General features: G+C 54.2%; 53 protein-coding genes, 1 tRNA gene and 1 pseudogene (1 of these 55 running past the window's edge). 30 read left to right on the plus strand and 25 right to left on the minus strand.

The genetic code is table 11. The features are described from left to right. Positions 1 to 54 precede the first annotated feature (54 nt). The 5 genes from ENH71_RS08675 (at position 55) to ENH71_RS08695 (ending at position 4,573) form a co-directional block, all read left to right on the plus strand. Positions 55 to 1,791, plus strand: coding sequence for a proline--tRNA ligase (locus ENH71_RS08675; protein ID WP_294134554.1), 1,737 nt, complete (start codon positions 55 to 57; stop codon positions 1,789 to 1,791). Between the two features lie 66 nt (positions 1,792 to 1,857). Continuing rightward, the gene (locus ENH71_RS08680) at positions 1,858 to 3,198 is read left to right on the plus strand and encodes a YihY/virulence factor BrkB family protein (protein ID WP_294134553.1); all 1,341 of its coding nucleotides are present in this window, start codon (positions 1,858 to 1,860) and stop codon (positions 3,196 to 3,198) included. Then, complete coding sequence (gene arsC, locus ENH71_RS08685) at positions 3,191 to 3,544, plus strand: arsenate reductase (glutaredoxin) (protein ID WP_294134551.1); 354 nt, start codon at positions 3,191 to 3,193, stop codon at positions 3,542 to 3,544. The genes ENH71_RS08680 and arsC overlap by 8 nt, the downstream gene beginning before the upstream one ends. After that, entirely contained in the window at positions 3,541 to 4,146 is a 606-nt protein-coding gene (wrbA, locus tag ENH71_RS08690) for an NAD(P)H:quinone oxidoreductase (protein ID WP_294134548.1), read from the plus strand. The genes arsC and wrbA overlap by 4 nt, the downstream gene beginning before the upstream one ends. Positions 4,147 to 4,159: 13 nt before the next feature. Continuing rightward, a complete protein-coding gene (locus ENH71_RS08695; protein WP_294134545.1) occupies positions 4,160 to 4,573 on the plus strand; it encodes a DUF2069 domain-containing protein in 414 nt (137 codons plus the stop codon). 11 nt (positions 4,574 to 4,584) lie between these two features. Here ENH71_RS08695 and hda read toward each other — a convergent pair whose 3' ends face one another. After that, on the minus strand, positions 4,585 to 5,340 hold the full coding sequence (gene hda, locus ENH71_RS08700) for a DnaA regulatory inactivator Hda (RefSeq protein ID WP_294134542.1): 756 nt from the start codon (positions 5,338 to 5,340) through the stop codon (positions 4,585 to 4,587). Then, positions 5,337 to 6,419, minus strand: coding sequence for a DUF2066 domain-containing protein (locus ENH71_RS08705; RefSeq protein ID WP_294134539.1), 1,083 nt, complete (start codon positions 6,417 to 6,419; stop codon positions 5,337 to 5,339). Before ENH71_RS08705 ends, hda begins: the two co-directional genes overlap by 4 nt. A 111-nt stretch (positions 6,420 to 6,530) precedes the next feature. On the opposite strand from ENH71_RS08705, the gene purM reads away from it, so the two are divergent. The 3 genes from purM to ENH71_RS08720 all read left to right on the plus strand — a co-directional run bounded on the left by purM (position 6,531) and on the right by ENH71_RS08720 (position 9,204). Then, entirely contained in the window at positions 6,531 to 7,613 is a 1,083-nt protein-coding gene (purM, locus tag ENH71_RS08710; RefSeq protein WP_294134536.1) for a phosphoribosylformylglycinamidine cyclo-ligase, read from the plus strand. Positions 7,614 to 7,633: 20 nt separating this feature from the next. Beyond that, complete coding sequence (gene purN, locus ENH71_RS08715; protein ID WP_294134531.1) at positions 7,634 to 8,317, plus strand: phosphoribosylglycinamide formyltransferase; 684 nt, start codon at positions 7,634 to 7,636, stop codon at positions 8,315 to 8,317. Positions 8,318 to 8,412: 95 nt separating this feature from the next. Beyond that, positions 8,413 to 9,204: a DUF3108 domain-containing protein gene (locus tag ENH71_RS08720; RefSeq protein ID WP_294134529.1), complete on the plus strand. Its 792-nt coding sequence runs from the start codon at positions 8,413 to 8,415 to the stop codon at positions 9,202 to 9,204. 149 nt (positions 9,205 to 9,353) lie between these two features. Here the strand turns inward: ENH71_RS08720 and ENH71_RS08725 are convergent, their stop codons facing one another. The 3 genes from ENH71_RS08725 to fliD form a co-directional block, all read right to left on the minus strand. Further along, positions 9,354 to 10,835: a sigma-54 dependent transcriptional regulator gene (locus ENH71_RS08725; protein ID WP_294134526.1), complete on the minus strand. Its 1,482-nt coding sequence runs from the start codon at positions 10,833 to 10,835 to the stop codon at positions 9,354 to 9,356. Positions 10,836 to 11,005: 170 nt separating this feature from the next. Next, complete coding sequence (gene fliS, locus ENH71_RS08730; RefSeq protein ID WP_294134523.1) at positions 11,006 to 11,407, minus strand: flagellar export chaperone FliS; 402 nt, start codon at positions 11,405 to 11,407, stop codon at positions 11,006 to 11,008. Between the two features lie 91 nt (positions 11,408 to 11,498). Continuing rightward, the gene (fliD, locus tag ENH71_RS08735; protein ID WP_294134521.1) at positions 11,499 to 14,315 is read right to left on the minus strand and encodes a flagellar filament capping protein FliD; all 2,817 of its coding nucleotides are present in this window, start codon (positions 14,313 to 14,315) and stop codon (positions 11,499 to 11,501) included. A gap of 371 nt (positions 14,316 to 14,686) precedes the next feature. Between fliD and ENH71_RS08740 the strand changes: the two genes are divergently transcribed. Beyond that, complete coding sequence (locus ENH71_RS08740; RefSeq protein ID WP_294134510.1) at positions 14,687 to 15,727, plus strand: hypothetical protein; 1,041 nt, start codon at positions 14,687 to 14,689, stop codon at positions 15,725 to 15,727. 104 nt (positions 15,728 to 15,831) lie between these two features. On the opposite strand, the gene ENH71_RS08745 is transcribed toward ENH71_RS08740, so the two are convergent. Together ENH71_RS08745 and ENH71_RS08750 are read right to left on the minus strand one after the other, a co-directional pair. Then, a complete protein-coding gene (locus tag ENH71_RS08745; RefSeq protein ID WP_294134503.1) occupies positions 15,832 to 16,308 on the minus strand; it encodes a flagellar protein FlaG in 477 nt (158 codons plus the stop codon). Between the two features lie 211 nt (positions 16,309 to 16,519). Continuing rightward, positions 16,520 to 20,107, minus strand: a complete 3,588-nt coding sequence (locus tag ENH71_RS08750) for a flagellin N-terminal helical domain-containing protein (protein ID WP_294134499.1) — start codon at positions 20,105 to 20,107, stop codon at positions 16,520 to 16,522. A gap of 286 nt (positions 20,108 to 20,393) precedes the next feature. Between ENH71_RS08750 and fliT the strand changes: the two genes are divergently transcribed. Further along, entirely contained in the window at positions 20,394 to 20,735 is a 342-nt protein-coding gene (fliT, locus tag ENH71_RS08755; RefSeq protein WP_294134495.1) for a flagellar protein FliT, read from the plus strand. A gap of 27 nt (positions 20,736 to 20,762) precedes the next feature. Here fliT and flgL read toward each other — a convergent pair whose 3' ends face one another. The 13 genes from flgL to ENH71_RS08820 form a co-directional block, all read right to left on the minus strand. Then, positions 20,763 to 22,007, minus strand: coding sequence for a flagellar hook-associated protein FlgL (gene flgL / locus ENH71_RS08760; protein WP_294134491.1), 1,245 nt, complete (start codon positions 22,005 to 22,007; stop codon positions 20,763 to 20,765). A gap of 19 nt (positions 22,008 to 22,026) precedes the next feature. Then, complete coding sequence (gene flgK, locus ENH71_RS08765; RefSeq protein WP_294134489.1) at positions 22,027 to 24,708, minus strand: flagellar hook-associated protein FlgK; 2,682 nt, start codon at positions 24,706 to 24,708, stop codon at positions 22,027 to 22,029. Position 24,709: 1 nt separating this feature from the next. Then, positions 24,710 to 25,612, minus strand: a complete 903-nt coding sequence (flgJ, locus tag ENH71_RS08770; RefSeq protein WP_294134487.1) for a flagellar assembly peptidoglycan hydrolase FlgJ — start codon at positions 25,610 to 25,612, stop codon at positions 24,710 to 24,712. Positions 25,613 to 25,622: 10 nt separating this feature from the next. Beyond that, on the minus strand, positions 25,623 to 26,759 hold the full coding sequence (locus ENH71_RS08775; protein ID WP_414704704.1) for a flagellar basal body P-ring protein FlgI: 1,137 nt from the start codon (positions 26,757 to 26,759) through the stop codon (positions 25,623 to 25,625). Positions 26,760 to 26,813: 54 nt separating this feature from the next. Next, positions 26,814 to 27,488 (minus strand): flagellar basal body L-ring protein FlgH, encoded by a 675-nt coding sequence (gene flgH / locus ENH71_RS08780; RefSeq protein WP_294134483.1) that lies wholly within the window; start codon positions 27,486 to 27,488, stop codon positions 26,814 to 26,816. A 25-nt stretch (positions 27,489 to 27,513) separates the two neighbouring features. Further along, positions 27,514 to 28,299, minus strand: a complete 786-nt coding sequence (gene flgG / locus ENH71_RS08785; protein ID WP_294134481.1) for a flagellar basal-body rod protein FlgG — start codon at positions 28,297 to 28,299, stop codon at positions 27,514 to 27,516. A gap of 36 nt (positions 28,300 to 28,335) precedes the next feature. Then, positions 28,336 to 29,076: a flagellar basal-body rod protein FlgF gene (gene flgF, locus ENH71_RS08790; protein ID WP_294134478.1), complete on the minus strand. Its 741-nt coding sequence runs from the start codon at positions 29,074 to 29,076 to the stop codon at positions 28,336 to 28,338. Between the two features lie 38 nt (positions 29,077 to 29,114). Further along, complete coding sequence (locus ENH71_RS08795) at positions 29,115 to 31,154, minus strand: flagellar hook-basal body complex protein (protein WP_294134475.1); 2,040 nt, start codon at positions 31,152 to 31,154, stop codon at positions 29,115 to 29,117. A gap of 47 nt (positions 31,155 to 31,201) precedes the next feature. Next, positions 31,202 to 31,879 (minus strand): flagellar hook assembly protein FlgD, encoded by a 678-nt coding sequence (locus ENH71_RS08800; RefSeq protein WP_294134473.1) that lies wholly within the window; start codon positions 31,877 to 31,879, stop codon positions 31,202 to 31,204. A 21-nt stretch (positions 31,880 to 31,900) separates the two neighbouring features. Continuing rightward, positions 31,901 to 32,341, minus strand: coding sequence for a flagellar basal body rod protein FlgC (flgC, locus tag ENH71_RS08805; RefSeq protein ID WP_294134468.1), 441 nt, complete (start codon positions 32,339 to 32,341; stop codon positions 31,901 to 31,903). Between the two features lie 2 nt (positions 32,342 to 32,343). Further along, on the minus strand, positions 32,344 to 32,742 hold the full coding sequence (flgB, locus tag ENH71_RS08810; protein ID WP_294134466.1) for a flagellar basal body rod protein FlgB: 399 nt from the start codon (positions 32,740 to 32,742) through the stop codon (positions 32,344 to 32,346). A 140-nt stretch (positions 32,743 to 32,882) separates the two neighbouring features. Beyond that, a complete protein-coding gene (locus ENH71_RS08815; protein ID WP_294134460.1) occupies positions 32,883 to 33,749 on the minus strand; it encodes a CheR family methyltransferase in 867 nt (288 codons plus the stop codon). A 20-nt stretch (positions 33,750 to 33,769) separates the two neighbouring features. Further along, complete coding sequence (locus tag ENH71_RS08820) at positions 33,770 to 34,702, minus strand: chemotaxis protein CheV (protein WP_294134457.1); 933 nt, start codon at positions 34,700 to 34,702, stop codon at positions 33,770 to 33,772. 202 nt (positions 34,703 to 34,904) lie between these two features. Here ENH71_RS08820 and flgA point away from each other — a divergent pair, with 202 nt between their 5' ends. The 4 genes from flgA to ENH71_RS08840 all read left to right on the plus strand — a co-directional run bounded on the left by flgA (position 34,905) and on the right by ENH71_RS08840 (position 37,503). After that, positions 34,905 to 35,648 (plus strand): flagellar basal body P-ring formation chaperone FlgA, encoded by a 744-nt coding sequence (gene flgA, locus ENH71_RS08825; RefSeq protein WP_294134454.1) that lies wholly within the window; start codon positions 34,905 to 34,907, stop codon positions 35,646 to 35,648. A 255-nt stretch (positions 35,649 to 35,903) separates the two neighbouring features. Beyond that, positions 35,904 to 36,233 (plus strand): flagellar biosynthesis anti-sigma factor FlgM, encoded by a 330-nt coding sequence (gene flgM, locus ENH71_RS08830; protein WP_294134451.1) that lies wholly within the window; start codon positions 35,904 to 35,906, stop codon positions 36,231 to 36,233. A gap of 45 nt (positions 36,234 to 36,278) precedes the next feature. Beyond that, positions 36,279 to 36,755 (plus strand): flagellar protein FlgN, encoded by a 477-nt coding sequence (locus ENH71_RS08835; RefSeq protein WP_294134448.1) that lies wholly within the window; start codon positions 36,279 to 36,281, stop codon positions 36,753 to 36,755. A 34-nt stretch (positions 36,756 to 36,789) separates the two neighbouring features. Next, the gene (locus ENH71_RS08840) at positions 36,790 to 37,503 is read left to right on the plus strand and encodes a flagellar brake protein (protein ID WP_294134445.1); all 714 of its coding nucleotides are present in this window, start codon (positions 36,790 to 36,792) and stop codon (positions 37,501 to 37,503) included. Between the two features lie 3 nt (positions 37,504 to 37,506). Here ENH71_RS08840 and ENH71_RS16075 read toward each other — a convergent pair whose 3' ends face one another. Beyond that, on the minus strand, positions 37,507 to 38,826 hold the full coding sequence (locus ENH71_RS16075; protein ID WP_317622392.1) for a TIGR04283 family arsenosugar biosynthesis glycosyltransferase: 1,320 nt from the start codon (positions 38,824 to 38,826) through the stop codon (positions 37,507 to 37,509). A gap of 192 nt (positions 38,827 to 39,018) precedes the next feature. On the opposite strand from ENH71_RS16075, the gene ENH71_RS08855 reads away from it, so the two are divergent. The 6 genes from ENH71_RS08855 (at position 39,019) to thcA (ending at position 42,924) form a co-directional block, all read left to right on the plus strand. Continuing rightward, the gene (locus tag ENH71_RS08855; protein ID WP_294134442.1) at positions 39,019 to 39,258 is read left to right on the plus strand and encodes a hypothetical protein; all 240 of its coding nucleotides are present in this window, start codon (positions 39,019 to 39,021) and stop codon (positions 39,256 to 39,258) included. Between the two features lie 90 nt (positions 39,259 to 39,348). Beyond that, positions 39,349 to 39,425, plus strand: a tRNA-Arg gene (locus ENH71_RS08860). A 567-nt stretch (positions 39,426 to 39,992) separates the two neighbouring features. Next, on the plus strand, positions 39,993 to 40,469 hold the full coding sequence (locus tag ENH71_RS08865) for a TIR domain-containing protein (RefSeq protein ID WP_294134439.1): 477 nt from the start codon (positions 39,993 to 39,995) through the stop codon (positions 40,467 to 40,469). A gap of 102 nt (positions 40,470 to 40,571) precedes the next feature. Then, on the plus strand, positions 40,572 to 41,174 hold the full coding sequence (locus tag ENH71_RS08870) for a TIR domain-containing protein (RefSeq protein ID WP_294137676.1): 603 nt from the start codon (positions 40,572 to 40,574) through the stop codon (positions 41,172 to 41,174). After that, entirely contained in the window at positions 41,171 to 42,358 is a 1,188-nt protein-coding gene (gene thcB4 / locus ENH71_RS08875) for a Thoeris type III anti-phage system protein ThcB4 (RefSeq protein WP_294134433.1), read from the plus strand. Before ENH71_RS08870 ends, thcB4 begins: the two co-directional genes overlap by 4 nt. Beyond that, the gene (thcA, locus tag ENH71_RS08880) at positions 42,355 to 42,924 is read left to right on the plus strand and encodes a Thoeris type III anti-phage system protein ThcA (RefSeq protein WP_294134431.1); all 570 of its coding nucleotides are present in this window, start codon (positions 42,355 to 42,357) and stop codon (positions 42,922 to 42,924) included. The genes thcB4 and thcA overlap by 4 nt, the downstream gene beginning before the upstream one ends. A 213-nt stretch (positions 42,925 to 43,137) precedes the next feature. On the opposite strand, the gene ENH71_RS08885 is transcribed toward thcA, so the two are convergent. From ENH71_RS08885 to ENH71_RS08890, 3 genes are all read right to left on the minus strand, one after another. Beyond that, the gene (locus ENH71_RS08885; RefSeq protein WP_294134429.1) at positions 43,138 to 43,401 is read right to left on the minus strand and encodes a hypothetical protein; all 264 of its coding nucleotides are present in this window, start codon (positions 43,399 to 43,401) and stop codon (positions 43,138 to 43,140) included. Positions 43,402 to 43,580: 179 nt separating this feature from the next. Continuing rightward, on the minus strand, positions 43,581 to 43,901 hold the full coding sequence (locus tag ENH71_RS16185) for a DUF7673 family protein (protein ID WP_422662540.1): 321 nt from the start codon (positions 43,899 to 43,901) through the stop codon (positions 43,581 to 43,583). A gap of 138 nt (positions 43,902 to 44,039) precedes the next feature. Next, positions 44,040 to 44,546 (minus strand): JAB domain-containing protein, encoded by a 507-nt coding sequence (locus ENH71_RS08890; RefSeq protein ID WP_294134427.1) that lies wholly within the window; start codon positions 44,544 to 44,546, stop codon positions 44,040 to 44,042. Positions 44,547 to 45,002: 456 nt separating this feature from the next. On the opposite strand from ENH71_RS08890, the gene ENH71_RS08895 reads away from it, so the two are divergent. From ENH71_RS08895 to ENH71_RS08930, 8 genes are all read left to right on the plus strand, one after another. Further along, on the plus strand, positions 45,003 to 45,878 hold the full coding sequence (locus ENH71_RS08895) for a WYL domain-containing protein (protein ID WP_294137680.1): 876 nt from the start codon (positions 45,003 to 45,005) through the stop codon (positions 45,876 to 45,878). Further along, positions 45,878 to 46,480, plus strand: coding sequence for a DUF1819 family protein (locus ENH71_RS08900; RefSeq protein ID WP_294137682.1), 603 nt, complete (start codon positions 45,878 to 45,880; stop codon positions 46,478 to 46,480). The genes ENH71_RS08895 and ENH71_RS08900 overlap by 1 nt, the downstream gene beginning before the upstream one ends. Then, entirely contained in the window at positions 46,477 to 47,052 is a 576-nt protein-coding gene (locus tag ENH71_RS08905) for a DUF1788 domain-containing protein (protein ID WP_294137684.1), read from the plus strand. Before ENH71_RS08900 ends, ENH71_RS08905 begins: the two co-directional genes overlap by 4 nt. A gap of 15 nt (positions 47,053 to 47,067) precedes the next feature. Beyond that, on the plus strand, positions 47,068 to 50,694 hold the full coding sequence (brxC, locus tag ENH71_RS08910; protein ID WP_294137686.1) for a BREX system P-loop protein BrxC: 3,627 nt from the start codon (positions 47,068 to 47,070) through the stop codon (positions 50,692 to 50,694). Positions 50,695 to 50,843: 149 nt separating this feature from the next. Further along, on the plus strand, positions 50,844 to 52,766 hold the full coding sequence (gene pglX / locus ENH71_RS08915; RefSeq protein ID WP_317622744.1) for a BREX-1 system adenine-specific DNA-methyltransferase PglX: 1,923 nt from the start codon (positions 50,844 to 50,846) through the stop codon (positions 52,764 to 52,766). A gap of 202 nt (positions 52,767 to 52,968) precedes the next feature. Next, positions 52,969 to 54,786, plus strand: a complete 1,818-nt coding sequence (pglX, locus tag ENH71_RS08920) for a BREX-1 system adenine-specific DNA-methyltransferase PglX (protein ID WP_294137689.1) — start codon at positions 52,969 to 52,971, stop codon at positions 54,784 to 54,786. Continuing rightward, on the plus strand, positions 54,783 to 56,387 hold the full coding sequence (locus ENH71_RS08925) for an SIR2 family protein (RefSeq protein WP_294137693.1): 1,605 nt from the start codon (positions 54,783 to 54,785) through the stop codon (positions 56,385 to 56,387). Before pglX (ENH71_RS08920) ends, ENH71_RS08925 begins: the two co-directional genes overlap by 4 nt. Then, positions 56,384 to 56,812 (plus strand): nucleoside 2-deoxyribosyltransferase, encoded by a 429-nt coding sequence (locus tag ENH71_RS08930; protein ID WP_294137695.1) that lies wholly within the window; start codon positions 56,384 to 56,386, stop codon positions 56,810 to 56,812. The genes ENH71_RS08925 and ENH71_RS08930 overlap by 4 nt, the downstream gene beginning before the upstream one ends. Positions 56,813 to 56,920: 108 nt before the next feature. Here the strand turns inward: ENH71_RS08930 and ENH71_RS08935 are convergent. Then, a pseudogene (locus ENH71_RS08935) lies at positions 56,921 to 57,016 on the minus strand (IS3 family transposase); the annotation flags it as partial. A 79-nt stretch (positions 57,017 to 57,095) separates the two neighbouring features. On the opposite strand from ENH71_RS08935, the gene tnpA reads away from it, so the two are divergent. Continuing rightward, positions 57,096 to 57,470 carry an IS66-like element accessory protein TnpA gene (gene tnpA / locus ENH71_RS08940; protein WP_294137696.1) on the plus strand — a complete coding sequence of 125 codons (375 nt, stop codon included), beginning with the start codon at positions 57,096 to 57,098 and terminating at the stop codon, positions 57,468 to 57,470. Further along, on the plus strand, positions 57,470 to 57,671 hold the 5' portion of the coding sequence (tnpB, locus tag ENH71_RS08945) for an IS66 family insertion sequence element accessory protein TnpB (RefSeq protein ID WP_294137697.1). It continues 134 nt past the right edge of the window; 202 of the gene's 336 nt are visible here — the first part of the coding sequence; its start codon is at positions 57,470 to 57,472; its stop codon lies off the right edge, out of view. The genes tnpA and tnpB overlap by 1 nt, the downstream gene beginning before the upstream one ends.

Raw genomic sequence — 57,671 nt, forward strand, 5'->3', positions numbered from 1 at the left:
CCCGCCAGCCTGCCGGGCCTTCTATCCCTACCCAGAACCCACAGCAGGACCTGCATGCGCACCAGTCAATACCTTATCGCTACACTCCGAGAAACCCCGGCTGATGCCGAAGTCATCAGTCATCAATTGATGTTGCGCGCCGGCCTGATTCGCAAGCTGGCCAGCGGCATGTACACCTGGTTACCGGCAGGTCTGCGGGTGCTGCAGAACGTCACTGCCATCGTGCGCGAGGAGATGAACAGATCCGGGGCCATGGAAGTTTCCATGCCGGTGGTGCAGTCGGCAGAGTTATGGCAGGAATCCGGGCGCTGGGATCAGATGGGCCCTGAACTGCTCAGATTTGTTGATCGTCACAACCGCGAGTTTTGTCTGGGGCCGACCCACGAGGAAGTCATCACCGATCTGATCCGCAACGAGTTCAACAGCTACAAACAGCTGCCCGCCAATTTTTATCAGATTCAGATGAAATTTCGCGACGAGCGCCGCCCCCGCTTCGGCATCATGCGCGCCCGTGAATTCCTGATGAAGGACGCCTACTCGTTTCATATCGACGAGGCTTCCCTGCAACAAACCTATGACATCATGTTCCGGACCTACTGCCGTATTTTTGAGCGGCTGGGCCTGGACTACCGGCCGGTGCTGGCCGACACCGGCAATATTGGTGGCAGCACGTCGCATGAATTCCACGTGCTGGCAGATTCGGGCGAAGACGATATCGTCTTCAGCTCTACCGGTGACTACGCGGCCAACATCGAACTGGCCGACGGCATCATCCCTGATCTGGCCACAGCCACAACAGCCGCCGGCAATGCCGCGGCCGTTAAAGTCGACACCGGTGAGGCACACACGATTGAGGCGGTAGCAGAAAAACTGCAGGTCGCGGCCTCAACACTGATCAAGACCCTGATCGTCAAGTCCGACGATGACAGCAATACACATGGCCTGGTCGCTCTGCTGATTCGTGGCGACCAGGAAGTCAACGCAGTCAAACTGGAAAAACTGGACGGTGTGGCCGCACCGGTGGAGTTTGCCAGCGACGAGCAGATCCAGGCCGCTGTCGGTTGCAAGCCCGGTTGCCTCGGTCCGTTGCACCTGCCCTTTCCGGCCATCGCTGATCGCAGTGTTGAGCACATGGCCGATTTTGTCTGCGGCGCCAACAACGATGGATTCCATTTGACCGGTGCCAACTGGGGCAAGGACTGTCATTTCGACGCCGTCGCCGATTTCCGCAAGGTCAGGGAAGGCGATCTGAGCCCGGACGGCAAAGGCACTCTGGCTATCAAGCGTGGCATTGAAGTCGGTCATATCTTCCAGCTGGGCACCAAGTACAGCAAAGCGATGAACGCGGCCGTGCTGGACGAGAACGGCAAATCTGTTCTCATGACCATGGGCTGTTATGGCATCGGCGTCAGCCGCATTGTGGCGGCAGCCATTGAACAGAATCATGACCACAATGGCATTATCTGGCCCGACGCTATCGCCCCCTTCCAGATTGCCATCGTTCCTCTGAACGCACACAAGTCGCAGATGGTGGTCGAAGTCAGTAACCAGCTATTGCAGACTCTGGAAGCGGCCGGTTACGACGTTCTGCTGGATGACAGGGACAAGAAAACCAGTCCGGGCGTCAAGTTTGCCGACATGGAACTGATGGGCATCCCTCACCGTCTGGTAGTATCCGAACGCGGACTGGAAAACAATCAGCTGGAATACAAGTCGCGCCGCGCAGACGAACCAGAAATGGTGGCACTTGACGCCATACTGGAGTTTCTGGACGAGCGACTGGCGGGCTGAATCAGCCGGCATGAAATCGGGGCCGAAACGCGTCGCCACTGTGCGGGGTAGCTCGACAGGAGTGATATGCAGCTAGGGTCATTGCAGGAACTGAGAGAAAAAACCAACAGCTTCCTCTGGAGCGGCCGGTCAGCGCAGAATCGCTGGCAACAGGCTGGCATCCGCGCGCTGCAAATTGGCTATGCAGTAATTCGGGATCTGGCGCAGGGCAATCTCAGCCTGCGCGCCATGAGCCTGGTGTACTACACTGTCATTGCGTTTGTACCGCTGCTCGCGCTGGCATTTGCTGTGCTCAAGGGCCTGGGGGTTCACAACGAACTCGAACCTGCCCTACTCGGATTGCTGCAACCTTTTATGGGCGAGTACAGTGTCGAGATAGCGCAGAATGTCGTCGGTTTTGTCGACAATGTACGAGTTGATGTGCTCAGCGTGGTCAGTCTCGGGGTCCTGCTGTACACGGTATTGACCATGATGCAGCGTATCGAGCTGTCCTTTAATTACATCTGGTCAGTCTCGCAGGCACGCAGTCTGGGCAGCCGTGTCAGCGAATACCTGTTTGCCATTATCGTCGCGCCACTGCTGATACTGGTGTCGGTCGGCATCGCATCCTACGTCAACACGGTACTCTTTGTCGGGTTGCTGGAAAGTCTGCCTACCGGCGGTATCATTCTGCAGTTCGTCGGACTGATAACACCCTTCCTGTTCATGTCACTGGCGTTTGCCCTGGCATTCATTTTTATTCCCAATACCCGTGTACGTTTTCGCTCAGCGTTTATCGGCGGTATTGTCACCACCATCGCCTGGAAACTGATGGGCTGGGTATTCCAGAATTTCATCACGCAGTATTCGGCAAATGCGGTTATCTATGCCGCGTTTTTCGCTGTTATCCTGCTGATGATAGTAATCTATCTGGGCTGGCTGATGCTGCTGATCGGTTCTTCAGTCGCGTTCTACCATCAACACCCGTCAAAGACCTACTCCGGCCGCGAGCCCCCGAAACTGAGCCTGCGGCTGAAAGAGGAGGTCGACCTCACCATCGCCTACCTTATTGTCAAACGCTTCCAGCAAGGCACCGGGCCCTGGTCAGCCGATGAGCTGCAGGCCTACACGCGACTGAGCCCGGCCATGATAGAATCCGCGCTGCAGATTTTGATGGCAATAGGCTTCATACGCGCCACCGATGAAGAGCCTCCCTGTTACCTGCCGGCTGCCACCGTCGACAACTACAGGTTGCATGAGCTCAGACACAAGGTGCGTGCTTACGCCAAGGATCAGCCCGTCAACCCGTCGTATTGCGCCGAACAAATGCAGATCCGCAAAATACTGGATGATGCCGACGAAAAATGGGTCGAAACCTGCGGAAACACCACACTAAAAGATATGGTAGCGAGTGACAAAAATGACTAATGTGGTTATCTATCACAACCCGCGCTGTTCCAAATCGCGGCAGACGCTGGCGCTGCTGCAGGAGCGCGGCATCGAACCGGAACAGGTACTTTATCTGGAGACACCGCCCGCTCCCGCCGAACTGCGGCGCCTGCTCAAGCGACTCAACATGCCGGCCCGGGACCTGCTGCGTAAAGGTGAGACCGAATACAAGGCACTGAATCTGATGGACAACGCCCTCAGTGAAACTCAGCTGATTGACGTCATGAGTGAACATCCGCGCCTTATTGAGCGGCCCATCGTCGTATGTGGCGACAAAGCCGTCATCGGCCGACCGCCGGAAAAAGTACTGGAGTTGATCCCGTGAGCACGCCACTGCCTTATGTTCTGGTCCTGTACTACAGCCGCCATGGCGCTACTGCCGAGATGGCGGCGTTGATTGCCCGCGGTGCGGAACAGGCCGGCGCCATCGAAGCCCGGTTGCGAACGGTGGCGCCGGTATCACCCGATCATACCGCCAGCATACCCGCAGTGCCCGATTCGGGCGCGGTCTATTGCAGCGAAGACGATCTGCGTCACTGTGCCGCGCTTGCCATGGGCAGCCCGACCCGCTTCGGCAATATGGCCGCACCCATGAAATATTTTCTCGACAATACCGGTGCACTTTGGGCCAGCGGCGCACTCGTTAACAAACCTGCCGCGCTGTTTACCTCAAGCTCCAGCCTGCATGGCGGGCAGGAATCAACCCTGTTGAGCATGAGCCTGCCCCTGCTTCACCATGGCATGCTGATCTGTGGACTGCCGTATAGTGAAGCGGCGCTGATGCGCACACAAACCGGCGGCACCCCCTATGGCGCCAGCCACATGGCTGGCAAAGACAGTGACCTGCCGCTTAGCGACGACGAGAAAGCACTCTGTCTGGCGCTGGGCAAACGCCTGGGGTTCCTGGCGCTTAAACTCGATTCATGAAAGAGCCTGCACTATGACCAAGATTTGGCAACCCGACAACGACACCTCAACCACAGCAGTACCTGCCATCGTCAGCCATTCGCGCAAGGCGGTGCTGGCTTTTTATTTCGGTATACTGGGGCTGTTTACTGCCGATGCGATATTAACGCTGTTCCGGGGTGCGCCCATCGGCGTCGCGGTGTTCCTGTGGCTGTTCCGCTTGCTGCCCCTGCTGATTTTTCTGCCCGGCCTGCGTCGTAACACACTGCGCACCTATGCCTGGCTCAGCTTTGTGGTGTTGATGTATTTCACCCATGCTGTGGTAACCGCATTTGTGCCCGGCGAACTGTTTTACGGGCTGATCTACAGCATTTTATGTGTGGGCCTGTTTTGTGCGTTGCTGCTGTACATCCGGATGGCCAAGAAACATCTGGGCATGAACCTCTAGCACTGCCGACATCACCAGTTCATCAATGCCTTGAGCAACGGGATCGTCACTTTGCGCTGAGTTTCCAGCGAGTGCCGGTCCAGCTCATGTAACACTGCTATCAGAGCGCTCATGCTGCGTTCGCAACGCCGAACCAGGTACCCGGCAACCTCCTCACTCAACTCGAATCCGAGATGTGCCGCGCGCATCTGCAGAGCTGCCATCTTGTGCTCGTCATCAAGCGGGTGTAACTGGAACACGGCCGCCGATTGCAGTCGCGAGTGCAGATCTTTTAACGCGAACCGGGTATATTGCGGGCTGCTGTGGGCAGCGACGAGTAATGGTGTCTGCCTGGCGGCCATGCGGTTATAGAGATGAAACAAAGCTTCTTCCCATTCCGGGATACCTGCTACCTCATCGATATCATCGAGGCATAACACAGCCACTTGCTCCAACCCCAGCAACACCTCCGGCGTCAGTTCGCGCCAGGCGGAAAGACTTAAATAGAAAACTGTCTTACCGCCCGCGTCCAGCTCATGACAGGCCGCCTGCAGCAAATGCGAGCAGCCAACACCGGTGCTACCCCAAAGCCAGACAAACTCCTTCAGCAAGGTGCCACTGGCCGTGTCACTGTCGCGTTGCGCCCACTGCTCTACGCACTGTTGCAAATGCGCAACAAGCGCCAGATTGGCGGTGCCATCGACAGCACAATAAAAATTGCCAAAGGTCGCCTCATCATCCAGGCTGAGACGCAATGCCAGTTGTTTCGGAGATTCTGCCAGGTTCACTGCCGCGTCCAGCGATAGTGCAACAGATCTGAATTCACTGCGCCCACGGCAAAATTCACTGGCTGCAGGTCACGCCCCAGACTGATGAACTCGGTCAAGTGATGTCGGGTTCCGCCCAGCTCCACCGTCAGTTCGATGGTATCGGCGCGCAACGCAGACACGTTTACGTCCCGCACCACTGACAGCGACTCCAGATATCGCATCAATGCGGTATGACTGGCAAGATCAGAGATACCGTCGATGCGCAGCCGGACTTCGTCCTCCTGCTCGAACTCACTGAGCACCAGACCAAAATGCTCGGCCAGGCGCGTGGTGACTTCATCCAGCGGATAATCCATGTAGGTCTCCACGCTATTGTCTACATGGTCAAAAACATGCACCTGATCACGAAAGATAAACTGCCATAACCCCACGACTTCATTATTCGGTGTAATCAACAGCCGACCGGCCAGCACACTGTCAGCGCCGTAGCGCTCCCCGGCCTCACGCAGCGCCTCGGTGTCCAGCTGCCAGCCCTGGCTGACGGACACCAGCCGCCGGTCGGTCAGGTCCAGCAATGGAATCAATACCGGCACCCCGCGCTCGGTGGCAAAGGCACGGGCTTGCGTCAATAATGCATCTTCAGAACTGGAGCCCAGCATGGTGCGGCGACCATCGTCACTCTGGACGGTCACCCAGAGCAGGACACTGGCCCGATTGCGGTCCCACACCGGAATTTCGGCGCGGTCCAGCAGCTCATCAATCAGGCTTTGATCAAAACGCACATCAATGCGCCGCTCCAGCATCACTGTCCGGTAACTGACCTCGGCAACATAGGATGATGCCCGCTGTGCTGCGGCACTGACGCTGGGGTGTTCAAGCCAGCGGCGCTCGCCGGTCACCTTGACAATCACCCGCTCGAACGCTTCACGATAGGCCTGCTCGCGGGCAGTCTCGCTCTGGTTTTGCACAACGATCTCCTGACTGTACAGACCGTCTATGGGTAATGCGCGCACGCCGGCACTTGCCGCCAGAGTGAGCAACAGCAGTAGCCACGAATGCCGGGCCAGTCTGGGTAACGCTGAAAGTAGTGTTGTCATGCGCATCATCATAACCGATCACCTGTCTGTTTTACATATTCGCCTGACGAAGCAGCCGGCAACTGCTAAAATACGCCCAATCATTTTTTTACCCAGGGATGCCTCATTTCCATGACAACTAAAGCGACTTCTTCTGAGAGTGATCAGACTGCAAAAACCAGCCTCAGCTACAAGGATGCCGGTGTGGACATTGATGCCGGTGATGCCCTGGTGGAAAAGATCAAATCAGTGACCCAGTCCACCCGGCGTCCGGAAGTTTTGTCCGGCCTGGGCGGATTCGGTGCGTTGTGCGAGATCCCCGAGGGTTATCGCAAGCCGGTGCTGGTATCAGCCACCGACGGTGTCGGCACCAAACTGAAACTGGCGATTGATATGGGCAAGCACGATACTATCGGTATCGACCTGGTGGCCATGTGTGTCAATGATCTCATCGTGTGTGGCGCCGAACCGCTGTTTTTTCTGGACTATTACGCTACCGGCGGGCTCAACGTGGATATCGCGACTGAAGTGGTCAGCGGCATCGGCGAGGGTTGCCGGCAGGCCGGCTGTTCCCTGATCGGTGGCGAGACCGCGGAAATGCCCGGCATGTATCAGAAAGGCGATTACGATCTGGCCGGATTTGCAGTGGGCGTGGTCGAGAAAGCGGACATCATCGACAATAGCCAGGTGCAGGTCGGCGATTGCCTGATTGGTCTGGCCTCATCAGGTCCACACTCCAACGGCTACTCGCTGATTCGCAAAGTGCTGGAGGTTTCCAACGCCAAGCTGGATGACCCCTTCGGTGACAGCACCATGGGCGATGTGCTGCTGGCTCCGACAGAAATTTACGTCAAGGCGCTGCAGATCCTGCAGGCCGACGTTCCGGTTCACGCCATGGCACACATCACCGGTGGCGGCATTCTGGAAAACCTGCCGCGGGTCATGCCGGACTATACCGAGGCTAATATAGACACTGACGCCTGGCTGCGCCCGGCCATTTTCGACTGGCTGCAGATGAGCGGCAACATTGCCAATCGCGAAATGCTGCGCACCTTCAACTGCGGCATTGGCATGGTCGTGTGTGTTGCTGCCGACAAAGCTGAACAGGCTATCGAAATTCTGCAACAGCAGACCCGTGGCGCGGTGTTGCTGGGCCATATCGGCAAAAGTGAACAGCAGAAACCAGCGGTGAAACTGACCGGTAGTTATGTGTGAGCCCAGCGTCCTCAGAACCAATGCATTCAACACCAGCACACACGGATCTAGCGCTCAAGAATAAAACCCGTCCCTGTCAGGTGGCAGTGCTGATCTCGGGCAATGGCAGCAATCTGCAGGCCATCATTGATTACAGCAGCATCGGCGGTTACCAGCTTTGCGCTGTCATCAGCAATCGCGCCGACGCCTTTGGTCTGCAACGGGCAACGCGGGCCGGTATTGCCACTCGCCTGCTGGACCACAAGGCTTTCACCTCGCGCGAAGCTTTTGATGCCCAATTGATGCAGGAAATAGACGCGTTCCGGCCGGACCTGGTGGTGCTGGCGGGTTTCATGCGCATCCTTAGCAGCGGCTTTGTCCAGCACTACGCCGGCCGCCTGCTCAACATCCACCCCTCGCTGTTACCAGACTACAAAGGCATCAATACCCATCAGCGAGTGCTCGATGCCGGTGAACCACAGCATGGTGTCAGTGTGCACTTTGTCACCCCCGAACTGGATGGCGGACCGGTAATCCGCCAGGCCGTGATAAACGTCACCGCCGATGATACCCGGGACTCACTGGCGCAGCGTGTTGCTATCGAAGAACACAAAATATACCCTGAAGTGATCGAGTGGTTCGCCAGCGGACGCCTGACCATGGATAAAAACGGCGTCCTGCTGGACCAGCAACACTTGCCTTCCTGCGGCATCCGGACACGATGACCTGAACGCTCACTGTTTGGCTGTCGTTCAGCTTGCCGGGCGTACAGTGGCAAGTCAGACGACAACACCACACACGTAACACAGAGGGCAAACTCATGACGCAGCTTCGCAACACGATTCGCTCGCTGGCCATGGTGGCGCTTACTGTCACCGCCCTGACGCCTGCCGCGCCGCTCTATGGCAACGCTGACGAAGAAGCGGCCGCGCTGATTGCACCGACGCCCTACGAGGCGCGTTATGAAGCCCGCGCCCGCGGCCTTAGCACCGACGCCTACCGTAATCTGGTGCAGACCGACACCAATGTTTATCAGCTTGGTCACGGCCTGTCACTGCGGGTGCTGGGCGCCAACCTGATCACGGTGACGGAAACCAGCCATTTTTACTGGATTGACAGCGGCGCTGTACCTGTCTCTTACAGCTATGAACAGAGTGGTCTGCGCAGGCGCCAGGAACAAATCAGTTTCGATTGGGAACAACAGCGTGCCAGCGTTGTACGCAATGACCGGGAAACCGACACCGCCATCTACCCGGGCCTGCTCGATAACCTCAGCTTTACCGCACAGATGAGCTCGCAACTGAATGCCAACGCCGATTTGCTCGACGTTGGCACTACGCTTGAATATCAGATCCTTGATGGTACCGAGCCGGAAACCCAAGTGTACCGGGTGGCTGCCCGCGAAACAGTAGAGACCCTCGCCGGAGCACTGGATACGGTGCTGGTTGAACGCGTCCGTGAACCTGACAGTGATCGCAGCACCCGTATCTGGCTGGCCATAGACCATGAATTTGTGCTGGCCAAACTGGAGCAGGTCGAAGATGGCGACACCACCGAATTGTTGCTCTCAGCCATGACCATGGGTGATGTCAGCCTCAGCCAGAGTGAGTAAAGCCTTTAGCGGGTGAAGAGTCTTTAGCGGGTGAAAAGCCCTTAGCAGGTGAAGAGCCTTTAGCGGGTCAAGAGCCTTTAGCGGGTCAAGAGCCTTTAGCGGGTGAAAAGCCTTTAGCGGGTTAAAAACCCTTAGCGGCTAAAACGCCTTCAGCGCTGCATATCGTATTTACGCATTTTTTCCACCAGCGTCGTGCGCCGGATATTAAGCCGGTCTGCGGCCCGCGCGACCACCCCGCCGCTGTCATCCAGCGCCTGTTCGATCAGACTGCGCTCAAGATTGCCCAGATACTCCTTCAGATCCAGACCATTGAGCGGCAACAGGTTACCGTTGCCCTGCTGGTTCGGTATTGCGGCCGGATCACCGGCCAGCGCGTCTTCGGCGCTGTTGAGCGCTACCGACGCCGGCCCGGCATCGATCGTCTCTGCCGCCTCTTCAATAACCTGCGGCAAATCGATACCTTCTGGCTGATACTGACGTGGCAGATCATGCACGCCGACGACACCGTGAGGATGCATGATGGCCATGCGCTCCACCAGATTGGCCAGCTCCCGGACATTGCCCGGCCAGCTGTATTGGCCCAGCGCCCGGATCGCCGCCGAATTGAAGCGGACCGAGCCGCGTTTGCTGTTTTCCAGCCGGGAAATCAGCTCATTAAGCAGGAATGGAATGTCCGATGCGCGCTCACGCAGCGACGGCATTTCAATCGGAAATACATTGATGCGGTAATACAGATCCTGGCGGAAGGTGCCCGCATCAATCATGCCTTCCAGATTGCGATGTGTGGCCGCCAGAATGCGCACATCGGTCTGCAGCGTTTTGGTGCCGCCTACGCGTTCGTAGGATTGTTCCTGAATCACACGCAACAGTTTGACCTGCATTGGCAGCGGCATGTCGCCTATTTCGTCGAGAAACAGGGTGCCGCCCTGCGCCAGTTCAAAACGACCGACACGGGTAGAAATTGCTCCGGTAAATGCGCCTTTTTCGTGACCAAAGAGCTCACTCTCCAGAAGATCAGGGGGAATCGCACCACAATTAATAGGGACAAATGGCTTGCTGGCGCGAGTGGAATTGGCATGCAGGTTACGCGCGACCACCTCTTTGCCGGTGCCGGATTCGCCGGTGATGAGCACAGTGACCTCGGTGTCCGCCACCTGCGACATAAAATGACGGATGCGCTGCACGGAGGTACTGTTACCCACCAGGCTGCGGAACATATTGTAATCGCGCACACTGCCCACATCGCGCAGGCGCGCGTAGTGTTCGCCGTATACCTGGGCTTTGTGCATGGCATCAAGCATGGGCTGATAACTCAGCGGCAACGGGATGGTGGCAACAATGCGGGCAGAAATCCTGTCGGGAAAGTCGGGCAGCTCCTGATCACCCAGAATTACCAGTGGTACGCCGTCATGCCAGTCCGTCAGTTCTTCCAGCAGCGACATCATCAGTGACGGTTTGTAGTGTCCGACCAGGATCAGCTTGAGTTTGTCGGGATTGACACCCTGAGCAGTAGCCTCATCGCGCCAATGCCCACGCGCAACGGTCAGTGAGCTTTCGCCCAGAAACGTGAGCACGATGCTTAAGTCGTGCCCCTGCTTCTTGCTGTCTTCTATCACTAGTATCTGTGTCATGCCCTGTACCGGCACGGCGTTGCAGCACGTGTGTGCCCTGCATCATCCGCCTGCCCTTGATGCGGCTCGCTGATCGATTATTTCGATTCCATTATCGTCATTCGCAAAATCAATTAGACACTGCCCGAGCCAACAGAGTCAAACGTTCACCGCCAATTATTTGACTGATATCACGAGGCTGCCTGGGACGCCGGATCAATCTCGTCCCAGCCGGTCTTTACCGTGCGCATCAATTCCGTCACCTCCTGCACCAGCGCCGGGTCATTGCTGACATTGGCCTCAAACAGGCGGCGCTGCATGTAATCATACAAACGCTCCAGGTTGTCGACCAGGTCCGGCGCCCTGTCACGCTCCAGACTGCCTTGCAGACCGGCGATAATCCCGGTTGCCTTGCCCAGCAATACCCCCTTGGTTTCGACTTCGCCGCGCTCCATGGCGGATTTGGCCTGTACCAACCGGTCCAGCGCGCCACTCATTAACATCTGGATCAATCGATGCGGACTGGCCTGATCGATGCCACTTTCATTGTTGATGCGTTTGTACTGCGCGGCGGCCTGGGTCATTGAATACATGGTGTTCTCCTGGATTGAATTGAACGCGACACTGTCGGCGTGACAGGCAGCAAGGTTGTGTTGGCACTCTTTCAGTCTTTGTCAGTCAGTCTTAATCTGTTTTCGGCCTGACCAATGCCTCCAGCATATCGAGCTGGGAGGTCAGAAAGTCTGCCGTGGTGTTGAACCGGGAAATAATCAGGTCATTGGCGGTAAATGACGACTGCAGTCGTCGCTCCGAGCGCTCCATGCGCGCCTCCAGCTCGACCCGGCGCTCGGCGATCTTCTCCAGCTCGCCGTTCAGCGAGTCCTGCCGGCCACTGAGCACGCCACCAGGCGCCAGAAAGGAATCAAGCAGTCTGTTCATCCGGTCAGCGGCACCCCGGGTGTAGTCCACCGTGCCCCGGTCACCCACCTCACCGCCATCAATACGCAGGCGCAAACCGGATGACGGGTCGGGTTCACCGCTGGCGTCACGCCCCGACTCGCCACGGGCGCCACGGCCAATGTTAAAGCCCAGCAGGTCGCCGGCATTGCCCTGGAGTTGGGCGATCCTGACGCTGGATGAGGCGCCGGTGGAATTGGAAATAATGCCGAATGCGCCCGAAGGCACGTCGTAATCCACGGTAACGCCGACACCGGCCGCTATCATGGCCGGGTTGTTATTGATCGCGGTCTGCATGGCGGCGGCGACGGTTGCAGGGCTGCTGTCACCCAGGGTACCCAGGGAGATGGCACCTGACAGGACACCGTCAACTTCCACCCGGAAACTGTCGCCCGAGGTACTGGCGGACAGATCACCGTGCGCGGCATTCAGATAGAATCCGGGGCGTGCCGCTATGGCGCCGCTGGACGCTGTCAGGAACTGCCCATTGCCTTGTGCCTCAATGCCGTTGATTGTGCCCGCCACATCAACGCCACGAATTGACGTGTCCTGTGCTCCGCTGCCCAGAAAAAGCCCCAACTTGCTGGCGGCGGCAAAATTCACTTCGGTAAACCGGATGTCATCTCCGGCATTGGACGTGGAGAAGATCAGCCGAGCCTGCGCGTTGTCCGCGTTGTACTCATAATTCACGTTGACCGTGATACCTTCGCCAGCCAGCGCGTCATTGATCTGCGTCGCCAGCGCCGCTGTCAGTTCGTCAGGTGTGGTATAGGTCACCGGCGCACCGGCGTCACCGGGCAAGGCCAGCGCACCGGTGCTGATGCCGTTGATGGACAGCTGGAATGTTGTGTCCTCGTCTATCACCAGAGGGTCAGTGAACGCATCAGTGCTCAGCCCACCGGTGCTGGCAAGCGCGTTCAGCTGATTGCCCTGGAACGGTCCGCGATTGTCCAGCACCAGCCCGAGCGTGGCCGAGGCTTCGGCGGAGATAGCACTGAAGCGGATCACCGACTCGTCGCCGTATCGGTTGGAACTCATATCGAATCGCGATTCGCTGGCGTTGTACACAACCGTCATGCTGTCTTCGGCATCTATGACATCGGCATTGCTGTTGATCTGTGCCTGCAGTTCGGTGGCTAGGTCTTCGGCGGTGGCATAGGTGGCTTCGGTCAGGCTGATATCCACCTCATTGCCGTTAAATATGATGGTGAAATTCTTATTATCGGCATCGATGACGATATTGCCCGAGTCCAGTGCGGCAACGCTGATGCCTTCATACCGTCCCACTTCGGCCATGCGGGTGACTTCCAGTGCATAGCTGCCCGGCTGGGTATTACGCCCGGCACTCAGAAAGCTGACCTGCGTGTCGGAGGCGACACCGGTGGCAGCAAATAACCCGGTTACCGCCTGCGGATCGGTGGCAAACGCTGCTTCAAACTCGCTGCGATCAAAGGTCAGCTGGTAGTTGTTAAACTGATCCGAAGTAATACCGACTTCCGCCAGCGAACTGAATGTGGCGCCCGACGTCACCTGACGCAGTGTGCTGTTGATTTCCGTCATGATTCTGCGCAGGGCGGTATCACCGGTCAACAGACTGCCCTGTCCAGAGCTTCCGGAGTCCGGATCGAACGCCGACAATTGATCACTGATGCCTTTCAGCCCGTTGTAGGTATCAACAAAATCCTGCACCTTGTCCATCAGCTCGCTGGGGTCTTTTGTAATACCCAGACTGACCGGACCCGTGGTCGTCGACTTGAGGTTCAGGGTAACGCCCGGAATTACACCGGCCACGAGGTTGTCGCTACGACTGATGGAGAGACCGTTAACTGTGAACAACGCATCCTGCGCTGCCTGGGTCTGGCTGGCAGTCTGTGAACCGGCATTGAAGTTGAATGCAGCCATCCCGGCCGTTCCGCTGGCAGTCAGCTCGATACTTTGATCTGCGCCCGCCTCGGCGCTGGTAAACAGCAGGCGGAAACCACTGCCATCGTCAACGATGGTGGCCTCGATGCCAATATCCGCGCTATTAACGGCATCACGAATGCCGGCAAGAGTGTTGTTGCTTGCATTGATGACCAGGGTGCGTTCCGCGACATCATCATTGACGGTGAAGCCCTGATACACGCCACCACCGTCAACATCAGTGCTGCCAAAGCGGAAGCTCAGTGAGCCCGTGCCTATCGCCTCATTGACTGATTCATAGGATTGCGTAGCAATGGTTTGCTGCTGGGCAAGCTGCTGAACCTGAACAGAATAAGTACCCTCACTGGCAGTACTGCCAGCCGTGGCGGTGAGCGCAGACTCGTTACTGGAATTGACCTGACTGGCATTGAAGGCTGAGGTGCTGTTGAGCGCGCGCATAGCCGACTGCAGTTCATCAACAACACTGCTGATCTCGCCAAACGCAGTCAGTTTGGCTTCTGCCAGCTCCTGCTCAACATCCAGACGCTGCTCAATCGGGGCACGCTCTGCTTCCAGCAGCGATTCCAGCAGCTCGCTGGTCAGCAAGCCGGACCCTATGCCCAGTGATTGTATGGTAGCCATGCCTGTCTCCGTCCCGCTTCCGGTCGTTTTTGCTTCTACGCCAACGCACCGTGGTATTGCATTCAGCTTTGCAAAAAATACGCCAGCTATTCAACGCCTGCTCTGCATTGCACACAGCGCAACGCGATACCACTGCCGACTCTGTCTGTATCGGCTATACCAGGCAATTCTTGACCGTGATCAGGCTACAAAAAGTGGCTGGCATGCCCACCGGTTGCCGCTCTGCCGAGGCAAGAACGGCAATGATTTGCCGGTCTGAGTCTCCGGGAAACCGGTAAAACGCATCACACTGGTAATTAAACTGTCGCAAACGATTGAGACCGACACTAACCTTGGCTAGAATCAGGAACGAACAATAAGGAGAATAAGCTATGTTCAATAGACAATCGCTCGCCAGCCACGTGGCGTTGCTGGGAACCGGCATACTGGCGACGGGTTTACTCTCCGTCACTGTCATCGCGCAACAACAGAACGACGACGCTTATACTGTGCCCCGTACTTCATACGGTGCGCCTGACCTGCAGGGTGTCTGGCGAAATGCCACGGTGACTCCGCTGACGCGTCCGCGCGAACTGGGCGAACAACAGGCCTACAGTCGTGAAGAGGCCTTTCAGCTGGAGCGTGCAGCCCAGATGGCGGTGGAGCAGGACAACGAACCACTGGATCCGAACAGACCACCACCGCCGGCTCAGGACCTGCCTCCGGTCGGCAACTACGACCTGTTCTGGACCGACCGCGGCATGTTCATGCCTACCATTGATGGCGAATTCCGCACCTCCATCATCATCGATCCGCCGGACGGACAAATGCCCGGCTACACGGATGAATTTCTTGCGCAGCGAGCCCGGCAGCGGGAAACCGGCCCCGATCCTTTTGACGGCCCCGAAGGCCGCGGTGTTGGTGAACGCTGCCTGCTCTCCTTTGGCTCCAACTCCGGGCCACCCATGTTGCCGGTGATGTACAACAGCCATTATCAGATCGTGCAATCACCCGGCTATGTGGTGATCGTGGCAGAGATGGTTCATGACGCCCGTATCATCAAGATTCAGGACCGGCATGACGCTACCGCCGACGTCATGAACAAATGGATGGGCGACTCCATTGGCCGCTGGGAAGGTGACACGCTGGTGGTGGAGACCCGACACTTCAACCCCTGGCAAAGCTTCCGCGGCGCCTCGGAGAACCTGACCGTGACCGAACGCTTCCGCAAGGAATCCGACAGCAAGATCATTTACTCCTTCACAGTGAATGATCCGACGGTGTTCGAGTCCACGTTTACCGGTGAGCTGGCGCTGACTGCGTATGACGACCCGCTTTACGAGTATGCCTGTCACGAAGGCAACTACGCTCTGGCGGGTACCCTGGCCGGCGCGCGCCGGGCTGAGGCGGAAGCAGCAGAACAGCAAAACTGATATCAGCCGGCGCTGCTGGCTGAGCCAAAAAAAAGGCGGCCCAGATTATCGGGGTCGCCTTTTTTGTGCCTCAGATTACCTGATGGCTTGCATGCCCGGGGCAGCTAAACCTGCGTCTTGAACAATGAAATGGGTTCTTCGGTGTCAATCTGTTTGGCAAGTTCCAGCGCTTCTTTGCTGTCAAACTGCCGCAATATTTTGCGCGACTCGCGATCGACGACGGTCACTGACGGTTCCTGGCTCAGCGGATCAATATCAAACACAATATCCCGCTTCACAGTCTGTACATAACGATTGAGTTTGGTGACGGCCTGCTCAAGAATTTCTTCGGCCGAGGCATCTGCATGATCAGACTGAACAGCAGTCGTATTTTTGCCGTTGCCATGCGTTTCGGACTCCCTGTTGGTGGCCGTTTGCCTGCCGGATTCCTGTCTACCTGAGCCCTGTTTACCTGAGCCCTTGTCGTCCGGTGTATTGTCAGTATGCTCCGCTCCTACCTCATTCTCGACGGCCTGGACAGAATTGACCTTCTCCCTGGCAACGACCGCAGGCTGGAATCGGGTGATACTGATTTCACTCACAGCGCGCCTCCCACACAAGCATCCTTAACTGATAATCCGGACGGGTGTCCGGACTACATTTTGAATCGCCAGCGACCTGGAGAAGCCTCTGAATAAGACTGTGAGCTCACGCAGAGTAGACACAGTCTTATTCAGAGGCTCCCGGAAAGCGGAAATCCGCCGGGCGTCTACCATCTTATCGGTAGGCGCCCGGCGGACTTTAGCTTTTGTTTTACTGCAGCAGTGAAAGAACCTGCTGACCAGAGGCGTTAGCCTGTGACAGGATGGAAATACCAGCCTGTTGCAGTACCTGGAATCGTGCCAGGTTAGCCGCTTCGGCCGCGAAGTCCGCATCACGGATTCGCGAGTTGGCAGCAGACAGGTTCTCAGAGTTGATCGCCAGGTTGGAGATCGTCGCTTCAAACCGGTTCTGCACCGCACCGAGGTCAGCTCGGGCACTGTTCACAGAGTTCAAGGCATTGTCGATCGCTGACAGAGCTTCATTTGCTCCCTTTTGAGTGGAGATATCCACTTCATTCAGGAACTGACCGGACACTGCGCCACCAAAGTCGCCCTTCTGGAAACCCAGCGCGGCCAGATCGTCATTGCCGTTTGTGCCACCTGACAATTCGATAGTACCTGCACCACTCAGGGTTACCGTAGAGTAAGTTGTTGATGCCACCGCGTCTGCAGCAGCCTTATCAACAGCACCAGAGCCGAAGTCTGACTCGCCCACGCCACCAAGACCAAAGTTTGCAGCAGTGGCGCCGCCGTTGGTGTTCATCGCCAATGATACGTTACGGCCATCAGCAGCAGTCAATGTAACACTGGTACCGTTATCTTCAGCAATGACACCCGTCTGACCAGATACCGAGTTAATCTGGTTTACAGCAGATGCCCGGTTAGAGTCAGCATCAGCCTGAACCGTCATGTTGACGTCAACGCCGTTGATATACAATGTTGCCGTATCACCAGCCACACCAGCTGTTGCCGCCGATGCTCCGGACGTAGATGTCGCATTGACCGTTGCCGTTACACCAGTAGAGTCAGTGGAGCGGTTGATGGCTGCTGCGATAGAGATACCAGACGCTTCTTTACTGCTTGACGCAGCACCCGCGTAGGAGGACGTATCATCTGTTGCCTTGGCTGCACCGATGTTGATGCTGTTGATAACCATGTCGCCTGCTGCCAGATTGGCAAAACCAGCCGCGCCGGCATCAGCACCTGAATCAGACGTTGCGACCAGGCCCAATTCGGCAGCCGCGTTACCACCCAGATTGGCAATCTGGACTGAACTGCTGTCACCCGTTGTGTTAGAGGTAATCACCAGTTCGCCATCATCGTTGATAGACGCAGTCGCGCCGGTCAGCTGACCGTTAATTTCGTTCAACAGATCAGTTTCACTGGCAACGTTGTTGTCAACGTTAACGCTCTGTACAGTGCCGCCATTAACGTAGACATCAAAGGTAGCGTTGTCAGGATCGACCGCCACCACGCCGGTGTCAGTTGAACCTTCACCCAGACCCAACGCCGTAGCAGCATTTACAGCACCGCCGGCATCGTTAAAGGTAATGGTATCACCACCATTCGCGTCTTCGGTAAACACCAGCTCATTGTCGACGTTTAATGAAGCGGTGAAGCCTGAGCCGGAAATGGCTGAGTTGATATCGGTCAGCAGCTGCGTATTACCGCTGCCAGCGCCACCGCCAATATCAGCATCTGTGTAACTGGTGTTCAGCGTTACTGTATCTGTGCCACCATCAGTCGATGTAATGGTAAACGAAATGTCGTTAGCAGCAGAGCCTGTATCTGTAGCACCACTCTGCAGGCCCAGAATCGCACCACCCGCCAAACTGCCTTGCAGGTTGCTGACGGTAGTAAGGCTGGTAGCGCCAGTTGTTGCAGACGTGATCACCAGGTTGTTATCGCCATCCAGTGACGCCGTAGCAGCCTGTGAGCCAAAGTCAGTCAGAATCTGTCCATTGATGGCAGACAGCAAATCGGCACTGCTGGTGACGTTAGAAGTCAGGTCGATGGTTTGAGTACCCAGACCATCAATCTCCAGATCAAATGAGCCGGTTGCGGTGTCAGCGACGCCCACAGCAGTATCATTGGCACTGGTAAAACCAAAAACTGTGTCGGCGTCCGTGGCAGCGAAACCAGCAGTGAAGATCGCTGTTTGATCCGACGCTGTATCCTGAGTCAGAACCAGCTGGTTACTACCATTCAGCGACGCAGTGAAACCGGAACCAGAGAGCTGAGTGTTGATATCGCCTAGCAGCGCAGTATTACCATCACCCAATGTTCCACCATTAGCGGTATCCGTGTAGTCAGTGTTGATAAGAACATCGTAGTTGTCGCCATCAACCACGCTCAAGGTAAACGCGACAGTATTAGTGTTGAAGTCCGTACCAGTGGCACTCAGGGCCGCAGTGCCAGTCAGCACAGCCTGCGTGCCGTTGGCAGTAAAGTTGTTGCTGATAGATGACAGATCAACGCCAGTTGAGGCGGTAACAGCGGCGGCCGATGCAGCCGAGAAATCAGTACCGGTTGCACTCAACTGGACACCACCGTTCAATGTCGCCAGCTCTGCCTGTATGCCTGCACTGTAGTCGAATGCCACGTTGGCAGCCGTGGTGCCTCCAACCGCACCTGCTTCAGCAGCTGTACCAGGACCCGCAGTTCGCGCAGTCGAGCTGACATTTGCTACACCAGCGGTGTAGGTGCCTGAGGCCAGACCAGCAGCCGCTGTATTGCTGCCATCGATGGCGATGCTGTTAGTGCCGCTGTCGGCAACCAGGGTAACGCCGCCGGTGTAGGTGCCGGACGCTGCCAGACCTGTTGACGCCGCAGTCAATGTACCGCTGGTGCTCAGGTCAAGTTCAATGTTACGACCGTCTTCCGCAACCAGGCTGACACCCAAGGCATCGTCACCGGTATCAATCGCTGTGACGCCCGTGAGAGACGATTGTGCGTTAATCGCAGTGACCACAGCGGAACGTGAAGAGTCTGCATCACCCGTGGTTTCAATACTGATAACAGTGTTGTTGATAGTGATGGTGCCGGCTTGCGCAGAGGCGGTCATTTCACTACCAGAAGCAACGTTTTCATCAACCAGAGCGGTCACGCCCGAGTCAGCCGATACGCGGTTGATAGCTGCTGCTTTAGAGATAGCACTGGCGCTTGCCAGATCGGTAGAGGATGAGTCGTCAGAAGCGCGCGAAGCGCCAACGCTGACACCGTTGATGGTCAGGTCGCCGCCGCTCAAAGCACTGCTGGTAGCAGTAGCGCTGACGCCAGACTTGGCGGATACACCCAACGTATCAGAGGTCAGCTTGCCGATGGACACGCCGATAGTCTCGCCGGCATTGGCGCCAACCTGGAAGGATGTGCTCAGTGAGCCGTCCAGCAGGTTTACACCGTTGAAGTTAGCACCTTCAGAAACACGTGAAACCTCTTCGATCAGCAGCTGTGCTTCTGCGTTCAGTGCTTCACGGTCAGCCGAGCTGTTGGTACCGTTAGAAGCCTGCAGAGCCAGTTCGCGGATACGCTGCAATGATTCGGTCATGGAACCGAGTGAACCTTCCGCAGTTTGTGCCAGAGACACACCATCACCTGCGTTACGGATCGCTACGTTCAGACCTTTGATTTGTGATTCGAAACGCGTGGAGATCGCCAAACCGGCCGCATCGTCCTTCGCGCTATTGATTCGCAGACCTGAAGACAGTCTTTCCAGAGCCTGGTTAGTACCGGCCTGTGAACTGTTCAGATTACGCTGCGCGTTCAGTGAAGCAATGTTGGTATTTATGACTTGAGCCATGCTTAGTTACTCCTGAGTTTACGTATTAAACCGAGCCGCATCCGGAGAGTCTTAAGTGTGCTCAACCTTATGCGTTATCACGTTTAACGACACAGAAAATCAAAGCTTTAGGCGCAGGAGGGATTTTTTTCGCAGCTCGGCAGAAATTAATTTTCTTTAGAACTTTTTTTCGAAGCGATTAGAACTTTATTGCCGAAGTGGTTATAGTGCATTGCACTTGATACTATCCTGATCAGCCGCTACTACTATATGCTCACCAATCACAGGCATAACGGAATCGACTCGTATGGCTTTTCCAGATCAAACCGAAATTCGCGCCACACAGCTAGCAGCCTGGAAACATATCATGGCGCTATCTGAGCAATTACTGCACAGTGCAAGGCGCCAGGACTGGGATAACCTTGATCGTCTGCACGGCGAACGTGAGCAGGCACTGGAACACTTTTTCCGCGAGGCCCTGATCCAGGATCTGATCCCGATCGTTCAGCAGGATATCAAAAAAATTCGTGACCAGGATAGCGATATTGTTCAGATGGTAAAAAATAATCGCGACGAACTCGGCGCCGAATCACGACGCCTGAATCTGATGAAAAATCGCATCAAGGAATATTTATCGGCAGATAAATAGTTTCTTTAGGATGAACAGCAAATATTTTTAAAAGTAGTTAAAAAGCGATAATTTGCTGACTTTGCTGAAGCTGGCCTGCGCCGCTTCCAGTACAAAGGTTTCCTGTGTCAGTTGGCTAATTGCTTTGGCAATATCAAGGTCCTCCAGCTCCGACAATGCGGTATCAATCACCAGGTCAAAATCATCATTGCTGGATTTCGCGGACTCCACCTGATTCAGACGCGCGCCAATAGCAGCACGCGTATCCAGCAGTTTGCCCTGGGCACCGTCCAGATTGGTAATGGTCCGGCTCAGGGCCTGATCCCTTATCTGCCGGTCGGCTGTGGAGTTGCCCGTCTGCTGCAATACCTGGATATAGTCTTCAATGCCGCCCAGCAGGCCCTTGCGATTGTCCGACTCCACCATAAACGTGTCACCCGGTGCCGGCTTCCCCTGAATACGGACTGACAGCCCGTTAAATTCAATGTTGTTGCCAGAGACATAACGCAGGTTCTCGCTGATCACGCGCCCGTCGGAAACCTGCCGGATACTGAAATTGACCCCGGGTGGCGAAACCTCGTTTTCCGAGTTGAATTCAATCACCGCGCTTTCCGGGTAAAAACGCTCGAACTGTTCGCGGTCGCGGATGACACCGCCATCCATGCGAGCCGGTGGAACCGCCGTGTTACGTTCGCTGGCACTGGCCCTGAAGCCCGATTCCACACCGGGAATATTCATGAATACTTCGTAGCCCGAGTCGTTGGCGGCAATCGAAGTCACCGGCCCTACCTGGATAAAGCGCTGGCCTTCATCCCCCTGGTAGGCGTATCGACCGTCGGCACCTTTCTCAAAAGGCTGTGTCTTGCCCTGGTAGCCGGAAAACAGATACTCACCGCTGGCATCGCGACTGTTCATCAACTGCGCCATACCATCGACCAGAGATTGCAACTCTACCGCGATAAATTTGCGCTGATCCTTGTTCAACGCGGCATTACCTGACTGGGTAATCAATTCCTGTGCCTTTTGAATCTGGTCACTGATACCGGCTATAGCCGTTTCTTCGCGCTGCAGACGATTATCAAGCGTAGACAGGCTGTTGTTGAACTGGTTGGTATTGGCCTTCTCCTGCCTGAGCTGCAGGATTCGGGCAGCCGCAATTGGGTCATCGGCAGGTGACAACACGCGCTTGTTGGTGGAAATCTGCTGTTGTGTGTGATTGGCTGCTTTCTGCACATCCAGCATGGCATTCAGGCCGCGGTTGTAGATCTGACTGGTTGATAGTCTGACGGTCATTTAAAGGTCACCTCGACTTTTACATATTCAGCAGGGTATCGAAAAGATCCCGTGCCAGCCCGATCAGTCGCGCGGATGCATTGTAATGTTGTTCCAGTTGAATCAGGCGCGCGGCTTCTTCTTCCAGGTTCACGCCAGACACCGATTGCATCGCATCCATTGACTGACGCAGCATGGATTCACTGGCACTCTGATTGACACGTGCCTGACTGGTCAGAATACCCAGTTTTTCTGCCAGCTGGCCGTAGGCATCCTGATAAGACAGATTGCCGTCAGACAAGATTGATGTGCTCGCCAGCGCCAGCATGGCCGAGCCATTACGACTGTCTGCAGATCCATTCTTGTTATAGTTGACAGTAAAGGTATCGCCGGCCTTGGGCTGACCTTCAAGGCCGCTGCCACTGGTCATGTTGATCTGTATGCCGAGAAAGTTCTTGTTTGCTGTTGGCGAGGCACCAAACCGCCCGGCGCTGATATCAGAACTTAACGTCGTGTTGGCGGCCATCTGCACATCGATCTTGCCACCGACGGTGAAGTTTACTGCGGGGTCGGCCGGGAGTGGCGCCGTCACCAGATCTGCATCATCCCCAACCGTCAGCGAACCGCCACCATCAACACTGAATTTCAGATCGATACCGGTATTGGCAAAAACGCTGAGTGTAACGCCGTCACTTTTGGCGCTGATCCCCAGAGCAGCCAGGTCCGGGTTGCTGTTAATCCTGTCGCGCAGGAAATCCGCCGTCAGCGGCACTGGCACATCCTGCGCGACTGATTCACCCGGCAATACATAGTTCGGGTCGGTAATATCGACACCGTTCAAAGTCAGTTGCAAGGCTTCTCCCGGTGCACCGGCAGTAAAATCCTGCAGACTGGTTCGGGTATAGGCCGTGGCATTGACACCACTGAGTGCTGACAACCGGCTGGCTGTGACCGAGGCCTGCTCACCGGCGGCAGCGGTCACACTTTGCTGATTGATGAAACCGGTGTCTGGATCGGTTGTCTCCAGCCTGATGGTTTCACCGGGGTAACCGTTGCCCGTTGATGGCAGCTGCAACAGGCCCGCCACGGCAGTGTCAGTACTCACCGTGGTCCCATCAGGGTCTGTGGGCAGCAATGGATTCTGTGACCCCGGCACAAAGGGTAAATTGGTCAGTGGCGGCTCCAGCTGCACCGGGTTTGCCGGATTGGAATAGTCCAGCACATCATAGGTCGTGGCCGACGTAAACCGAATACCCAGCGGCGGACTGAAACTGCCATTTTTGGCAAATAATGCGGTATCGGTGCTGATAACCCGGGTAGCCAGTATCTCAGCCCCGCCCTGATTGGCGCTGGCGGTATCAATACGTAGCGGCGAGGCAAAAGCAAACTCTTCCGGTCGAGTAATCTGCATCTGCATCTGCCCCACTCCGCTACGGGTCGGTTGCAACAGAAAGCGGTCACCGGCAGTGAATGTGCCTGCATCAATATGCAGGGTAAAGCCGTCGATGCTGATCTCCTGCGGACGGGCGTTGCCGAGCATGCCCTTTTCCATGACCTCACCGTCGGATTTACGCACAATATTGTATTGCTGCCCGCCCGGTCCCGGAAATGTCAGCTCATAGTCGCTAATGGTCAGGGATGCAAGGTCATCAATGGTAATGCTCATGTCTTTATTGAAAGGAGGCGAATTCCGGCTGTCGTCCCTAACACGACTGCTGGCCAGCGAAGCTTCATTAATATCCGCAAAGACATTGCCGCCCAGACTGCCCTCAAGGTCCATACCCAGCCTGTTCTGCTGATTGATGCCCTCGGTGATTGCCAGACCTATACGCCCAAGGGAATTCAGCGCCGGGTCTAGCGCCTCGTTGCGAAAACGCACCAGACCGCCCAGCTCGCCACCGGCCATCTGTCGGGTAATATTCTGCAACTCCGTACCTTTGCTGAAAAACAGCTCATATCGGCTGGAGTCCTGATTGCCCGGACTCGCGACCAGCTTCTGCGTCTCCGACCCAACCACCAGTGGCTGATTCTGGCCAATAAAGACATCCATGCCGCCGTCTTCTCGATTGATCGTGGAAACGTTGACATACTTTGACAATTCACGAATCAGAGTATCACGTTCATCCAGCAGGTCATTGGGGCTCTGCGCTGTTCCTCCGCCCTGGGAGTCCGCAATAACCTGGTTGAGTTCGGAGATCTGCTGGCCTAATGACGTGACTGCACCGGCCGCTGCCTGCATCTGTTTATTGACTGACAGGTTCTGCTCCGACAGGCGCGACTCCACACCCTCGAAACTGGACACCATCTGCTGGCTCTGGGACATTAATAACTGACGGCCCAACAATGAACCGGGGTCATTGACAGCCTCATTCAGCGCATCAAAATAATCATTCATGGCCCTGGACAGACTGGTCTGTTCGGATGCCAACAGGTTGTTGGTCTGCGAGATATTGAACAGGTAGGTATCATGATTGCTGAGTGCGGCGATATCCTGAACGACCTGGTCAACGAGAAACTTTTCCGTGTTACGGTAAATATCATTGACCTGCACCCCCGTACCCAGATAGCCCGCTGGAGTGCTTATAGAAATGGTGGTCGACTGCGATACAGACTGACGGCTATAGCCTTCTGTGTTGGCGTTGACGATATTGTTACCGGTCACTGACAGGGCCGTCTGGTTCAGGCGAATGCCGCTAATGGCGGTATTGATCAGGTTGCTCATCTCAGTTCACTCCCAGCGCACGGCTTCGCAGTACACGACTGATCTTGTCCGCGTACTGCGGATCAGTGGCGTAACCCGCGTCCTGCAGGTGCTGACCAAACGCATCGGCATTAGCTGCATGTTGCAATGCCGGAGCGTAACGTGGCTGTGAACGCAACAGGTCCACATAATCACGGAAACTTTCTTCGAATGAACCATAGGCACGGAAGTCAGCTCGCTCACGCTGCATGGCACCGTCGCGGAATTCCAGCGTACTGACACTGACGCTGTCGCCCTGCCAACTGTCGCCGGCCTTGATGCCAAACAGGTTGTAGCTGGGCTTGCCATCCGTACCGATGATCATTTTCTGTCCCCAGCCAGTCTCCAGCGCCGATTGCGCTACCATGACGCGCGGATCGATACCCAACTCGTGAGCAATCGATTTCGCGATGGGCAACAATTTCTCTACAAACGCGTCAGGTGACTCAAATACGAAATTGTCAGCTACCTGGCTCGCGGGCACACCCGGCTCGTTGCGAACAGCGGAACCGGGATAACGACGCACATCGTTTAGCGCACCATCAAATGCCTGACGATCTACGGCCGGTGGTTCATAACGCTGCATCAACTGACGATGCAAGGTATCAGCCAGACCAATACCGCCCGCATTGGCAATATCCAGACTGATCTGGTTGTCGAAACTTTCCTGATGAAACTTGGTTTCATTGCTGCGCAGGTAATTCTCGGAGAATAACGCTTCCTCACCGGCGCGCATGCCTTTGAGCATGATGTTGATAAACATGGATTCAAACTGTTTGGCCACCTCACGCAAGGCTTCCGGCGAATTCTCACGCCCGAGCTGGGTGATCGAGTTAAGACCACCCACGTTGGTGTAAACAGAGGCATCTTGCATGCTCAGGGTCATGATGCCGTCCTCAGATCACAATCAGGTCGGCGCGCAGGGCACCGGATTGTTTCAGGGCTTCAAGGATGGCAGCCAGATCGCCCGGCGCTGCACCCACCGCATTAATGGCCTGCACAATATCGGCCAGCGTGGTGCCGGGATCAAACAGGAACATGCGACTGTCTTCCTCGGTCACGTTGATATTGGTTTGCGGCACGACCACGGTTTCACCGTCGGAGAACGGTCCGGGCTGACTGACGCCAAAACTTTCCGAAATGGTCACACTCAGGCTGCCATGCGTGATCGCCGCCGGCGACACCCGCACATGCTCACCAATCACAATGGTACCGGTACGTGAATTGACGATTACCCGCGCCGATGCGTCACCCTGTTCGATCTGAATGTTTTCCAGTTCGGACACATAAGCGACCCGGGCCTGCGGATCAGCCGGGGCGCGGATGCGGACAGAAACAGCATCGACTGCTTCCGCAGTGCCCGCGCCCATGAAATCATTGACGGCCCTGGACAGACGACGCGCGGTGGTGAAATCAGCACGCTTGAGATTGAACGTGATGTGGTCGCCGACATTAAACGCTGTCAGCACCTCACGCACCGTCTGCGCACCACCGGGGATGCGGCCCACACTGGGGATGTTGATGGTAATGCTGGAGCCGTCGGAGCCTTGCACACCCAGACCACCCACGATCAGGTTACCCTGGGCTATGGCGTACACCTCGCCATCAATACCGGTCAGCAAGGTGCGCTCCAGGGTTCCGCCACGCAGACTTGCTGCGTTGGCCAGTGACGATACGGTGATGTCAATGTTCTGCCCTGGTTTGGTGAATGCAGGCAGTTCGGCCTGTACCGAAACGATGGCGACATTGCGTAACTGGAAATTCTGGCCCGACGGCATGGGTATACCGAACTGATCCAGGTAGGCGGCAAACGATTCCGCTGTAAACGGTGCCTGTGTGGTCTGGTCACCCGACCCGTCAAGACCCGTCACCAGGCCGACCCCGGTCAGCTGGTTGGACTGCACGCCATTGAGCGTGGCAATGTCCTTGATGCGATCAGCGTGCGCCGGTGTCACCAGCAACAGCAATTGCATGGCAATCAGGAGGCCGGCAAGCAACGACTTCTTAAACTGACTGTGCTGTTGTATGAACATGTGATGCCTCAGGTTTACGTTGACTGGTAAAAATGGTTTACAGGTGGCCGGGCGTTACAACGGCCACCAGTTGCTGACAAAGAACCGGCTTAACAAACCCGGCTCATTACTGTCGGCGAGGGTACCGGTGCCACTGTAGGCGATACGGACATCGGCCACCCGGCTCGACTCAATGGTATTGTCCGGCGCGATATCGGCGGTGCGGACCAGTCCGCTGATGCGGATGAATTCACTGCCGCGATTGATCTGCAGCCATTTTTCACCGCGCACTTCCAGCAGACCATTGGGCAACACATCAGTGACCGTCACGGTAATATTGCCCAGCAACTGGTTACTCTGATCGCTGTTGGCGGAGCCGTCGAATTCGGAGCCCCCGTTAACGCCGGTAGTGGTGTCAAATACATTGCCCAGTAAGGTTGAGTTACCCACATTGGCCGAGCTGTCGCGGCTGAACGACGTACCTGAAGACTTGGTGGCGCTGGTCGCTTCATTGAGATTGATCGTCAGTACATCACCCAGGCGGTGCGCCCGGCGCTGATACAGATTAATAGCCGTTGCCTGTTGGTAAATGGCACCATCGGCGACTCTTGCCGGCGGCTGCTGCCAGGACGACACCGGTGCGTAGCGCGGATCATCAGGACTCGGCGGCGCCGGGTAACGCGAGGCGCACGCGGCCAGTATCAGCACCGGCAGCAGGGTCAGGATCTGTATCATTTGTCGCTTGGGCATCACGTTTATCCTCAATTTGCCGGGCTTACAGATTTTGCGTAATGAACTGCAGCATCTGGTCAGCACTCGATATCACCCGTGAGTTCATTTCATAGGCGCGCTGCGTGGTAATCATGTCCACCAGCTCTTCCACCACTTCCACATTGGAATTTTCCAGAGAGCCCTGAACGATCAGGCCCAGACCGTTAGTGCCTGGCGCCGACTGCTGCGGGTTGCCGCTGGACACAGTCTCTGCATACAGATTGCCACCGAGTGACTGCAGGCCTGCAGGGTTAACAAAATCGACCAGCGTCAGGTTGCCGATATTGACCGGTTGCGCCTGTCCGGGCAGCTTTGCAGTGACCACACCATCGGTACCAATGGTCAGTGACTGCGCGCCTTGCGGCACAGTCAGTCCCGGGTTGATCAGCATGCCTGACGCCGTCACCAGCTCGCCGTCAGCGCTCAGGTGGAACTGGCCATCACGGGTGAAAGAGGTGCTGCCGTCCGGCATCTGTACTTCGAAGAACCCACGACCATTGATTGCAGCGTCAAGCGGTTCGCCGGTGTTCTGCAAAGCGCCCTGGCTATGAATCTTTTGTGTGCCCACTACGCGAACACCGGTACCGAGCTGCAGGCCAGATGGCAGCTCTGTATTCTGGGTTGAGTTGGCACCGGGCTGACGCTGGATCTGGTATAACAAATCTTCGAACACTACACGGTCGCGTTTGAAACCATTGGTTGCCACGTTCGCCAGATTGTTGGAGATCGCGGTCAGGCGCTTGTCCTGAGCGGCCAGGCCGGTCTGTGATACGTAAAGTGCTGAGTGCATGTTGTTAACTCCCCTGAGGGTCTGCTAGCTGTCTATTTACTGGATTTGCAAAAGCCGTGCCGATGCTTCGGAATTCTGTTGCACGGTTTGCATAAGTTTCACATTCATTTCATAGGCGCGGGTCAGACTGATCATCTCCACCATGGAATTAACGACGTTCACGTTGCTGGTCTCCAGATAACCGGAGACCAGTGTTACCGCGCCGTCGGCCACGGAATCCGTGCCGTCAGCGCGGCGAAACAGGCCGTCACCACCCTTGATCAGTTGCTCGTTGCCCGGGTCCACCAGCTTGATTCTATCGATGGCCGCCAATACTTCAGCGCCCTGACCCAGCTCCCGGATCGACACCGTTCCGTCACTGCCGACGGCAACTGATTCGTACGGAGGCAAGGCGACTGGACCATTGTTGCCGAGCACCGGCAACCCGCTGCCGGTCAACAGTTCGCCAAACGGGCTGACCGACAGATCGCCGGCACGGGTGTACGCTTCGGAACCATCAGGTGCCTGCACCGCAATCCAGCCCTCACCCTGCACCGCCATGTCCAGCGCATTGCCGGTTACCTGCAACGAGCCGGGCGTAAAGTCACTGGCGGGATTTTCAGCCATGCTGAACACTCGCGAGGGCATGCCCGGTCCGAACGCTTGCATGGAGCGCGCCTGCTCCAGGTCAGCGCGAAAACCGGTGGTGCCGGCATTGGCCATGTTGTGCGCATGGATGGTCTGCGCCCGCATGGTCTGCGAGGCGCCGGTCATGCTGATGTAAATTGCTTTATCCATGGTGTACTCCGGTTTTCGGCGGGCCGTTAGCGATTAACTTACAGGTTGATGATGGTTTGCGTTGCCGTATCCTGCGCCGAAATCACCTGGGCCGCGGCCTGGTAGTTACGTTGCGAGATGATCAGCTGCACCAGCTGCGCCGGCAGATCGACGTTGGAGTCTTCCAGCGCACCGGACTGGATGGCGCCCAGACCTGCGGTACCAGCGCCCGAGACTGACGCAGTACCCGACTCACTGGTTTCGCCAAACTTGGTGCCGCCCAGATTGGACAACCCGGCCGGGTTTGAGAAATTGGCCAGCGCCACTTCACCCAGAGCCCGTGACTGACCGTTGGAGAATCGTGCCGATACCAGGCCTCGGTCGTTGATTTCCAGACCGGTCAACTGTCCCTTGGCAAAACCATCCTGATTATTCGACTGTACTGAGAAGTCACCGCCAAACTGGGTCAACTGGCTAAGGTCAATGGTGAAGTTTGAGTTGGTCAATTGCCCGGCGACATTGGGGTCACCCGGAATCGGTCCGGCACCTTGCTGTCGGCCCAGACTGTCTACCGGCGTCCAGTTGGTGATCTGAATGGGGCTCTGGTTCGGATCGTAAATACCATTATTGTCGAAGCGCAGGTCGAAACGTGCGAGTACCGGCTCACCATCGGTGGAGTTGGGGTCATAACCAATATTGCGATTATCCACCTGCAGGTAAACACTCCACAGGTTGTTGCTGTCGGTTTCATCCGGACGCTCCTTGACGAAGTACTTCGTCAGTGAATGCTGGTTACCCAGTGAGTCATAGATGGTCACAGCGGTGGAGCGATAATAGGTATCCGGATTTCCAGGATCAAACTGATTGGTTGAAAACGGTATACCATCAAGGGCATCTTCGGCGCTGATGTCACCAAAGATGCTGCCGGTCACCGTGGTTTGGTCAATGGCATTACCCTCGCTGTCTTCAGTCGCCGCCGTGAAGGTAACATTCTCTTCCAGCGTAAAATTCACAATACCGCCGACCAACACGGAGTCACCGGTCGCGGTATCAACAGTCACCGGACCATCTGTCGAGCGAGTGTATTCTTCATCGGTGCTGTCGTATTCAGAGCCGTATACGTCAAACGTGCCAGCCCCGGTTGCGCCGCCGTGGAAGCGAAGATCCGCACCGGTGTTGTGCGTCACCTCAAGGTCAGTACCACCCACAACGCGGGCGCTGACGTTGGTGACAGTGGCATTGATGGAGTCTGCCAGTGTCTGCAATTCGTCAGCCACCACAGCTGGTGCGGTAAAGTCGGCAGCAAAATTGAGACCGCCAATGTTGAAATTGACGGGACCGGCATTGAAGTTGGTCAGATAGGCGACACTGGTGGCACGGGCCGTGACACCGTTGACGGCGGAGAACTGCTGCGCAACGGCATTGGCCGAAGAATTTGCCGCTACATCTATCAGGCGCGTGACATTGTCGCTGCCCAAGACGCTGATACTGTTGGCCTCATAACCGTTTTCCAGCGCATCACCTGCAGTGATTGCCACCGGCGCGCTCGAGCGGCCATTGTTACTGGTGATGGTGGTGCCAACCAGCGCTGAAGGCTGCGCACTGGCATCCAGGTTGATCACCGAAGACACCGTCGTGGTTGCGCGCGGAGGAATCTCACCGGTGGTGACGCGCAGGTCTTCCAGGGGGCCGCCGCCGGTAGGCTGACCGGTCGGAGAAGGCGAAAAGCCCTGCAAACGCTCACCGGCCCCGGTTACAATGAAGCCGTTTCTGTCGGTACCAAAGGCACCGGCCCGGGTATAGCTGACGCCGGACTCGCCACTCAGCACAAAGAAGCCTTCGCCGTTGATGGCCATGTCCAGCGTACTGTTGGTAAAACTGATATTGCCCTGGTTAAAGTTCTGTTTGATCTCTTGCAGGGAGACACCACTACCAGCCTGGGTGCCACCGCCGCCCAATACTGATGCGGCGTATACATCACCAAACACTGTGCGTGATGACTTGAAGCCGGTTGTGCTGGAGTTGGCAATGTTGTTACCGGTGACGCTGATTTCCTGCTGCGCTGCATTGAGCGCACTCAATCCGATAATAAAACTCATGATGACACCTCTTCTGCTTAATCTTTATTAAAATGGTATGTTTGGTATTAATTGATCTGGATAATGTCATCCATGGCAACCTTGCCGATGCCCGCCAGGTTGAGCGTCAGAGAACCACCGGATTCGATGGTTACGCTGTTAACATTGGCGCTCAGATAAACCGGTACGCTGCTGGCTTCTCCTCCGCTGGAAGCGGATACTTCAAAATAATAATTGCCGGGCGGAAAGCGCTCATCGTTGGCATCGGTGCCGGTCCAGATGAACTCCTGCTGTCCTTCGGGTTGTTGCCCCAGTTCGAAACTGTCAACGATTTCGCCACCTTTGTTGTAGACGGTCAGTGACGCTGACTGTACGGCATTGTCGAACTCAGCCAGCACGCTGATGCCACCGGATTCACCCAGCGGACTGAAATCAGATTCGACGTGAACCAGTCGCCCGACCAGTGATGTTGCCTGCAAGTTCTGAGTTGACTGAAACGCCGATGCAAACTGTTCAAAGTTGCCGCCCATCTTCTGGGTTTCTTCCAGCTGTGAGAATTGCGCCAGCTGTGCAACAAACTCCCCGTTCTCTTCAGGCTTGGTCGGATCCTGATTCTCCAGCTGGGCAACCAGCAGTTTCAGGAAAGCGTCCCGACCCAGCTCATTATTGTTGGGCGCAGTGTTTTTCTCAGCCGGCGCGTATTCAGTCAGCACTCTGTTCAATGCGGTGTTGTTGTTAATTTCCATGCTCTATACTCCTCTGGCCGCTTAACGCTGACCCAGCGTCAATACACGCTGCATCATGGTTCGGGCCGCTGACATAACATCCACATTGAGCTGAAACGCCCGTGACGATGAAATCATGTTGGTCATCTCTTCCACGATGTCGACATTGGGATAAAACACGTACCCCTCCTCGTTCGCCATCGGGTTGCCCGGTTCGTAGCGTGGCTGCAATGGTCGTGCGTCCTCCACGATGCCGGCCACCCGAACACTGGTAGAGGCGGCGTTGTGTGCCGGCTCGGCAAAGGCATCCTGCATGGCCGAACTCATCACCGGCATAAACACCGGATGGCGGGCACGGTAGGTCTGGTCGGCACTGCTGGCAGCGCTGTTGGCATTGGCCATGTTGCTGGCGGTGGTATTCAAACGCAGTGACTGTGCGCTCATGCCGGATCCGGCGATATCAAAGACACCCATCAGGCTCATGCTTACTCTCCTTTCAGGGCTTTGATCATGCCCGTGAACTTGCCGTTGAGAAACTGGAAGCTGGCCTGATGCTCCAGCGCGTTGCGGGCAAAGGCCGCATTTTCGATTTGTTCGTCGACGGTATTACCGTCCAGCGAAGGTTGTGATGGCACCCGGTACAGCGCCGCCGGATCATTCAGGCCGGGCATGCCGGTGATGTGACGGCTATGGGTCTGCTGCATGGCAACATCGCTGCGACCGGATGTGGCCTGCGCCAGCACACTGCCGAAGTCCATGTCGCGGGCTTTGTATCCGGGGGTGTCAGCGTTGGCGATATTGCTCGCCAGCATGGTGGTACGCTGGGTGCGCAGCATCAGCGCCTGCTCGTGAACACCTAGTGCATTGTTGAAGTTTAAGGCCATCGGTTGATTCCTGCTGTTAACGTTGCCGATTCAAGACAGCAAGAAATAGCAAGACCCGTGCCAGTAATTAAACTGGTTATTTTTCAGAAGGTTAAGAAGAGAGAAACACTGCAGCGGCAAGGGATTGCCTGAGATTTGGTCTACGCTTTGCCGCCTGGCGGCAATTGGTTTCGATAGACACTGGTATGAACGCTGAGGCGCTCCATACTGTACTCATTACTAATGGTCGCCGGCAAGGATTCCGACGCACCCAGTAGAAGGTACGAGTCCGGGTTCAGGCTGTTGCGCATTCGGCGCAGAATATCCGCCTTGAAATCGGCGGCGAAATAAATCAGTACATTACGACAAAAGATAACGTCGAAGCGTCCCAGACTGCCATAGGTATCCTGCAAATTGAGCGGCCTGAAGCTGACCCGCTTGGTAATGCCGGATTTAAGTCGAAATCGCCCCTGGGGCAGTTCATCAAAGAACATCTGCCGGCGCGCATCACTGAGCCCCCGGCTCACGCTCAAACCATCATACTCTGCCTTCCTGGCATTGTTCAGCATGGACGCGGAAATGTCGGTGCCAATGATTTCCGGGTCGCGCATGAACACGCCGGGATGCCTGGCTTTGAACTCCTCGAAAATCATGCTGATGGAGAAAGGCTCTTGCCCCGACGAACAGGCTGCCGACCAGATACGTAAACTGCTGCGTTTTTCTTCCAGGATGAGCCTGGGCAGAATCACGTCACGCAGAGCATCGAATGGCGCACTGTCGCGAAACCAGAACGTTTCATTGGTGGTCATGGCGTCGATGACTTTTTCACGCAGCCCCGGCACCGCATGCTGATTGATACGACTCACCAATGCGCTCAGGGTCGTAATCTGGTGTTCTTCCAGAATGCGCCGGATACGGTTTGCCACCAGATACTGCTTATTGTCACCTAAAACGATGCCGCAGGCCTGACTCAGGAAGGTCCGGAACACCTGGTAGTCTTCCGCTGCAAACTGTTGTTCGTCAGTCATAGTTAACTCTGATCACCGGCTTACGCGGGAGTCTGGCGGCGCTCAAGTTGTTTCAGCACACGCTGGGCCAACTCATCGGGGTGGAATTTGGCCAGGAAATCGTCAGCACCCACTTTTTCTACCATCGACTGGTTAAACACCCCGCTCAACGAGGTATGCAGCATCACATGCAAGCTGTTCAGTCTGGGGTCGTTCTTGATGGATGCTGTCAACGTGTAACCGTCCATTTCCGGCATTTCAATATCAGAAATAACCAGAACATATTTATCTGCCGGATTCTCACCCGCTTCAGCCATAGCCTGCAAATGCAGGAATGCCTGTTTGCCATCATTGAGCACCACCGTGTTCAGGCCGATGGCCTCACAGCAACGCTTTATCTGGGTCCGTGCGACACTGGAATCATCAACAATCAGCACAGTGTTGATGGTTTCGGTACGCACTGTTTTGCTGACCAGGGCTTCACTGAGTATGCGTGGCGCCGGCGCCACCTCAGCCAGGATCCGCTCCACATCCAGGATTTCCACCAGCTTGTTGTCCACTTCGGTTACTGCGGTCAGGTAGTGAGACCGGCCTGAACCTTTGGGTGGCGAATGAATGGTCTCCCAGTTCAGGTTGACGATACGGTCCACGCCACTTACCAGAAATCCCTGTACCGAGTTGTTATATTCGGCGATGATGATAAAGCCTTTGCCATCATCCTGCAGGGCCCGGCTGCCCATGGCGATACTCAAGTCAAGCACAGTGATGGTGCGGCCCCGGATGTAAGCAACGCCGCGAACCACACGACTGCTGTGTGGCAATACGCTAAGCGGTGGGCAAGGCAGGACTTCTTTTACCTTGAACACGTTGATGCCGTACATCTGATTGCCATTGAGCCGGAACATCAGCAGCTCCAGCCGATTCTGTCCCACCAGTTGTGTTCGTTGATTAACGCTGTCAAGAACGCCGGCCATCACAGGCTCCTATTATCGATTGCAAAGTCAGATAGCGAAATTAAAAAAACATTCATGCTGGCTACAGTTGTCGTCCAACAGCAGCGTTTCATAAGGCCTGAGACCATAAATAATTCAATGATCCCGGCACATTTATTGCTTCAGCTAACAGGAATACAGCAAAACGGCTGAAAAACTACGCTGAACGCCAAGGTTTTGACGAATGACAGCAGACAATCGACAACTATCTTCATTAAAACTCAAAATGGCCGCCGTGCTTTTGGTACTGGCAACATCAGGCCCGTTGACTGCCGTGGCGACAGCATCACCGCCCGGCGCAAGCGGCAACGAGCGCCTGCGACAGGCTGCGTTCGGCGAATTGCAATCTGCCTACGGCACTGAGCCAGGCCGCATAGAGATCGACGTTGCCACGCTTGACCCCCGGCTGCAGGTGCCGGTGTGCGCGGAACCTTTGCTGCCAACAGTCAATCGGCTCAGCCCCAACGGCGGGCGCGTTACAGTTCGTGTTGAATGCCATGATGACAGCCCGTGGACGCGCCATGTGGCCGCCAGTGTCAGAGTATTCCAGGACATTGTGGTCAGCAGCCGGGCATTGGCCCGCGGCAGTATCGTTGGCGCCGGCGACATAACGCTGCAAGAGCGTGACATCAGCACGTTGCGCGGCCAGGTCATCATGGATCCGACGGTGGCTCTTGGTCAGGCAGTGCGCCGGGCGATAAGTGCAGACACAGTCCTCAATATCGACTTGCTGGAGGCACCGGTATTGGTGCAACGTGGCGATATGGTGGTATTGACCGCAGAGCGTGGTAGCATTGCTATCAGACAAACCGGCATTGCTTTGCAGGCGGGTGAAGCCGGCAAACAGATTCCGGTAAGGAACAATAGTTCCGATCGGGTTGTGCAAGCGGTGGTCACCGGCGCCGGTGAAGTTAAAGTGATTTTTTGACGCTCGCATGGCGGGCCTTTTACGCGACAACAACAGGGACTGACGGTAAATTGTCACCAACTCACCAGATCAGCGACTGTTTTTACATTTTTTTTATCGGATTTAGTTGTTTTTTGTCAGTGACACACTAAAGTTACCCTAAAGGTTGCCGTTAAACCGGATAGAAGGTTAAACACTTATGACTGGTCAGGTCCGAACGCCAATGTCTGGCGTCGCGAAGTAACCTGATGAGTTGACAAGTCAAGGTATCAGACTATGAGTATTCCTACTATTAGCAATACATCGACAGCAACGGACAATCGCAGCGGCGTTCGTCAAAGCGGGACCCAGTCCAATACCGATAACACTAACACTGGTGTCGGCAATGGTAATGTGGGCAACCAGGGCGGCAGCGGTCAGCCTGATGCAGTGTCCATCAGCAGTCGAGCAACAGACCTGCAGTCGCTTGAGACCAGCATCAAGCAGCTACCCGATACCGATGCCTCGCGCGTTAGCGCTCTGCGAGAGCAAATCAATGCTGGCAATTATTCAGTAGACAGTCAGCGCGTGGCAGACAAGATGCTGGCATTCGAACGCAGCCTGTGACACGAACTTGCAATCGTCATTCAGGCGAAACGGACCGACTAGCTGATGAGTAATGAAGGCCTGCAGCAGCTCCTTGACAGTGATCGACAACTGCTGGACTCACTGGCAGAAGTGCTGCTGGCTGAAAAAAACAGCTTGGAAAAACGTGACCTCGACCAACTCAGCGACTTGCTGACGCGCAAGCAAAACGTACTTGCCAGCATAGAAAACAACGACCACATTCGCCGCAAGCTGTTAGTACAGGCCGGGGTGCCTGCCGGACAAACCAACCTACAGCACCTCAAGCGCTTGCTTGGCAAGGGCGGCCAGAACGAGTTCACAGCACTGCTGGACAGCATCGAATCACGCTTGCAGCAGTGTCGCGAGCTCAGTGAAACCAACAGTATCATTGTCCATCGCAGTCGCCTCAACACCCAACGGGCGCTGGGCATTCTTCGCGGACCGTCGACGCTGGCAGGATTGTATACCAGTCACGGCAGTACGCTTGGTGGCAGTGAACAGCGGGATCTGGGCAGCGCCTGATTCGCTCGTCAGGCCAGACAGGTTATCGACTCTCATGGCGACAAACTTCAATAACGACCGCTACTATACATCTGCCGGGGATATCTTCAGCGTCCTGCGCACCTTGCAAGCGGACCGCTCCAGTATCAGCGTTCAGTTCAACGGCAACGGTGCCATGTACAGCTCACTGGTACTGAACGCCAATTTAAAAGCCCGTACTTTCCAGCTTGACGAGTTCACCCCACGCGAGGCGCACCGTCAGGCAGAAGCCGGCACGCCATTCAGCATTCGCGCCTCAATCAACGGCATCCGCGTTCACGCCAAGGACATGGTGATCAAGCGGGTCATGAAAGACAGCGACGGCGTGTTCTATGAGCTCAAGTTTCCGGAGCGACTACTGTATCTGCAACGCCGTGATGCCTTTCGTGCCTGGGTGCCGGGCACACTGATGGTGGCGGCAACCTGCACCAACGACAACCACCCCAAGAGCCTGCAAGGGCGGGTGCTGAATATGTCAGCCACGGGCTTTCGCCTGGTCATTGAAGGCAAGGTGAATCCGCCGCCCGCCATGCTGGAAGAATTTATCATGACCATGAATCTGCCGCTGATTGACCATGACTTATCCTGCCCCGCCGAAGCGGTCTACGTGCAGTATCAACAGGATCGCAATCAGACAGTGCTCGGTTTCCGTTTCGGTAATATGGGCCGCGGCGACCAGGTGGCGGTGAACCGCTTTGTCACGCAGCTGCAGCGCGAGAGCATCGCCTGACAGTCAACGCCGCCAGCCCGGCAACGCGTCCAGTCTGTACAGATCCTCCGGCCGGTCGACATCCCACCGCGGTGGCAGCTCGCGCCAGGCTATATCCGCCTGCCGTAGACGCTCCCGGGTCTGCGCCATGACCTGCGGCTGCCCCCAATTGATGTCACGAAACACGGCTGCCGCTGGCGCCCGCAGACCGATCAGCACATAACCTCCATCCTCCGCCGGCCCCAGCACCACTCTCTCCCCTGCCGCCAGCAGCGCCAGCGCCTGCGCCACATAAGCGCCATCTACCGAGGGACAGTCAGCACCCACCACCACCACGAACTCTGCATCAGCCAGCGCCGCCTGCGTCGCGTGCTGCATGCGCGCGCCCAGATCACAGCCCATCTGCTGATATACCTGCGGAGCACCGTCCAGTTTTGCGAAGAATGCCTGCCCGCCGTCAGCGGACGCCCATAACTGCATCGGCGCCTGTGCCGATCGCCATAATTGCTGCCAACCGAACCGTATCAGACGCTGATGCAGATCCAGCGCCCCGCTTTCCCCCAACACGGGCTGTAGCCGCGTTTTGACCTGTCCGGCCACCGGTGTTTTGGCGAAAAACAGAATCCGTGCCTGCGGGTAGCGATAGCTCGTCGCCATCGCAGAGCCACGGTAATATTGCGCGTGCAGACTGGCGGGACTGGCACCAAGGAAAAAAGCCAGCCGCAGCCGCCACATCAACCAGACAGTGGTCATGATGCCGTGTTTCTGCCAACGGCGACTGGAGCTGATCACCGGCATAGACAGACATGCCGGCCTGGACAATCGCCGCAGCGTCTTGCTGATCATCACGTCTTCCATCAAGGGCACATCAGCGTACCCTCCCACTTGCTCGAACACGGCACGGCGGACAAAAATGGCCTGGTCTCCCGTGGCCACCGCCGTCAGTCGTGAGCGCAGGTTCATCGCCCTGCCAATCACAGCAAAAGCGGGATGTGCGCCATCCAGTCGGACATCAAAGCGTCCCCAGCACTTTGCGCCATCGGCCAGCGCCGCCGTCACCAGATCCGCTGCCTGCGCGGGCAACAGGGTGTCGATATGCAAAAACAGCAGTATGTCACCCACCGCATGCGCCGCACCCGCATTCATCTGCCGGGCACGTCCGGGAGCAGAACTCACGCAAACATCCACCAGACCCTGCGCCTCCTGCACACTGGCATCGGTGCTGCCACCATCAACCAGAACCAGCTGATGCCCTTGCCGGCGCAGGGCTTGCAGGGCGGCCAGTTGTCTGCGCAGAGTTTGCGCCTCGTTCAGGACCGGGATAATAATGCTGAGAGTACTCACGTAGCCCCTTGGTAGATGTTAGTCGGCAACCGATTTGCCAATTATCACGCTTTTTCTGCAACAAAGGCTATGCGAACACAAAATAAAGGCGGATAATATGCCGCCATTATTGTTATTGATTGCCTCCGCAATTCGCAGTAATAAACTGGCTACTTTGCCGTTCTCTTCTTGAAAGACAGCGCGTTGTAATTAATGAATCTCGAAAATTTCTATATCGTCGCCACTGATCCTGACGAGCCCGCCCTTCAGGTCAACATCTCTGGTCCTTATCTGACGCATCAGGCCGCGCAAGCCGATCTGACGGCGGCCATCGATGAGGCTGCGGAGCTGGACCCCAGTGCGCGCACGTACGACTATCGCATCTGCAAGCTGGCCTGCCAGAAACCCGGTGTGATCCAGCACATGGCCTGCCACGCAGCGCGGCCAAACTAAGTACGTTTGCCCTTATCCCCGCTCCACCACACACTTTCCACGTGCTATAATCCCGGCCGCTATTTAAATGCCAGACTCTTGCTTCATCATGCCCCGGTGGCACAGCTGGATAGCGCGGCCCCCTCCTAAGGGGCAGGTCGCAGGTTCGAATCCTGCCCGGGGCACCAAAAAACTATTTATATCAAATAGATAAAGAAATATAAATTTCCTAAAACGTTTTTTGCTCGGCTCTCTCACAATATGTGACCAATGTGTAACCAGCCAACGCAAACCTTAAAAAGCCAACCAAACCTCGACGGGCTGCCCCGCACCGCTCCCTGCTGTGTCTAGTAGGCCATAGTAGATGCCTGCAGATTTCTCCTTAAAGATTTTGAGTAGTAATGATTCAATATCGTCTACCGGGAACCATCCAATTCATCTGACATTCAACAAGCCGCATAAGAACCTCACGGTTCGGAGCAAGTAAATAAACGGGTTCTGAGTTGAACTTCTATTTACCCAAAACCGCGACACAGTTTTGGATGTAGATGCTGACTTGCCTTCAGAAATTGGACAAGGTATACCAATTAGCCGCCTGGCCCTTTTCAAATGCCCCGGACACTGCAGCTATCACATCCTCTCTCTAACCTACCAGTCTCTACTATGCTCAAACGCGTTGCAGAATGGTTCGTAAAACTCAATGTAAAGTGCTAGCCTCTTAAGCACCATCAACAATAAGAATGATAGGGTGAAGTATGGCAAAGAAATGTTTCCTCAGCTTCCACTACACTCCAGACAACTGGCGTGTATCCCAGGTTAGGCAAATTGGGGCAATTGATGAGCAGCCACTGCTTGACTCCAACAAATGGGAGGAAATCAAAAAGAAGGGCGATAATGCCATTGAGAAGTGGATAGTCGACAATATGAAAGGCAAGGAATGTTTGGTCGTGCTTGTCGGTGAAAAGACAGCTGGTCGCCGATGGGTCAAGCACGAAATCAAAAAAGCCTGGAAAGATGGATTGGGAGTGCTCGCCATCCATGTTCACAACCTGAAAGACTCAAGCGGCAACCAGTCGCCAAAAGGGTCAAACCCGTTCATCGGCCTCACTGTCGACGGCGAAGCTGTCTCGGGGAAGATCTATGATCCGCCGTACCTCACCAGCACCTATGTGTACGACTACATCAAGTCGAACATCGAAACCTGGGTAAGCGACGCAATAAAAGCACGCTGAACCAATTCAGGATGCAGGCGGCGCATCTGGGATGCCCGCCGCGAGATACAAAAGCCGCTTCCGCACTTAATCGGAAGATAGCATAGATAGATGGGGGTCATATTGCCGCGAAAAACCTTCTTTTCGTTTCACTACGTTCCAGATGCCTGGCGCGCGTGGAACGTCCGCAATAGCTGGGTCGTTAGGGACACCGATAAGAAAAGTCGCGGATTCTTCGACAATAGCGTTTTCGAAGCCTCAAAAAAGGAAGGCGACGATGCTTTGAAAACCTTCCTTCGCAAAGGATTGGAGAATACTTCCGTCACTTGCGTCCTTGCTGGAACCAACACCTGGTCGCGGCGGTGGGTACGATACGAGATCGCTCGCAGCATTATCAAAGGAAACGGTTTACTCACCGTATACATCCATGGCGTCCAAAACAATGAAAAAGAGACCTCAGCAAAGGGTGCCAATCCGTTAGCCCAGATGGGGCTTTATAGAACCAATCGCGGTATATTGCTCGCCGAGTGGAAAGGAGGAAAGTGGGTGGCCTATGCCGATTATACGCTTGCGATTCCTGAAGGAGATCTCTGGTTTGCCGCGCCGAAGACCAACAGCGTGGTTCAGTTGTCGACTCACTGCCTGAGCTACGACTTTACCGGCCAGAACGGCAGGAAAGACATCGGCGGCTGGATCGAAACTGCCGCGGGATTGGCAGGTCGATGAGCGACATTTCCGGCATTAGATCCCCCTATCAACTCCTCATGCTGGGCGCAGTCGACGAGCATGGTTCTCGTTTTCGCCGTAGCGTTGAGTTGGCGCTTCAAGGTCTCGGGCTTCCAGTGAGCACAATCAAGTTCCTGAGTGATACCGAGGCCTCGACTCGTAGCCTGAATGGTCCTGTCATGGCGGTATTCTTCGGCTCACAGACTAACATTAGCGATACTTCGCTTGTGTCAGAGTTGATCGATGATTCGATTGTAGTTGCCCCTATTGTCTCGGACTTGACTAGGGTGCATACGGAAATTCCACCGCAGATTAGGCACGTCAATGCCATCGTTTTGGGACCTAACAACGAAGGTATCGCTCGTCTTACTACACTTGTCCTTGAGACATTCCGGCTGTTGCGGCGCGAGCGACGATTGTTCATCAGCTACAAGCGGAAAGGCTCTCAGCCGTTGGCTGACCGATTGTACGATGCGCTTGACGCTCGTGGCTTTGACGTATTCATTGATGTGCGATCCGTGCCGCCGGCAGCAGACTTTCAAGCACAGCTCTGGCACAGGATGACTGATTCCGATGTGATCGTGCTCATCGACACACCTGGCTTTCGAGAAGGCCGCTGGACTGCCGAAGAATTGGCGCGAGCAAATGCGACCAATGTTCAAATTTTACACCTACTATGGCCAGGGCAAAAGGAAGACCCGACCTCGTCTTTCAGCCATTTTATGAAGCTTAGACGGCGGGACTTCCTAGGATTTCTTCCAATGCGAGGCCGTTGGGCGACGAAGGAGTTGGTTAAACGAATTTGTGACGAGGTTGAACAACTACGTGCCCCAGCAATTGCCGCCCGCCACCGGTATCTGGTTGATAATTTTTGCGATGCCGCTCGCGATCTGGGGCTTGAACCCACTGTTCAGGTTGAAGGCTGGATTTCTCTGAAGGCGAGCGCCAGTAAGACTCTCGCGGTCGTGCCTGCTGTGGGGGTGCCAACTTCCGACCGAATAAATGAGGTATTTGAGGCCATCACCGATCCCATTATTGAAGCGAGGGAGATATGGATGATCTACGACAATAGAGGCATACTGAATACATGGCTTTCTCATCTAGATTGGCTTGACTCCCATTTGCCGATTCGGGCCGTACAGATGGCGAAAGCGCCAAATCTGCTTAAAGAGTTGATCGAATGATAGAGGTCTTCTTATCTGCCAGCGTGCCTTTACCTGAGCGCGATCGAGTGTTTTTTGACACCGCGGATGTCCTTGCCATTAGGGAATCAATCAAGGCGTTAGTTGAAGTAGTGTTGCCGATCGGACGAATTACCTGCGGCGGCCATCCGGCGATAACGCCACTCCTGGCACTATTCGCCCGCGAGGCAAACCTCAATAGCGACCATTTGTCTATATATCAAAGCCAACTGTTTGCGGGACGATTGTCTCCGGAGCTAGCGGATTTCGCCCATGTTCACATGGTGCCATCGGTCGATGACGATAGAGACGCCAGTTTGACGGCAATGAGACGTGCAATGATCGAGAGCCGCAGTTTCAGCGCAGCAGTAATTATCGGCGGCATGGAAGGCATATACGAGGAGTACGACTTGTTCGTCGAATGTCATCCTGACGCAGCCATATTACCGCTCTCAACAACAGGCGCTGCCGCTGCTATCATTTATCAAAAAGGCGAATATGATCGGGTCTTTGCACGCGACCGGACCTATTCCAGCCTTTTCCGCAGGAAACTCTTACCTGCCGTTTGACGATGGGGGCTCGCACCGTTTAGAACCTACTAGACGCGAGAAACCTAATCCGCTCATTGCGCACGGCTAGAATTTTTTTAGTACCCGTTTGACCGCTGTATCTTAGCAGCCAAAGGCGGCTGCTAAGGTGCAATCGCCGTATACTTGTCACTGGCAATGTAAAACTGACCCACCCTCCTCGGTGGGTCAAAATTAGATTGCCGTTGACAATACTTACAGATAAGCAGCCTTGATGAGATCCACAATGGCCGCAGCTTCTTGCGGGCTAAAAGCCATCTTTCCACCTTTATGTGTAAGAGTCACTATGCCATCTTGCTCATAGAACCCAAGATTCGGAGCTTTGTTGTAAGTCTGACAATACTCGATAGCCTCAGCTTTCATAATCGGCATCGTCCAACCGAAATCTATCAAAATTCCAGAATCGTGCGCCTGCGCTAACACTTTATCAACTGATCTTTCAAACTCTAATTTCAACATTTAAACCTCATGTCGTTTTGTGTGGTAGTCACGTATCTGATTCGCTCCGGGCTTCAAAGCGAGATCAATATTCTCAAAATTAGGTTTCTCAACGAAACCCTTGCGATTTACCCAAATCAACCTGTCAAACTGCGAGTATCCGACTGAGTGACAGCCGGACACTTACGCTGTTGACGCTCCTAGAGCCTGTCCTTCACGAGTGCCTGCTCAATCTCCACAAACCCTCTAAAAACCTCCCTCCCACTTTCAATATACTGATGGATCTCTTGAATTGGCTGAAAGGTATCAACTTTAAGCAGCTCCAGACATGCCACCTGGAGCTCGCCATCGATGCTCCGAAGGAGATTCAGATTGAATGGCCAGACTCTGCCATTGTACAGCCCTAGCAGAAACAGTCTCACATGCCGGGATTGGTGAGTGTCACCAAGACCCACTCCGATAAGAATGCGTAAACTTTCAACTATCTGATCGTCATTTAACGTTTGCGGTTGACCGTACATATGTTTTCTCCGTCGCTGAATTGAGCACTCAATGTAACGCCTCAGGAGGTCTGAAATTTAGATTTTGAATAAATTCTCTCCAGCATCGAGCCAAAATTACTCTTGGACACAGCAAAAAAAGGGGCCGAAGCCCCTTTTTCATATAAGTCCCCTTTCAGCAAACGACACTGCACTTTCTCCGCCCACGATTATGTGATCCAACGTTCTTATGTCCAACAAGGACAGCGCCTCTTTTAGCTTCTGTGTAATACTTCGATCGGCCGAACTTGGCTCAGGATTTCCGCTCGGATGATTATGCGAAAAAATGACTGCCGCAGCATTGAGCCTCAAAGATGCTTTTGCTACTTCCCGCGGGTACACCGCAGCCCCATCAATCGTGCCGTGAAACATTTCGCGATACTCGATCAATCGATGTTGCGTATCCAGAAAGATCACCGCAAAGATTTCATTTTCACAGCCCCCAAGTTTTGTAGTTAGGTACTCTTTGACTGTGTCGGTGGATGTAAACGATGCTCCACGCTGCATCTTGGCATCAACAGCCTGACGAGCTGCTGCCAGAATTTGATCGACAGTAGCTGGCGTATAGCGCCCCTGGTCGTCACAAATTAGAAGTGAACTGCCGAAAGATAGAGAAAATTGAGTCATGATAATGCTCCGGTTGCTCAGGCGGAATTGCCCGGAACCAGCTTCAGCACGGCGCAGCGCAAGCCGTCACAGGGTCGAAGACGGTCAACGACCGCAAGTGTTCGAAGAACGCGCAGCCCTTGACGGCGAGAACGCCGTGATAAGGTGTAGGGAACAGCAAGACCGCTCCCACTCCACCCCTCCACAAAACTCCGAAATATCTCGACTTGGCAAGCGGAGCGCGCAGGTCCTCAAGGGCCGGAGTCGGCAGGTATTTAAGCTGATAATATGCAATTCGATATAAAGCTCGGGACACTAATCTGGTGGTGCATGGCTTCAGTCCATTTGGAGCCGCAACTAACCGATAGCCAGGTTCAAAAATGCAAACGACATGTAATATAATATTACAGTAACCCTGCTTTACACCAGCGCACTTTTCCGGCACCATCGCAGCACAGGCCACAAAAACAAGAAGCCATGACTGCATCCATACTGAAACCCGAAATCCGCAAGCGTCTCATGGCCATAGAGCTGGTTGCCCTATGGGAGGGCCGACTGGTGACCAATCGGCTAATGCAGTGGTTCGGAATATCTAGGCAGCAAGCATCCAGTGACATCCGCCGGTACATAAATGAGGTCAATCCCGGTGCTTTAGTGCATGACTTGGCCGAAAAGGGCTATGTACCCACTGTGGCTCTTCAGCCTGCATTGTCCAGCGGACAAGTGAGCGAGTACCTTGAGCTTCTTATCAGTCAGAATCAGCAGCCTTGTGCAGAGATAGTCGATGCGCAGGATGGTATTTGCGCGGTGCAACTTCCCGACAGGGCGCTTCGCCCAGAGATCGTCCGGGAAATAGTCAGGGCAACCCAAACAGGCAACAGCCTCAAGATCGTTTATAGCTCAATGAGCAACCCCCTTCCACATGAGCGCGTTATTACACCTCACACGCTTGTATATAGCGGCTATCGATGGCATGTCCGTGCTTATTGTCATTCTCGTAAAGCGTTCCGCGATTTCCTGGTTTCCAGAATCAGCAGACCTCCCCTGCCGACTATCGCTGTAGCTCCCCAAAGCGCTGAAGATGAACAATGGCAAAAGTCAGTTTCTCTGATCTTGATCCCTAACCAGCACCTCAGCGAGGCACAATGTGCGCTGGTAGAACGAGATTACGCAATGCCAGAGGGGCGCCTTATTGTTAAAACCCGCGAAGCCTTGGCTATCTATGTATTGCAACGTTATCGCGCCGCAATCACGGATCAACAATGTCAGCGTGCTGCCGAACATCCGCTGCAGCTACTAAAAACTGATCGTAAAAAACTGGCCACCCTGCATTTTGATGAGGAGGCTGTTTAATGAACTCGTTTAACTACGACAGCGACCTGATCGGGGGCTCTTTGCAGGTGCGTGAAAGCAGGGTAGTCGCCGACATGCTGTTGCAAGCGGCCTCTTCTGATCAGTGGTATCAAGCCATCATCAGCGAGAACCAACTGCAAAAACGCTCGCCTGCGACCGCCAAGCGGGTCGCTCAGGCACTCCGCAAACGCCTGGAGCGTCTAGAGCCGCCATTTTGGCGAGCGATTCGCGATGGCGACGATGAGCTTGCTACTCAAGCCACATTTTGCGCGGTAATGGCTCGCAACCTATTGCTAGTGGAATGGCTGGAGACCGTCATGCATGATGCCATCAGCACCCATGCGGGCCATCTCAAGCAGTTCCAATGGTCAGAATTTCTGGAAGACAGGGTACAACGCGACCAGCGTATCGCAGCTTGGACAGAGTCCTCGCGCAAGAAAATGGGCCAGGTGGTGTTTCGTGTATTGGCCGAGGTCGGGCTTCTAAGCGACACTCGTTCACTGAATTTGCAAAAACTCATTATTCGGCCAGAGATTCGCCAATTGTTGGAGCACCATGGCCACCAACGTTTACTGACGTGCTTGGAGCTTTCGACACGATGAATTCAACGCTGCAAGACAGACTTGATCAGATTCCCGAAAAAATCGTCAGCGATGATTTTCTCCAATCCAAAGGCCTGGCTAACGATCTGGGTTTCTGGATCTTTGACTATGCGCCGGAAGACGAACTGCAAGTGCGCGACTACCTCCAATTCCTGCAGGATCTGCTGGCGAAAAAACACCAGCATCTGAGTATTGCACACATCGATCTGCTAAGCCTATTGCGAGACTATCTCAATAGTCGCCGCATTCTCGACCGCTCGCTGCAAAAGCAGATGAGCCAAGGAGACGCAGCACTTCTCAAAGCCCTGCATGGGCCGTTGCACATGGACAAATTCGCCCCTTATCTTGTACAGCATGGTCAGGCGGAGGACAAAGACATTGTGCTGATTTCCGGCGTGGGTTCCGTCTGGCCGGTGTTACGGGCGCATAGCATTCTCAATAAATTACATGCCCTACTCGGCCATAAACCTTTGGTGCTGTTCTACCCAGGTGAATATACAGGTCAAAACCTGTCGCTATTCAATCGCCTTCCCCGTAACGACTATTACCGCGCATTTCGCCTGATTCCGTGACAAGGACTGATCCATATGAAAATTGAAGAAATCTTTGTAAAACCGCTAAATCGTCAAATAAACGGTGTGGTCAAAGCGGATCAGAATGATGATGCCACCGTGTATCAGGAACTGGACGAGTACGTGGTGACTCGCGAACTGGAGACCCACTTCCGTAGCTTCTTCTCCTCCTATGCCACGCCGCTCAACGACCCTTCCATCACCAACCGCGTTGGTGTGTGGATATCAGGTTTTTTTGGCTCAGGTAAATCGCACTTTCTAAAAACGCTATCGTACCTTATCGCCAATAAAGCTGCGCTCGATGAGTCAGGCAATAGTAAAAACGCAGCAGACTTTTTCGACGAAACCAAGTTGCGAGATGCCATGATCAGGGCTGACATTTCCAAGGCAGTCTCTGAGCCGGCCGACGTCATCCTGTTCAATATCGACAGCAAAGCCAGCACCAATGATGGCGGCAATGCAATCCTGAGCGTATTCCTGCGTGTATTCAACGAGCACCAGGGTTTCAGCAGCGACCACCCGCATGTCGCGCATATGGAGCGACACTTGACCGAAAAGGGTGTCTACGGCAAGTTCAAGGAGACGTTCCACGCTGCCACCGGCAACACTTGGGAAGATGAGCGGGATGCCTTCGAGTTCTATCAGGACGATGTCGAAAAAGCCCTTGGCGCGGCGCTAGACTTATCCCCAGAGGCAGCCCATAAGTGGTATGAAAGCGCTGAACAAAATTTCAGTGTTTCGGTTGAAAAATTCTGCGAATGGGTAAAGGAATACCTGGAGAGTAAACCGGCCAATCATCGTATTTTGTTTCTGGTTGATGAGGTTGGACAATATATAGGAAGCGACAGCAGACTCATGCTGACTTTGCAGACGTTGACCGAGAATCTGGGTACGATCTGCAAAGGCCGCGCATGGATCATCGTCACCTCACAAGCAGATATGGACTCGGTACTGGGCGAGCTTTCTGCTTCCAAGGCAAATGACTTTTCGAAAATTGCCGGACGCTTTAAAACTCGATTGTCACTGTCTAGCTCCAACACCGATGAAGTTATACAAAAGCGCCTGCTGCGGAAAACCCCAGACGCTGAAAGCGAATTACTTAAGTTGTACGAAAGCAAAGGCGATATCCTGCGCAACCAGATCAGCTTTGATCGCTCCGGACCCACGCTAAAAAGCTACGACAACGCCGAAAGCTTTATCGCTAACTATCCATTCGTGCCCTATCAATTTCAGCTGGTACAAAAGATATTCGAAGAAATCAGAAAAGTGGGCGCCACCGGCGCCCACCTGGCCTACGGCGAGCGCTCCATGCTGGACGCATTCCAGATGGCTGCCCAGCGTATTTCAAATCAATCCCCAGGCGCGCTGGTGCCTATGCACAGTTTCTACCACGCAGTTGAAGGATTTCTGGATACTGCCGTCAAACGCACCATCGACCAGGCAGCTAACAACCCCGTGTTGGATGAGTTTGACGTACAGTTGCTCAGAACATTATTCATGATTCGTTACGTCGACCTGATTAAAGGTACGCCGGATAATCTGGTGACTTTGTGCATAGAACAGATTGATACCGACAAACTCGTACTGCGCCGACAAGTAGAAGACGCTTTAATACGGCTGGAAAAAGAAAGTCTGATCACCCGCAACGGTGACGAGTTTGTTTTCCTCACCAATGAAGAGCGCGACATAAGCCGCAAGATCAAAGCTACAGATATCGCTGGCAATGAGGAAAACAAAGAGCTGTCCAGCATGATCTACCGCGATCTGCTGCGCGACAAAAACCGTTTTCGATACAGTGTGAACAATACCGACTACAGTATTGGCCGTTACCTGGACAGCCATACCATTGATGGTCGTTATGAAAACGACTTGCGTGTAGAAGTGATTTCGCCCCTGGATCCCGAGTACGCAATGTACAGTGAGTCGGGTTGTATCAATCGCAGCACCGAAGGTCCAGGCACAGTGTTGATCAAGCTGCCGGATGACAAGACCTTTTTCACTGAACTTCGCACGTGGCTGCGAACCAATAAGTTTGTTCGCCTGAATGACGATAACAGTCAGCCCGAGTTAAGCCGCATTCTTGCTGATCGCGGCCGTGAAAACCAAGAGCGTAAAAAGCGGCTACGTCTCAGTCTGGAAGATCTACTCCTCCGCGCCGAGGTATATGCACTGGGCCAGCACCTCAAACTGAATACCACCAGCCCCGCCAATAAATTCGATGAGGCATGCCAATATTTGTTGGAAAACACCTACCATAAACTTGCGTATCTGCGAGTTCTACAGAAAGACCCCATGCGAGAACTGCATGCCGTTCTGCACACCGATGATATCGCCCAGCTCGGCATAAAGCTGGACGGTGAAGAAGGCAACCCGCAGGCAGTCAAAGAAGTTGACCAGTACATCTCGCTCAAAGTCAGCGGCAATGAATCGTTGATGGTCAACGATATTGTTGATCGCTTTACCAAGCGCCCTTTCGGTTGGCCAGAGCCGGAAATCCTCCTGATCCTGGCCCGACTTGCCGTGGCTGGACGCATCACTTTCCACACCGCCGGACCCAGCCTGCAACTGTCCGACGTATTTGAGCAACTTCAGAACAGCCGGCAACGCGCCAAAGTAAGCGTGATGCGAAAGCGCCTGACTGATGAAAACGTGCTGAAGTCAGCTCGTGATCTGAGCAAGGACTTGTTCAGCACCCTGGGGTCAGACAATGAAAAAGAATTATTTGAGTTTTATCAGAGTCATTTCGGCGAGTGGATTAAGAACCTGAAATCCTATCAGAGCAAATCCGAGATTGGTCGATTTCCGGGCAAAGATACTCTGAAGTCCAGTGTACTGTCGCTGGAAAGACTGCTCGCCCATGACGATAGCTTTGAATTCTTTAAACATCTCACGGATAACAAAAACGATTACCTGGAGCTCGAAGAAGACTACCGCGATCTGCATCATTTTTACACCAAACAGCTTGCCACCTGGCAACAACTGCTCGCGGCTCTGCACCAGTTCCAACCCAACGCGCAGCTGTTGATGAAAGACACCAAAGCAGCTAATGCCTTGATGGAGCTTCAACATATTGCCGATAACGATGCACCTTACGGTCAGATCCAGGAGATCGCCGGACTGGTGGAAATACTGGAGTCAGCCAATAATGCCCTACTCTATGATAAGCGCAGCCACGCTATCAGCCGGGTGGAAGGCAAGATTACCCAACTGCAGCAGGAGATCGACAGCAGCGGTATTTCAACACCTGACTTGAGCAACCGCTTGCTGATGCCCTTGCAACAAACCAAAAAACAGATCGCCGAGGAGAACAGTGTTGCTCAGATCTACATGCTACAAACGCAAGTCGCTGAAGAGAAAATGGATGAGGCGCTTGATCAGTTGCACACAGCCATGCAGGCAGAGAACGAGCGACAGAAAAAAGCAGCCGCCGCTGGCAAATCCGATCATACCGATGAACGTAAGCATGAGCCGGTGGCTGAACCCAAACCAATAGCTGATGTTTCCGCCAGCGCCCTGTTGGGTAAAGTCCAGCCAGGCCTGTATCTGGAAAATCAACAGGATGTGGACAAATACCTTAGTGCACTTCGCTCCGAACTCGAGCTGTTGATCAAACAGAACCGACGCATCCGGATCCGGGGGTGAATCATTATGATTTTGGAGGCCATTAAGGAACTCTTTAGTCGACCGGAAGGCACACAACTGGAAGTCAAGAAAGACCAGTTTCGGACTTAGCCGAAACTCGTCGATAAGACAATACATGCTCTGGTCCGCCAGCTACCCAAGGATGCCCAATGAATACCGCCCCTATCAAAAAATATGCTCCTAAGGCCCGCAAGGACTTTATCGCCGCCGTCACCCGGCAGGCAAACAAAGTTGGTGTTACCACCAAAGGCATTGCCCCTATGGATATTAAGGGGGACGTTGCACTGATAAACGATCGCCCCTTCCCCAAGGCCATTGCACGGTCACGCGACGCGCTAGTGCGTCTGGTGGAACAACACGGTTTTGCGCAAACCATGGAACAGGCCGCTTACAGCTGGTTCAACCGCTTTTGCGCTATCCGGTATATGGAAATAAAGGGCTTTCTGGATCACGGCCGCCGCGTACTCAGCCACCCGGTTAGCCCCAATGGATTCCAGATTCTGGATGACTGCCTGCACATTGATTTGCCAGAGCTGGACAAGCAACATATCACCGCACTGAAGCTGGATGGCGACAAGGACGAGGAACTCTACCGAGAACTATTACTGGCTCAGTGCCACGCGTTGCACCAGGCCATGCCTTTCCTGTTCGAAGCTGTGGACGATGCCACCGAACTGCTGCTGCCCGACAACCTGACCAAGACCGACTCCCTGATCCGCGAGTTGGTCAGCGCGATTGACGAGCAAGACTGGCAGGATGTCGAAATAATCGGCTGGCTCTACCAGTTTTATATCAGCGAAAAGAAAGACCAGGTCATGGGTAAGGTTGTCAAAAGCGAAGACATTCCTGCCGCCACGCAACTGTTTACACCCAACTGGATTGTGCAGTATCTGGTGCAGAACTCCGTAGGCCGCCTGTGGCTGCAGACTTACCCAGAAAGCTCGTTAAAGACCCAGATGCCCTACTATATCGGTCCAGGCGAGCAACCTGCGAAAGTGCGCACACAACTGGCCGCCAGCATCCCGGAAAGCATAGAACCAGAGTCAATCAAAGTGCTGGATCCGGCTTGCGGTTCTGGTCACATCCTGGTGGAAGCCTACAAAGTGCTCAAGCTGATTTATGAGGAGCGTGGCTACCGCAGTCGAGACATACCGCAGCTAATTCTGAAACATAATCTATTCGGACTGGATATTGACGACCGCGCCGGCCAGCTTGCCGGATTTGCTTTGATGATGCTGGCACGCGCAGACGATAGACGACTGTTTAGCCGCGTTGCCGATGGCGAAGTCACGCTGCATGTCGTGTCGCTTCAAGATACGCAGCATCTGGAACTGCCCAAGCTCTGGCAACAGCTCAATCTGAGCGGTGACTGGCACAAAGGCACCTCACATGGGTTGTTCGACAGCCATCAAACAGACCTCAGCAGCGCCTCTGCTGATCAGCACTACACGTTGCTGCAGCGTACACTGGAGCGTTTCACGGAAGCCAAAACATTAGGCTCACTAATCGAAGTACCGGCAGAAGATGCGCAACCTTTACAGGAACTATTGCAAACACTGACTGGACTGACAGTATCTGGCGACGCCATGCAACGCCCAGCCGCAGAAACACTAATGTCCATGATTCATCAAGCCTGTATACTCGCCCAGCGCTACGATACGGTGATCGCGAATCCGCCCTACATGGGCAGCAAGGGCATGAATGCCGATCTTAAGAGTTTTGCCAAAAAAACTTATCCCAACAGCAAGTCGGATCTGTTTGCTATCTTCATGGAGCACGCGTTCAAGCTGCTTAAGCCATACGGGTTCAACGCCCAGATCAATATGCAATCATGGATGTTCCTCTCCAGTTACGAAAATCTGCGTGACTGGCTGCTAAAAACTACCACCATTATTACCATGGCCCACCTTGGTGCGCGCGCCTTCGACAGCATCAGCGGCGAGGTGGTCTCGACCACCGCGTTTGTGATTGAGAACGCCGCCTACCCCAACTATGCCGGCGCCTACATCCGGCTGGTAGATGGCAAGTCCGAAGCAGAGAAGTCCCGCATGCTGTTGGAGGCTATTCCGTGAAGCTCGTCTACACGAACCCAATACAAACCAAGCTCTCCAGGCAAAAATCTCTCCACTTGGCCATATTGTTGTCCGTTCTGACACTGATAGCGCGGATTGCTTTGCATGAACTGCAGCCTTCCGTTGGCTTCGAATCCACTCCACGCGGTTTTAACAAAGATAGGGTGTACGCGCGCATAGTATTACCCAAAAGGGGACAGGCATGAGCCAAGAACAAAGCAAGGATATAAGCCAGTATTTTTTTCGGGCCTCTGCGGCGGATTTTATGAAGATTCCAGGGAATCCGATGGCTTATTGGGCTACCCCTGCAGACAGGCGTATTTTTGAGCATAAAAACACTTTGGGAATGGTTGCCTATCCAAGACAAGGCATGGCAACAACAAACAACGACTTGTTTCTAAGAAGATGGTTTGAGGTGAGTGCATCCAAATCGAAATTTGATTGCAGTGATACGGATGAATGTATTTTTTCCGGTGCTAAATGGTTTCCTTATAATAAAGGAGGTTCTTTCCGTCGATGGTACGGAAATAATGAATACTTGGTTAACTTCGAGAATAATGGAAAAACCATTTGCGACTACATTGATAATACGCCTGGCGTGAAAGTTGGCTCTAATGGTCGTGTTATCAATAGAGAGCACTACTTCAAGCCTAGTGTCACATGGTCCTTCGTAAGCTCATCATACTTAGGAGTGCGGAAGTCTGATATAGGCTTCATTTTCGATGTTGGGGGGTCCTCCAGCTTCCCACCACCAGATCTAATAAATAGCGTTACAGGATTTCTATGCTGCAAAGTAGCCTTCCATCTTATGAAGGCAATGAACCCCACGTTAAATTTTCAAGTTGGTAACATAGCGCAACTTCCTTTGTTACAGGTTCCGGCTTGCGACCAGATAGTGAAAAAACTTGTTGAGTTAGGGAGGCAGGACTGGGACTACTTCGAAACCTCTTGGAATTTTAAAGCTCTGCACCTCTTCAACTGTGTGATACATCAATCGAAAATCTTCGAAACATACCATGGCATTCGGAGCTTATGGCTAGCTAAAACACTTGAAATGAAAGCCCTTGAAGAGAAAAATAACAGCCTTTTCATCGGAGCCTACGGCCTGCAGGACGAACTAACGCCCGTAGTCCCGTTAGAAGAAATCACTCTTAACTGCAATCCTCACTACCGCTATGGAATCAATCGCAGTGAGGAGGAGCTAGAGACTCTACTGCAGTGCGACACCATCAAGGAACTGGTGTCCTACGCCATCGGTTGCATGATGGGCCGCTACTCGTTAGACAAACCCGGCCTAATTCTCGCCAACCAGGGCGAAACCCTGCAGGATTACCTGAAGCAAATTCCCTCACCGCGATTCGCCCCGGACGATGATGCCATTCTGCCGCTAACCGATCAGGAATGGTTCGCTGATGACGCCACCAACCGCTTCTGCGAGTTTATGCGTATCGCTTGGCCAGCGCCGGAAGATGCGTCAACACAACAAAAAGAGCAGCATCTCCAGCAGAATCTTGACTTCGTCACCGAAAGCTTATGCCTGCATGCCATCAAACCCAAGCGTGGCGAGTCCGCCCCCGATACTATCCGTCGCTATTTGAGCACCCAGTTCTTCAAAGATCATCTGCGTACCTACAAAAAGCGCCCGATCTACTGGTTGTTCAGCTCTGGAAAACACAAGGCGTTCGAGTGTCTGGTCTACCTTCACCGCTACAATGAAGGCATTCTTTCTCGAATGCGAACTGAATATGTCATACCCCTCAGCGCCAAGCTGAGCATCTACGCCGAGAAGCTGGAAAAGGACAGGGACGCCAGCCCTTCTGCCGCAGAAACCAAGCGCCTGGAAAAAGAACTAGTCACTCTGCACAAGCAACAAGCCGAACTCGCCGAATTCGATGAAAAACTTCGCCACTACGCCGACCAGCGTATCAGCCTAGACCTGGATGACGGTGTAAAGGTCAACTATGCCAAGTTTGGGGATCTATTGGCTGAAGTTAAATCTGTCACAGGGACCAAAGAATGAACACGTTCCTATTGGAGAATACAAAGTATCTTGTCCATATGCGTCAACGAATGGGTCGCGACAATCGACTGGGACTTTGTCTTGGCGCCGGCATCAGCGTTGATTTTGATATACCGACGTGGAAAGAACTAGTTCAAAGGATAGCCTCGCATCCTCAGGTAAAAGGAGAAGAGCTACTTTTAGCCTCTGAAAGCCTAACCTCCCAATCTCAGTATCTTTACCAGAAGTTACTGCAATCCCAGCTAAGAGAGGATACAGAAGACGAGGTAGCTGCTTCTCGAAAATTCAATACTGAATGGCTAAAGATCCTTCACGAGTGCCTCTATCGCGATGCTCGTACATCTGAGACGGCACTCAAGAGCCACCCATATCTCTGGAATCTAATGCCTTTGATCAAAAAATCCTCTATGACGATAAACTATAATTTCGACGATACAATCGAGAGAATGTTATATCTTCATAATGCTGAATACCACAGTCACGATGACGATAAAGGCTTCGAAGTAACATGGCAGCCAACACTCCAATTTCGTCGAGACAACGGAGCAATCTATCACCCCAACGGCTTTTTACCCCTTGAAATGATAGAAGGATTCAGCGAACAACTGATCTTTGTAGAGCAAGATTTCGCCGACCAGCTTATTGACGTGAGTCATGGGCATTACAGTGCCTTGCTCAGTCACTTTTCAAAAAATACCATGATCTTTATTGGCCTTTCGTTAAACGACAGCAACCTAAAACATATACTAAGGGTTTCTGCCAGGTCGAATCCCGGTAACTTTCATTACCATATCCAATGGTGCCGTTCAGAGAAACCGAGTGATTCAGAACAAGAAGCGATAAGAAAGGCGAACTTCTCGATCTACAATCTCGTTACTCTTTTCCTAACTGCCGATGAAATCGTTCATTTAGCCAATCTCCTTAAAGCCAATCCAGAGGAATTCGAATCGATATGTGACGCCGTAAAAGACGGAGTAAGTACGAATTTCAGATATTATGTTTCCGGTCCCGTGGGCAGCGGAAAATCAACTGCGCTCGGGCATATTCGAAGTCTTGTTACGTATGATGAATGGGTAGATAGACGAAGCCCGCTACTGGGCAAACCGCATGTTGAACTGACCGACACTGAAAGAACAAGCGTAGACGAATGGATCAATCAACAATTCAGAAAGAAGAATAGAAAAATATCGAGTGAATCGCCAGGGATCGCAGTGATAGACAGAAGTCCATTGGACCCACTTTATTTCACAAATGATTCAGTGTCTGCGAAGAAACGTGCTCAGGAGTTATTACAGGCTATGGCTCCTAGTCAAAGCACTATCAGTAGCATAGCCGATGGGCATTTAATACTATTAAAGTGCGACCCGAGAGTCCTAAAATTGAGACTGGCAGCAAGAGAAAAGAACTACAACGAAGACCAACTTTCCGAACATTCAAGTGTCGTAAGCGAAGCATGGAATAATTTTACTATTACAGTCATTGATACCACTAATCTGTCCGTATACCAGGTCGTCAGCAAAGTACTGGAGACTATTTTATTTGGACCGTATCAGCCAATAAACTTCCAGCGCACCTGCGAAGAAAAGGCGAGAGAATCATGAAAGTATATTTGGCGTCACCCCTCTTCAGTATTATTGAGCGAGAGTTGAATACATCGCTATGCACTATTTTGGAGACGTCTTTTACTGTATATCTCCCTCAAAGAGACGGACCACTGATTGAACTTGATCGTGACAGCACAGATTCCATACATACATTAAAGGATATGGCGTTTAGGTCAGATATTGACGCACTGAGATCCTGCGATGTCATGGTCGCAGTCTTGGATGGTCGCGCGCTTGACGAGGGCGTATGTATAGAGATGGGCTTCGCCAAAGCCCTTGGCAAGCGAATTATAGGTGTAAAGACGGATATCAGAGTTGCGCTGCCTTGGGGAAATAACCCGATGGTGGACGGCTGTGTCGATGTTTGGGTAGCTGACCCGTTGACGATAACCGAAGTTATACATCGTTTTGTGAGTCAATGAGTGCCGGTTTTGCGATTTCTTTGAAAAATAACTCGTTAATCTGGCCGAGCATCTTCCGACCGCTAACCCCACATGGACTTACCCCACTTTCATAGACAAATCCGAGCCTCAAAATGAGGCTGTCTCGAAGGCCTCGGGACTTACTCCACCAAGATGGCTATGACGACGAGATCGATTGTAAAACACTTCTATGTAGTCGAACAGTAACCGTCCGGCCATCACATCTTGAACCGATGTGCTCCTGATTCGATAGTGTCCACCTATTTTTAAGCGGACACCTATCATGAACGAAATAAGCGTAGTCAATCCGGCGCCGAAGCGCAAACGTTACACCAAGGCCTTTAAACACAACGTGATTACCGCCTGTGCGCAACCTGGCGCCTCGGTGGCCCGCATCGCGCTGGAGCACGGACTCAACGCCAATATGCTGCGTAAATGGATACGTCTGGCGCAGAGCAAAAGTACTCACAAGGCACCTGGCTTTGTCGCTTTGCCGATAAATGCCAATGCCCCTGTGCAACCGGCGCCGCCAGTAAAGCGCGCTGCTGATACTGAGGCGATCCGTGTGGAAATCCCGTATCGCCAGCAAAGCATCAACATCAGTTGCCCGGTGTCACAAACTGATCGCTGCCTGGCGCTGCTGCGAGAACTTCTGTAGTGATCCGCATCGATCAGATCTGGCTGGCCACCGAGCCGCTGGATATGCGCGCCGGGCCGGACACGGCGCTGGCCCGGGTGGTGCAGGTGTTTGGCAGTGCCCGGCCGCATTGTGCGTATCTTTTCGCTAACAAACGCGCCAACCGGATGAAGGTGTTGATCCACGATGGTCTTGGCATCTGGCTGTGTGCCCGCAGGCTCA

This window comes from Pseudohongiella sp. (assembly GCF_011050365.1).
GTDB lineage: Bacteria > Pseudomonadota > Gammaproteobacteria > Pseudomonadales > Pseudohongiellaceae > Pseudohongiella.

What these genes read in the sequence shown, in the direction of transcription:
- flgC (WP_294134468.1), bottom strand. Translation starts at nt 32,341, where the DNA reads ATGAGCCTGATGGGTGTCTTTGATATCGCCGGATCCGGCATGAGCGCA.
- pglX (WP_317622744.1), top strand. Translation starts at nt 50,844, where the DNA reads ATGAATACCGCCCCTATCAAAAAATATGCTCCTAAGGCCCGCAAGGAC.
- ENH71_RS08675 (WP_294134554.1), top strand. Translation starts at nt 55, where the DNA reads ATGCGCACCAGTCAATACCTTATCGCTACACTCCGAGAAACCCCGGCT.
- brxC (WP_294137686.1), top strand. Translation starts at nt 47,068, where the DNA reads ATGAAAATTGAAGAAATCTTTGTAAAACCGCTAAATCGTCAAATAAAC.
- ENH71_RS08855 (WP_294134442.1), top strand. Translation starts at nt 39,019, where the DNA reads ATGAATCTCGAAAATTTCTATATCGTCGCCACTGATCCTGACGAGCCC.
- ENH71_RS08925 (WP_294137693.1), top strand. Translation starts at nt 54,783, where the DNA reads ATGAACACGTTCCTATTGGAGAATACAAAGTATCTTGTCCATATGCGT.
- purM (WP_294134536.1), top strand. Translation starts at nt 6,531, where the DNA reads ATGACAACTAAAGCGACTTCTTCTGAGAGTGATCAGACTGCAAAAACC.
- flgM (WP_294134451.1), top strand. Translation starts at nt 35,904, where the DNA reads ATGAGTATTCCTACTATTAGCAATACATCGACAGCAACGGACAATCGC.
- ENH71_RS08820 (WP_294134457.1), bottom strand. Translation starts at nt 34,702, where the DNA reads ATGGCCGGCGTTCTTGACAGCGTTAATCAACGAACACAACTGGTGGGA.
- ENH71_RS08680 (WP_294134553.1), top strand. Translation starts at nt 1,858, where the DNA reads ATGCAGCTAGGGTCATTGCAGGAACTGAGAGAAAAAACCAACAGCTTC.
- ENH71_RS08885 (WP_294134429.1), bottom strand. Translation starts at nt 43,401, where the DNA reads ATGTTGAAATTAGAGTTTGAAAGATCAGTTGATAAAGTGTTAGCGCAG.
- ENH71_RS08905 (WP_294137684.1), top strand. Translation starts at nt 46,477, where the DNA reads ATGAATTCAACGCTGCAAGACAGACTTGATCAGATTCCCGAAAAAATC.
- fliD (WP_294134521.1), bottom strand. Translation starts at nt 14,315, where the DNA reads ATGGCTACCATACAATCACTGGGCATAGGGTCCGGCTTGCTGACCAGC.
- ENH71_RS08815 (WP_294134460.1), bottom strand. Translation starts at nt 33,749, where the DNA reads ATGACTGACGAACAACAGTTTGCAGCGGAAGACTACCAGGTGTTCCGG.
- arsC (WP_294134551.1), top strand. Translation starts at nt 3,191, where the DNA reads ATGACTAATGTGGTTATCTATCACAACCCGCGCTGTTCCAAATCGCGG.
- flgK (WP_294134489.1), bottom strand. Translation starts at nt 24,708, where the DNA reads ATGAGCAACCTGATCAATACCGCCATTAGCGGCATTCGCCTGAACCAG.
- fliS (WP_294134523.1), bottom strand. Translation starts at nt 11,407, where the DNA reads ATGTATTCAATGACCCAGGCCGCCGCGCAGTACAAACGCATCAACAAT.
- ENH71_RS08840 (WP_294134445.1), top strand. Translation starts at nt 36,790, where the DNA reads ATGGCGACAAACTTCAATAACGACCGCTACTATACATCTGCCGGGGAT.
- tnpA (WP_294137696.1), top strand. Translation starts at nt 57,096, where the DNA reads ATGAACGAAATAAGCGTAGTCAATCCGGCGCCGAAGCGCAAACGTTAC.
- ENH71_RS08800 (WP_294134473.1), bottom strand. Translation starts at nt 31,879, where the DNA reads ATGGAAATTAACAACAACACCGCATTGAACAGAGTGCTGACTGAATAC.
- ENH71_RS08750 (WP_294134499.1), bottom strand. Translation starts at nt 20,107, where the DNA reads ATGGCTCAAGTCATAAATACCAACATTGCTTCACTGAACGCGCAGCGT.
- flgB (WP_294134466.1), bottom strand. Translation starts at nt 32,742, where the DNA reads ATGGCCTTAAACTTCAACAATGCACTAGGTGTTCACGAGCAGGCGCTG.
- ENH71_RS08775 (WP_414704704.1), bottom strand. Translation starts at nt 26,759, where the DNA reads ATGTTCATACAACAGCACAGTCAGTTTAAGAAGTCGTTGCTTGCCGGC.
- ENH71_RS08930 (WP_294137695.1), top strand. Translation starts at nt 56,384, where the DNA reads ATGAAAGTATATTTGGCGTCACCCCTCTTCAGTATTATTGAGCGAGAG.
- flgF (WP_294134478.1), bottom strand. Translation starts at nt 29,076, where the DNA reads ATGGATAAAGCAATTTACATCAGCATGACCGGCGCCTCGCAGACCATG.
- flgH (WP_294134483.1), bottom strand. Translation starts at nt 27,488, where the DNA reads ATGCCCAAGCGACAAATGATACAGATCCTGACCCTGCTGCCGGTGCTG.
- flgJ (WP_294134487.1), bottom strand. Translation starts at nt 25,612, where the DNA reads ATGACCCTGAGCATGCAAGATGCCTCTGTTTACACCAACGTGGGTGGT.
- ENH71_RS08865 (WP_294134439.1), top strand. Translation starts at nt 39,993, where the DNA reads ATGGCAAAGAAATGTTTCCTCAGCTTCCACTACACTCCAGACAACTGG.
- flgG (WP_294134481.1), bottom strand. Translation starts at nt 28,299, where the DNA reads ATGCACTCAGCACTTTACGTATCACAGACCGGCCTGGCCGCTCAGGAC.
- ENH71_RS08720 (WP_294134529.1), top strand. Translation starts at nt 8,413, where the DNA reads ATGACGCAGCTTCGCAACACGATTCGCTCGCTGGCCATGGTGGCGCTT.
- flgA (WP_294134454.1), top strand. Translation starts at nt 34,905, where the DNA reads ATGACAGCAGACAATCGACAACTATCTTCATTAAAACTCAAAATGGCC.
- flgL (WP_294134491.1), bottom strand. Translation starts at nt 22,007, where the DNA reads ATGACCGTCAGACTATCAACCAGTCAGATCTACAACCGCGGCCTGAAT.
- fliT (WP_294134495.1), top strand. Translation starts at nt 20,394, where the DNA reads ATGGCTTTTCCAGATCAAACCGAAATTCGCGCCACACAGCTAGCAGCC.
- ENH71_RS08695 (WP_294134545.1), top strand. Translation starts at nt 4,160, where the DNA reads ATGACCAAGATTTGGCAACCCGACAACGACACCTCAACCACAGCAGTA.
- ENH71_RS08705 (WP_294134539.1), bottom strand. Translation starts at nt 6,419, where the DNA reads ATGACAACACTACTTTCAGCGTTACCCAGACTGGCCCGGCATTCGTGG.
- ENH71_RS08835 (WP_294134448.1), top strand. Translation starts at nt 36,279, where the DNA reads ATGAGTAATGAAGGCCTGCAGCAGCTCCTTGACAGTGATCGACAACTG.
- ENH71_RS08900 (WP_294137682.1), top strand. Translation starts at nt 45,878, where the DNA reads ATGAACTCGTTTAACTACGACAGCGACCTGATCGGGGGCTCTTTGCAG.
- ENH71_RS08795 (WP_294134475.1), bottom strand. Translation starts at nt 31,154, where the DNA reads ATGAGTTTTATTATCGGATTGAGTGCGCTCAATGCAGCGCAGCAGGAA.
- thcA (WP_294134431.1), top strand. Translation starts at nt 42,355, where the DNA reads ATGATAGAGGTCTTCTTATCTGCCAGCGTGCCTTTACCTGAGCGCGAT.
- pglX (WP_294137689.1), top strand. Translation starts at nt 52,969, where the DNA reads ATGAGCCAAGAACAAAGCAAGGATATAAGCCAGTATTTTTTTCGGGCC.
- ENH71_RS08725 (WP_294134526.1), bottom strand. Translation starts at nt 10,835, where the DNA reads ATGACACAGATACTAGTGATAGAAGACAGCAAGAAGCAGGGGCACGAC.
- thcB4 (WP_294134433.1), top strand. Translation starts at nt 41,171, where the DNA reads ATGAGCGACATTTCCGGCATTAGATCCCCCTATCAACTCCTCATGCTG.
- ENH71_RS08890 (WP_294134427.1), bottom strand. Translation starts at nt 44,546, where the DNA reads ATGACTCAATTTTCTCTATCTTTCGGCAGTTCACTTCTAATTTGTGAC.
- purN (WP_294134531.1), top strand. Translation starts at nt 7,634, where the DNA reads ATGCATTCAACACCAGCACACACGGATCTAGCGCTCAAGAATAAAACC.
- ENH71_RS08740 (WP_294134510.1), top strand. Translation starts at nt 14,687, where the DNA reads ATGTTCAATAGACAATCGCTCGCCAGCCACGTGGCGTTGCTGGGAACC.
- ENH71_RS08895 (WP_294137680.1), top strand. Translation starts at nt 45,003, where the DNA reads ATGACTGCATCCATACTGAAACCCGAAATCCGCAAGCGTCTCATGGCC.
- ENH71_RS16185 (WP_422662540.1), bottom strand. Translation starts at nt 43,901, where the DNA reads ATGTACGGTCAACCGCAAACGTTAAATGACGATCAGATAGTTGAAAGT.